This is a genomic window from Bacillus sp. ME78 (genome assembly GCF_903970865.1).
Taxonomy (GTDB): Bacteria; Bacillota; Bacilli; order Bacillales; family Bacillaceae_G; genus Bacillus_A; species Bacillus_A cereus.
Genome location: NZ_CAJCKK010000033.1, coordinates 1 through 45,152 on the forward strand (window position 1 = coordinate 1; position 45,152 = coordinate 45,152).

Here is a 45,152-nt window from a genome sequence, read left to right on the forward strand (position 1 = left end):
ATCTTTCCATTCACACTTACCCGGAACAAAATTTTGCAGCTATTGACTGTTATACTTGCGGTACAACCGTTGAACCACAAATAACGATTGATTATATCGTAAATATATTAAAACCGGAACGGATGCATATAAAAAGATTAATTCGTGGTATAGGAGAAATTGTTACTGCCGATTAATTATAACTCTTACTCATCTGAAAAAAAGGAGGATTGTAAATACCATCAGTGGGATGAACATTCCACTGATGGTACAGGCACATACATAAAATGAAATTTTAATTACTGGGAGTTTTACTGCCCGTTAATTCGAGATAAAAAAACCTTGCATAAGCAAGGTTCATTCATCCACCGACATCTTCCTATATAACTCTACAAACTCACTCGCTAATTCTTTCACCGTAATTGCATTCATTAAATGGTCTTGTGCGTGTACCATTAAAAGAGTAACTTCGGTCTTCTCGCCACCAGCTTCTTTCTGGATAAGCTCCGTTTGTACACGGTGCGCCTCTTTTAATTCCTCTAGTGCTTCTTGTAATTTAGCTTCAGCTTCTGTAAACTCCCCACGCTTCGCACAATCAATTGCTTCCATTGAACAACTTCTCGCGTTTCCTCCATGCAAGATTAAATGAAAAGCTTTCGTCTCTATCGTATCCATTTTAGTTATTTACTCCCCCTTTTCTTCCGCCAGTTTTTGTTTATCCCATATTTTTAAGAACGGTAAATAAATGAAGAATGCTAGCGCAAAGTTAACAAGTTGCAAAATAACACCTGAAATTTTCCCGCCCGATCCTAAATATCCACTAAAAAGAATAGGTGTCGTCCAAGGTACAGCGGCCCCACTCGGACGTGCGACCCATCCCCATTCCATTGCAAAGTAAGAAACAATTGTTAACACAACTGGAACTAATATAAATGGAATTAGTAAAAGTGGGTTCATTACAATCGGCATACCAAAAGTTACCATCTCATTAATATTAAATATACCAGGTGCAATTGACAATCTCCCTAAACTTTTTAATTGTTGACTTCGTGCAAATAGTAACATTCCGACAACTAGAGCAAGCGTTGCACCAGAACCGCCCATATAAATCCATAAGTCAAAAAACTGTGCCGTAATTGTATTTGGTACATCTTGCCCAGCTTGAAAAGCAACTCGATTTTGATCCATTAACGACAACCAAACGGGGCTCATTACACCACCAACAATAGTAGCACCATGAATTCCACACGACCAAAGAACATGAACGAGAATAACTGCTATTATTGCGCCCCAAAGACTAGCACCAAGTACACTAAGTGGTTCCTGTAAAATTTGTCCTACGATATTATGGATACTGCCAAAAGAAGTATTTTCTATAATTAAGCGTAAAATCCAAATAACTGTTACAACAATAAATCCTGGAACAAGTGCGGCAAATGAACGCGTGACAGCTGGTGGAACTGTCTCTGGCATCTTTATAATTATCTTTTTTTGTACAATAAACCGATAAAGTTCAGTAGATATAAGTGCAATAATCATTGCTACAAATAACCCTTGGCTTCCCATTAATGCTGCTGGGATAGCGCCTTCTACAAGTACACTCTCTTTTGTACTTGGTATAATATATGCAACTTGAAATGGAGTCGCAAGTAAAAACGTCACAAGCGACAATGCCCCGGATGCTAAAGCATCCACTTTATAATACTCTCCAAGCCTGTAAGCGATTCCAAAAACAGCTATTAAAGCCATTATATTAAAAGTTGCACTAACTGGATACCCTAAAGCTCTCTGCCAATTCTCACCAAACAAACCTGCCATAAACTCGTTATATCCAGGTATCGGCAGTGCACTAATAATGAGGAAAAACGATCCAATAATTAAGAAAGGCATCGTTAAAATAATTCCATCTCGAATTGCTTGCAAATGCCTCTGCTCTGCAACCTTCCCTGCTACCGGCATCACGTACTTCTCTAAAAACCGTATCATCTATCCCACTCTCCTCATGGTTTCATTGACAAAGCTGCTTGCAAGATAGCTTCTCCATTACAAAGTCCGTAATGAACGGATTGAATGACATCAACAGGTATCCCTTTATCCTTACATAATTCTTTCATTTTCGGTAATAAATAACGTACTTGCGGTCCAAGTAAAAGGACATCAGCTTTATCAATATGACTATTCACTTCAGAACCTGATACTGCCCAGATTTTTACTTCTATCCCTCTTGCCTCTGCTGCTTTCTCCATCTTTGTAACAATCAAACTGGAAGACATTCCCGCTGCACAGCAAAGCAAAATATTCATTCCGCTTCCCTCCCCCTTTTTCTGAACCTAAGTTATGGTGCATCCCTTGCCACCACTAGGTTACAAATATATATGTCTAGATTTCCTGCTGTATGCCGAGCTTAAAAACAAAAATTTCTTGGTTTTCACGCTATTCCATTTATCCGTATTCTCCTAGTAAAGAGGACTCTAACTCGCTATAATGATTCAGTATGATTTTTTTAATTGATAGGAGGATATATTTATGAAGGCATATCGCTTTCCACTTATTTTATTATCTTCTATCCTAATTGGTGGTTTCATTGGTTATTTCATGGGTGCCGATGCAGTTGCTTTAAAGCCGCTTGGTGACATTTTCTTAAACTTAATGTTTACGATTGTTGTACCTCTAGTGTTCTTTAGCATCGCATCGTCTATTGCTAATATGGATGGATTAAAACGTTTCGGTAAAATTATGTCTAGTATGGCTGGGACTTTCTTATTTACAAGTATTTTAGCTGCTATTTTTATGATTATTGTCGTGAAAGTTTTCCCGCCAGCACAAGGTGTTGTACTAGAACTAACACAACCTGACAAAGCCGGCAAAGCTGTTAGTGTTGCAGATCAAATCGTCGGTATTTTAACAGTATCTGACTTCTCGAAGTTACTATCTCGTGAAAATATGTTAGCTCTTATTTTCTTCTCTATCTTAATGGGGATTGCAACTTCAGCAGTTGGCGAAAAAGGAAAACCATTCGCTACATTCCTACAAGCTGGTGCAGAGATTTCAATGAAGGTTGTATCTTTCATTATGTACTACGCTCCAATCGGACTTGCTGCTTACTTCGCAGCATTAGTTGGTGAATTCGGACCACAACTTCTTGGAACTTACTTCCGAGCAGCAATGGTATACTATCCAGCTTCTCTAATTTATTTCTTTGTATTCTTCACATTCTATGCATACCTTGCAGGTCGCAAGCAAGGTGTACAAGTATTTTGGAAGAACATGGTCTCTCCTACAGTTACATCACTTGCAACTTGTAGTAGTGCCGCAAGTATTCCAGCGAACTTAGAAGCAACGAAGAAAATGGGTATTTCTTCAGACGTTCGTGAAACAGTTGTCCTTCTTGGTTCTACACTTCATAAAGACGGCTCTGTTTTAGGTGGCGTATTAAAAATTGCTTTCTTATTCGGTATTTTCAACATGGAATTCGAAGGACCGAAAACATTAGCAATCGCACTTGTTGTTTCTTTATTAGTAGGAACAGTAATGGGTGCTATTCCAGGCGGTGGTATGATTGGTGAAATGTTAATCGTATCTCTATACGGTTTCCCGCCAGAAGCACTGCCAATTATCGCAGCAATTAGTACAATCATTGATCCACCTGCAACGATGTTAAACGTAACAGCAGATAACGCTTGTGCGGTAATGACAGCTCGCCTTGTAGAAGGTAAGAATTGGATCAAAAACAAATTTGCTTAATAGCTAGAAAGAGGATGCTCTAAACGAGCATCCTCTTTTTGTCGTTATTTGTTGATAAGTTGATATTTCCTCTCGCCACAAATTTGTTAAAATCTTCACAAATATTCCACATCCATTATCCATTCTCCGTACTATAATCATGTATGGAAAAGGAGATGGAAATAATGACACAAAGCGCACCTGAATTTAAAGTTTTGCAAAGCATTGCATTTCTCGCTGTCGTTTTGCAAAGTTCCTTATTATATACAATGAATCAAGGAAATGTCTTACTTGAGCAATCCCTCATTATGGGCATGCTATTTAATCTTGCAAAATTCTCAGCACCAGCATTCATATTTATCGTTGGATTTCACTTAATTCGTCACTATACGAAGCAATTAGTATATAAAGAATATATTTCTGAAAAAGCGACACACTTACTCATTCCTTATTTCTTTTGGTCTATTCTTTACTTATTAACAACAAATGATCTTATTACATTACAAGGCGGAATAAAAAGTTTATTACTCGGAACAGCCGCGCCCCATCTTTGGTACGTTATTATGATGTTCCAAATTCACTTATTGTTCCCTTTACTATGCACACTTTTTTATTGGTTTCAAAAACGAACAGAAAATAAAAAAGACATATATAAATATATGACCTTTTTCGCTTGCCTATATTTTCTATTAATGTGGTTCTCTTCTCACTATATTTTTAATGGAGAAAAATTAACAAGTTCAACAATTTTACATTATACAGATCGATCATTTCTATTCTACTCATTCTATTTCGTTATGGGTGGCATTGCCGCTGTAGCACTAAAAACTTGGCGTCTATTCGTCATGAAACATATCCCGCTTATAACAATATTATTTTTCATCTTATTTTTATTCATCAATTATGAGTTGTTTAGTTTTTACGGAGCAAACTCTATTCATTTAACTGTTTCTACCTATTTAAAACCATCTATGTTTTTATATATAGTATGCGAAATTATCATACTGTATGTGTTATCTATTATGATAGTACAGCGTCGTGGTTTCTTATATAAAACGTTACGTTTCATTGGAAATTACACGTATGGTGCTTATTTAGCTCACTTATTCTTCTTGCAACTATGCACAAAGTTTCTTTCTTTATTCACACTGCAAGAAAATACTATATTATATAGCCTATTACTATTTGTGTTAACGGCTATTATCTCTATTTCAACAATGTTCATTTGTAGCACAATACCATTTCATACTTGGATTACAGGTCCTTCTCCTACAACAAAGATGAAATGGACGAAGGTTGTATTCCGAAAAAATCATAAAAAACTATTCAAGCCATATATTTGATATAATGATACGCATATAAAAAGAAAGCGAGAGACACCTATGATTAATCAAGTTGGACAAATTATGCTATATGTAAATAACCAAGACGAAACATTACAATTTTGGACAGAAAAAGTAGGGTTCCAAATCATTGCGGAAGAGAATAACGGAAACGGATTCCGCTGGATTGAAATTGCACCGGCGAAAGAAGCAGGAACAAGCATCGTCCTTCACGATAAAGCGTTAATCGCGAAGATGCAACCTGAACTAAACCTTAATACACCTTCACTTATGTTCTTCTCAAATGACTTAGACCGTCTATATAAAGATCTTTCTGAGAAAAATGTCACAGTTGGACAGGTCGTAGATTTACCTACTGGTAGAGCATTCAACTTTGCTGATAATGAAAATAATTACTTTGCAGTAATGGAACGTAAATAAAAAATAAGCTATCCGAAAAAATTGGATAGCTTATTTCATTTTAAGAAACTTGTTCTGCATTCGTTTCTCTATGCTGTATATGGCTCGTGATCCAAGCAATTCCACCGGCAACAACGAGGTAACATAACAATATTAAAATTTGCATTTGTAATTGTGACCAATCTCCTAAAGAGATAACATCTTGTAATCCTCTAAGAGAATGAGACATTGGGAGAAACTGCCCAATTTTACTAAGAACAGCTATGTTTAATTCTCCCGGGAAAGTACCCCCGCTCGTCGCTAATTGCAAGACAAGAAGCGTTACTGCTAAGAACTTTCCAACAAGACCAAATACTGTTACTAACATAAGAATAAATGTCATGAACGTAAAGGAAATAACAATACTTGATAAAACAAAGAGTGGCACACTGGCAACTGCTAATTTCATAACACCTAGCACAACTACATCTACGAGTAGCGCTTGAATAAGTCCAATTAAATATACCAATCCTAGTTTATTAATAAAATGTACCGTTCCGCTTACCTTCATATTTTGTCTGCGGCCAAGAGGTAAAATATTCGATGCCATAATTCCGCCAACATAAAATGCAAGTGATAAGAAATATGGCGCAATGCCTGAACCGTAGTTAGGAACGTCAGAAACTGTTGACTTCACTAACTGAACTGGCTCTGAGAACATCGTATTACGTGCATCATCATTACGAACATCCGCTATCTTCTCTGCGCCCTCTCCCAATTTCGTAGAAAGTTCTTTCGCACCATCATCAAGTTTAACAAGTCCATTTGTTAATTTACCAGCACCGTTATTCAGCTCCGTTCCACCACTCGCAAGCTGGTTTACACCTTCTTGCAATGATGTAAATCCATTTCCCCACTTCGTAAATCCATCAGCCAAATTCGATGCACCATCTGCTATCTTTTGCGTTCCAGCAGTAGCTTCATTTAACTTAACTCCGAATGTATTTATGCCTTCTTCAATCTTATGTTGACCGTCAGTAAGCTTCTTCACACCTTGTGTCAATTGTTGTTGGCTATTATTTAAAGTACTTGTTGCTTTAGCTAGTCCATTAGACGTAGCAACGATTTTTTGAAAGGCGGGATCCTGCTGCACTTCTGGATGATTTTTCACGTACTCTTCTAATTGTTGTTTTATACTATTAGCTTCACCATCCGCTTTTACTTGCCCTTCAGCAAGCTTCTCACTTCCGCTCACCCATTCATTTGTACCGGCACTTAATTCACTAACTCCTGATTGTAACGTTTTTTCACCTTGTGCTAGTAACTCCATACCACTATGAAGTGATGTCGCTCCTTGACTCAGCTCATTTGCTCCCCCGGTTAAAGCAGATTGACTGGATGCAAGCTTGTCACTTCCTTCTTTCAATTTCGATGTCCCATTACTTAAACGATCAATACCATCCGCAAGCTGATTCGCTCCATTTTTTGCATCGGTCGTTCCTTCATGTAACTTCTCAGCACCATTACTTGCATCACTCAATCCTTGTGCCAAATCTTGAAACTTTGAAAAGACACCTTCTGTATAAGATTTCGTAATACTATTTGAGATTTTTGTTTTCATATTTTCAACAGCTGTCGTTCCAATTTGAGCTGCTACAAAGTTTTTACCTGGATTTACTTTGTACTGCAACTTTGCCGGCTCTGGTTTCTCATCCATAAGTGTACTTACCTTTTTAGAGAAATTCTCTGGAATCGTAACAACCATATAATATTTATCTTCTTTTAACCCTTCATCTGCATTTTTTTCTGATACGAAATGAAAAGCTAGTTCCTTATTCTCTTTTAAATTTTTAACAAAATCGTCTCCTGCATGAATTGTTTTTTCATCCATCACAGCACCCTTATCTAAATTCACAACTGCAACAGGTAATTTATCTAATCTTCCGTACGGATCCCAATATCCAGCCAAGAAGAATCCTGAATAAATTAACGGAACAATTAATAAAAAAATTAAAGCGATACGTCCATGTTTATGGTGCCACATCGCTTTCCAATCTTTAAATATAAGTTGAATTCCCTTCATGAAACATACTCCTTCTCCGAATTTAACACCATTAGAATGGTTTAACAGATTTACTATACACGTCACTTTCCATACTGTATAATACATCTTTAATTATCAATTCATTCCTTTTGGTCTATAGAAAGGAGATTCGAAATGGAACTGCTCCAGTTAAAATACTTTCAGACAGTTGCACGACTAGAACATATGACAAAGGCAGCTGAAGAATTGCATATCGCGCAACCTTCACTCAGCAAAACAATCGCTAGACTCGAAAAGGATTTAGGAGTCCCTTTATTTGATCGCCAAGGCCGACAGATTACTTTAAATTCTTTCGGAAAAGTATTTTTAAAAAGAGTAGAGCGTATTTTTCATGAATTAAGTGAAGGGGAACGAGAAATTAAAGATTTAGCCGAATTACAACAAAGCTCTATTACACTGGCCGTTTCTATTCCGAGAATATTACCAGAACTACTTGGCTCTTTTTTAATAGAACATCCTAACGTTCGATTTCAACAATTTCTTGCATCTACTCCTTCTATGAAACGACAACTAGATAATATAGAAATTGACTTTTGTATCTCCTCTGTGCCAATTGAAGGTGAGGAGATTGTTTGGGAACCACTTATTACAGAAGAAATTTTCTTAGTCGTCCCTTCAGGCCACCGTTTATCCGGCCGAGAAAATATCCACCTGCATGAAGTAAAAGACGAACCGTTTATTAGTATGAACACTGGCTACGGATTTCGGCACTTAACGGATGAATTTTGTAAAGAAGCTGGTTTCACTCCGCATATTGCTTTTGAAGTAGATGAACCGACCGTGATTAGCGACCTCATTAAGCAAGGTCTCGGCATCGCTTTTGTTCCAAGTTTAACTTTATTAAAAAACTCTACTTTAGCATCAAGCAAGTTGCGTATTATTGAACCCACTTGTCAGCGAACCATCGGATTAAGTTGGTCAAAAAAACGTTACTTATCAAAAACAGCTCAGCAATTCCGTGAATTTGTGATTGACTACTTCTCTAATATTAGAACGTAAAATTATATGAACAAATAAAAGGTGCCACCCTCATATGGTGGCACCTTTTATTGTTCACTCTTTTTTAATTCCATTTCAGCTAAAAGTGGTAGCACGTTATCAAAAATATGCGTATTATTATTTTCACCTGTTACATATCCACCGTAATATCTACTAAATACGTTGTCATTTCGGAATGTGGCCATATGATCATACAATTCCTTCGCAAACTTTGTATCACCTGTTTGTAGTACGTACAAAATTGTTAATCCGTACGCGGCCGGCGATTCATAATTCACAGTTTGTTTTCCCGTTTCTAAATTGTAACGACCGTATAACTTTCCATCCTCCCGGAACTTCTTCTTTATAAATTCCAAATAAGCAGCTGATGAAAGACCACCTAAACTTCGATGATATGCAACGTATGATTGGTCAATAAGATTCACTTCTTTATCGTACGTAAATGTACCATCTTCTTTATACTCTTTTGGGAATGCCCAGCCATGCCTTGGATAATCAGCTAAAAATTGAACGACTTCCTGATATTGCTGAGCAGAAACTTTGCCGTACTTCTTCATATAGGAGAATGCACGCGGATTTATGTATGATGTTGTTACAAAATTATTTTGTTTCCCGGCATCTGCATCATAATAATCAACATAATAATTATCTTTTTTATTATAACGAAGTACAGCATCACTTAATTGATCGGCAAGGTTTTTATAACGCTCTTCCTTATACATTTCATAAGCACGATATAATTGTTCTATAATACGAAGATCATCTATAAGTGCATTTGTAGCTGACTGCCTCTCTCCCTTTTCAGAGAGTTTCCATAAAACGATATGATTCTTATATATGAAATTATCTTGAATAACCTTTACTTGCTCATCAAATAACGCCTGATCATCTTTATCAAGTGTATACTGTAACCATAATCCCGCCGATTCTGATAATGCTTCACGTCCCTTAGCTTCACCCGTACCTGCCTTAGTATCTACTAAACGATACGTGGCAAGTGTTCCATTGTCATTCACCATATGTCTTAAAATAAAATTTTCTGTACGGTTTCCTTGTAAAGCTGACCAAAATACAATTCCACCTAAAGCGATTAAGAAGATAACTCCAATCCCTATATATAAACGTTTCCGCAATCTTTTCACCTCCCTAGTAAGGCTAACCTTAATTTTATCAGAACATACATAAATTTAAAAAAGACAATCTATTAGATTGTCTCCCCCATTTCTATCCCTCACAAACCTCTTTAGAAGGTTTATATAGCGATTGTACAAGTCGATCATATTCACGACGCGTAATTTCTTTATTATATAGCTTCAATAATAAATCTCTATGCTCTTTTGAAAATGCCATCTTTTTAATGACTTCAGGATACATAAAACACCCTCTCCATTTCACATAAACTTCTTGATTCCGAAAAACAGAACTTATGTTCGCATAAAAGATTATAAAAGATTCCTGAGCAAAAAACAAACAAAACATGACCAACCATTTATTTCTTTCTATTCAAAATATTACAACATTATATTATCATATTCACTTTTTAAATACATATATATTTTTGGTAGTTTTTTTGAATAAATCTTCCAATTCAATCAGAAAATAATGGCAAAAAAGAAGAGGAGTTTACATATGGATACGGTAACATTAGCAAGAGCATTTTTTGGTTCTTCATTAGCATTCCACATTATCTTTGCAACACTTGGCGTCGGACTTTCATTGATGATTTTTATAAGCGAAATACTCTATCACTGGAAGAAAGACTCCGACTATGCCATTATGGCGAAAAGATGGACAAAGGCGTTTGCTATTCTTCTCGGTGTAGCAATTCCAACTGGAACAATTGTTGGTGTGCAAATCTCACTTCTTTGGCCTGGTTTCGCCAAAATTGTTGGGCAAGTTATTTCTGTTCCCTTCCAAATTGAGATTTTCGCCTTCTTTTTGGAGGCTTTATTCATGTCGATTTACGTATATGCAGCTGATAAACTTCCTCCATTTATGAGATTAATCTCGCTATTTTTCGTCATGCTTGGTGCCACGGCATCCGCCGTACTCATTACATCAGCAAATACATGGATGAATACACCAGCAGGCTTTTCAATGAATCCAGATGGATCTGTTTTTAACGTTGATCCGTGGAAAGCTTTCTTTAATCCGAGTTTTGGCACAAGTGCATTCCATGTTGTTATTACGGCTTATGCAACTGGTGCGGCTGTCATTGCTTCTATCGCTGGATTTAAATTATTGAAGAAAAATTTAAGTACACGTGAAATTGCTTATCATAAAAAAGGGCTACTATTAGGGCTTGTCGTTACATTTATTACAGGCGCTACGATGTGGCTTTCAGGACATGAATCAGCGATTGCCTTACATAAACACTCACCTGAAAAACTTGCATCTGCTGAAGCTTTATTTGAAACGACATCACACGCACCGCTATCCATTGGCGGAGTTGTGGATCCTAATACACTTGAACTAAACTACGCACTTGAAATTCCAAACATGCTTAGCTTATTAGTGGGACTAGACCCTAGCACTGTCGTAAAAGGTTTAAAGGAATTCCCACAAGAAACATGGCCACCATTTTATACACATACACTATTCAACTTAATGGTCGGCACTGCTGCGTTTACCTTTGCAGTTGCAGCAATTGCGCTCTTATATTGGTACTTCGTTTACCGAAAAAAGGGAACAGAACTACCGAAGTGGCTACTTTGGGGGGCTGCTGCATGCGGACCAATTATGATGCTCGGTATTGAATTCGGCTGGATTTTCAGTTGTAGCGGTCGTCAACCATGGACAATTTATGGTATGCAACGTACCGTCGATGCATCTACACGCGCTGATTTCGTCGGTCCTTTATTTGTTTTGTTCATCATTTTATATATTGGACTCGCTATTTTAACAGTCTTTGTTCTACGTACATTCTTTAGAAGACATCCATTAAAGAATGATTTACAACACCAAGGAGGCGATTCTCATGCATGAGGAAAGTATTGCAATCATCATCTTATGGGCCCTTATTTTCGTATACAGTATACTAGGGTCCATCGATTTTGGTGCTGGTTTTTGGGGCATGGTATACGCAAAACATCCAACGCTCGCTGCCAAACTTGCGAATCGGTACTTATCACCCACTTGGGAAGTAACAAATACGTTTCTCGTCTTCGTCGTTGTCGCATTTCTCGGCTTCTTTCCGAAAGCGGCCTTTACCCTTGCGACAGTAATGTTCGTACCAGTTATGTTAATTTTAGTGCTCGTTGCAGTACGTAGTACATTTATGGTGTTTGCTTACTCCTTGCCGAAATATCAGTACCTTCTTCGGGTTATTTCAGGTATTACTGGTCTCTTAATTCCAGCACTATTAATTACCGTTTTACCCGTTACAGAGGGAGCCTATATTACAATGTCTGAAGGAAAAGAAGTACTCTTGTATGGAAAACTTCTTTCTAGCCCGGTTATCTATTGCTATATGCTCTTCGGAATAACGTCTGAACTATTTCTCTCCTCTCTCTTTCTTGCTGATTTTGCGAGAGAACAAAGTTCAGAAGATACGTATAGAATTTATAGAAGAAATGCCATCATCCTTGGTCCTGCAACGCTCGTTACGGCGATCATCGCCCTCGTTGTAATGGATCCTGAAACACATTGGCTTATGCAAGGATTAATAAAGCAATTCCCGTGGTTTACAGTTTCTATTGTTTTATTCGTTATCGGATACTCGTCCCTTTGGTGGACAAACAAAAAGTACAATACACTAGGATATCCTCGCATTGCCGTTTTAGCTGTCGTCGCTCAATATGCATTTGCAAGCTACGCTTACGGCGTCGCGCATTTACCTTATATTATTTATCCTGACGTAACTGTATTTACAAGCTTTACAACGACAGAAACGTTCTATGCACTGCTCATTCTATACGCAATTGGGATTGCAATTTTATTACCAGGATTTATTTTCTTCTGGAATTTATTCTTGAAGGATCGTACTTTTTTGAAGGAAAAATAATATAGTCTTGGGGTCTGTTCCAAAAGGCATTTTGGGATGGGCTCCTTTTGTCATGTTTTGTCGATAAGTCGATATATTTTAAAAATCGCTGATATATTTTGAGTTGCGCCGATATATTTCAATGATCGCTGATATATTTTGAGTTACGCCGATATATTTCAATAATCGCTGATATATTTTCAGTTACACCTATATAAATCTCATTTACTACCTTACTGCCCAATCAATTTATAGACTCCTATCACAATAGTTATTTCACTACTAATGACACTTGTCCTTTAGCATGAAAAACACATATTCGCTTCATCTCGTTATACGTCTAGTTCTTCTTATTTTTTGCTGAATATACTACCAATATAACCTTGAGACAAGCTACATCTATTCAAGGGAAAATAGAAAGGTAGGCAAAATATGAGCATTGAAATATGGATTACTATTATTGTATTCTTCTTAACGATGATTGTTATCTTTTGGCGGCCTCGAGGTTTAAATGAAGCGTGGCCAGCAGCAATCGGAGCTGGTATCATCATAATTACTGGACTTGTATCAAAACCAGACGTCATGGATATTATAAGTAAAATTGGCGGTGCTTCCATAACAATATTAGCGACCATCGTCATGGCAGTTATATTAGAAAGCTTCGGCTTTTTCCATTGGTCCGCAGCGAAACTAGCAAATCTAGCAAAGGGTTCTGGACGCCGCTTATACTGGTATATTCAATTATTATGTTTTCTCATGACTCTTTTATTCAATAACGACGGTAGTATTTTAATTACAACTCCAATTTTAATTCTTCTTCTAAAAAATCTTCAACTAAAACCTCATCAGCAAATTCCTTATTTATTAAGTGGTGCTTTAATCGCTACGGCATCTAGTGCGCCAATTGGTGTAAGTAATATCGTAAATTTAATCGCATTAAATATCGTTAATATGACTCTTTATATGCATACTGCTATGATGTTTGTACCTGCAACATTAGGCTTATTATTTATGTCATGGCTCATGTATACAGTTTTGAAGAAAAAACTTCCGAAAAAATTACCTGTTTCTTCATATGATATTGAAGAAATTTTCTTCACGAAAAACTTCCATCCACTAAAAGGAAATAATTCTGTTGATACGAAACAAAAACGGACAAGATTCATGTTAAAAGTATTAGGTTTCGTCTTCCTTATGCGCTGTCTTCTATTCGTTGCATCCTTCTTATCCATCCCAATTGAAATCGTTGCAGTACTTGGTTCACTCGTTCTTCTCATTTGGAGATGGTACTACTTACGAACAAATCCTGTCGACATTTTGAAAAAGACACCGTGGCACATTTTAATTTTCGCCTTCTCTATGTACGTCATTATTTACGGACTCCACAACGCAGGATTAACAGCTGCACTTGTACAATGGCTCGAGCCAATTGTGAATCAGCATCTACTCTATGCTAGCTTTGCAATGGGCGGACTTGTATCCATCCTCTCTAACGTCTTCAATAACCATCCTGCCCTTATGATTGGTACAATTACATTAACAGAAATGGGACTAGATCCAGTCACATTAAAAACAATCTATCTTGCAAACATCATTGGTAGTGACATCGGTTCACTATTACTACCAATTGGTACACTAGCTTCACTCATTTGGATGTATATTCTGAAACAAAACAAAATTAAAGTAAAATGGAAAGACTATTTAAGTGTATCCCTTATCGTTATCCCGCTCACAACAGTCGTCACACTATTCCTCTTATTCTACTGGGTACATCTCTTCTTCGCCTTATAAAGTGAAACTTTAATCAGTGGGGGTTTTGTTCATCCCCCACTGATTATTAGCCTTAACCAATCGGGCTTTTACGGGCAGCCCGACCCCGACCTAACTTCTTTGCTTCCGCTGAATTTTGAGGTGGGGGTCTTACTGCCCACAAATAGCGGGATAAACAACAGAAGCCCCATTTGCTACCGTCTTAGCAAATGGGGCTTCTTCTATAATAAAGTTAGGTACTACAGTGTGATCAATCAAGTAAAGAGGTGTAACGTGTTATTGATATAAATGACTACCAGCTTCTTTAAATTCTTCTGCTTTCTCTTTCATTCCTTTTTCAATTGCTTCTGTCGTTTCTAAATCATTTTCTTTTGCATATTCACGGATATCATGTGAAATTCTCATACTACAAAACTTCGGTCCACACATTGAACAGAAGTGAGCTGTCTTTGCCCCTTCTGCAGGCAACGTTTCATCGTGATATTCCATCGCACGTTCAGGATCTAAAGATAAATTAAATTGATCGCGCCAACGAAATTCGAAACGTGCTTTTGAAAGTGCATCATCACGCTGATGAGCCGTTTTATGTCCTTTTGCAAGATCAGCCGCATGCGCTGCAATTTTGTACGTAATAACACCCGTGCGTACATCATCTTTATTCGGTAAACCTAAATGTTCTTTCGGCGTTACATAACAAAGCATCGCCGTTCCAAACCAACCGATCATCGCAGCTCCAATTGCCGATGTAATATGGTCATAACCTGGTGCAATATCTGTCGTTAGTGGCCCAAGTGTATAAAACGGCGCGCCCTGACAAATATCAAGCTCTTTCTCCATATTCTCTTTAATTAAGTGCATCGGTACGTGTCCAGGTCCTTCGATCATAACTTGCACATCATGTTTCCAAGCAATTTTCGTTAATTCACCAAGTGTTTCAAGCTCAGAGAATTGTGCTTCGTCATTTGCATCTGCAATCGATCCTGGACGTAATCCATCTCCAAGAGAGAACGAAACATCGTACTGCTTCATAATTTCACAAATCTCTTCAAAATGAGTATATAGGAAGTTTTCTTTATGATGGAATAAACACCACTGCGCCATAATCGAACCACCACGCGAAACGATACCTGTCGTACGCTTTGCAGTAATTGGAATGTAACGAAGTAATACACCAGCATGAATCGTAAAGTAATCCACGCCTTGCTCCGCTTGCTCAATTAACGTATCACGGTACACTTCCCACGTTAAATCTTCTGCAATTCCATTTACCTTTTCAAGCGCTTGATAAATCGGCACAGTTCCAACTGGTACAGGCGCATTACGAATAATCCACTCACGCGTCGTATGAATGTTTTTACCTGTAGATAAATCCATAATCGTATCTGCACCCCAGCGAGTAGCCCACGTCATCTTTTCTACTTCTTCTGCAATAGAAGAAGATACAGCAGAGTTTCCGATATTCGCGTTTACCTTCACATGGAAGTTACGCCCGATAATCATCGGTTCAGCTTCTGGATGATTAATATTCGCTGGTAAAATAGCGCGGCCTTCTGCGATTTCCTTACGAACAAACTCCGGCTCTACTCCTTCACGAATTGCAACGTATTCCATCTCAGACGTAATAATGCCATTACGCGCATAATGCATTTGCGTAACATTTGCACCTTGCTTCGCTCTAAGCGGCTGGCGATCCATTTGCGGGAAAACAGGTGTATGTTTCGAAGCCACTTTCACACCATCATCCTCTGGTTTCACCTCGCGCCCTTCATATGCCTCTACATCCCCGCGCTCCATGATCCAAGAATGACGCGGCGTTGGAATTCCCTTTTCCAGCTCCACTTTATACGCCGGATCCGTATAAGGACCGCTCGTATCATACACACGGACTGGAGGATTTGGGATGCCGTTCGTTTCGCTTTGTTCAATCTCACGCATCGGCACTTTCATGCCTGCGCGTGGTCCATCCACATATACTTTCTTACTCCCTGGTAAACTCGATTTCAATTCAATTTGCTCAGCTGAAACAGACTGTTTCATAACCTTTGTTGCCTCCCCTGTTCGTGACAAGGACGAGATATGGCCAGCGCATGCCAAAATAAAAAGAGCCAGGTCCATAAAAAAATAAGGACCTGGCTCATAAAAGACATCATTATGTAAAGCCGTTAACTTCCCTACGCTGGTACGAGCCAGATCAGGTCCAAAGGGTTAAGAAGATCACGCGCTTCTCTCTCAGCCTACGCATACGTTAGGCACCCCTAGTTTATCACTGATTTAATTTTCAATACTTTCCCATCATACACGATAATCTGAAAAATGCAAAGGTTATTTCTTTTTCTCTTTATGGAATCATCCACGTTAAATAATATGCTTGAACATACGTCATAATACCAACAATAATTACGAAGAACACCCTATTGTAAAAATAGTTTATGACTTAACATGGGAGTTTAAAAACATCTTCACCACAAAGAGTGTTGAGAATTTCGACCATTGTATTGAGAAAATGAAGAATACTAATATACAAGAGTTTAAGAGCTTTACGAATGGATTAGCCGTGGATATTGAAGCTGTCAGAAATGCGGTAACTTATGAGAATAATAATGGTCTTGCCGAAGGGAGCATAAACAAGTTAAAGCTTATTAAAAGAATCATGTATGGTCGATACAAATTCTCCACATTGCGGACAAAGATTCTACTTTTGGAGAGAATGAGACTTTTCAACTAACTCCGGAAAGAACCATTTTTTACTTGCCAAATACATTCATCAGTCCCGTTTGACAAAGAGCCTTTGTCTCTGCTGCATTTCGCTACAACTGCTACCTGCCATACAACCTGCAATAGAGATAGGTAACAATTTACTATACAAGGAACAAAATTGACCTGCTCCTCCATTTAGTGATTTAACTATCTTTATTATTCAGAGCTAAAACTCAAAGAAAAAGCTCTTACATTTATTTTAATATTATTTCCTTAATATGTTAATTATTTTTGTTGTCTTGTTAGTTAAAGGGGTACTTAGTACAAAAAATAACCGTAGATAGTAGCACGAACACTGTTCTTGTTATAATTATTTTTTTCAGAACGTCTATAATCCTCTTTTAAAAAATATATGTAAATATAATAAAAAACGAATGATTAATAGAAATATTCTACACCACTCGTTTTTTATCGGACTTCTTTTTACTGTACTTTTATTTTCTTTATGAGTTATTAGAAAAATAATTGTCTATATAAGTCTTTATTTTTTCAAAATTCTTTTCCATAAATAAGATTGCTGGTACTTCAATTATTGGAAGATTATTTTCATTATCAAAAGCTGGACACGGTTTGGGAACTACCAAATAGTCAACTGAGTTTTTATCCCTAATATAATTAATTGAAACATCATAATACTTAGAAAAATATTCCTTCAAATCATTCTGATTCCTTAAAAATGGTAGAGAAAATATTGAACCATAATTTATACCAGCGTCGACAATTAATACAAAACATATTTTTTTCATGATACACCCTCCTCTTATAATAAGTTTTAAGTTAATAACTGTTCCTTGAAAATTAAATAGTTTTTATCTTCAAGAGCTACATCAAAAAAATGATGTATGGGTAAAATTTAGTCTTGGATACTGGGGGATTTACCCAGATAATGGAAGTTCAGAAATGGACCCATCGGGAATATGCTTACTCCTCCTGTAGTTCGACCACGTTAAAAGACTGTGACCCAGACCAAAATGCACTGCATACGCACAAGCTGTATCGGTTTCCTTCACTTACCTCTCATAGTGGTGGGAGGGCAGCTTAGATGAAGGCAATCATTGAATACTCATACGCGAGGTTGTGGCTATGTTTTGGACTCTAGGAAGATCCCACAGTATCCAAGCTCATTCCAAATACTATTCAAAGAAAGGAGGTCCTTTCTTTGAGATTATTCGTAGCTATTGATGTAAGCTCTGAAAAACTTGATGTATGTTTTCTTGACAGTCATGACACTGTTTTGAAAGAAATTTGTCTTTCAAACGATGTGAATGGTGCCAACGCCATTAAGGAGAATGTTCTCCATTTTCACCAGTTGTACAACTATAAAAAAATTGTCATTGGCATGGAATCTACTTCCGTCTATAGTTTCCATCCTTCCATGTTCCTAACGGAAGATAAGGATTTGAGGGCTTTAGACGTGGAAGTGGTCGTACAAAATCCAAAAGCCATCCATCGGTATAAAAAACTCTTTGAAGAAGATAAGACCGATAAAATAGATGCTTTCCGTATTGCCGATTTTTTACGAATCGGACGGTATAATAAGTTTCTTATCAAGGAGGAAAAATACGTTGCCCTTCAACGTTTAACACGATCTAGATATCAACTCGTTCACCAGCAAACAGAATGTAAGCAACACTTTCTGAAGAACCTTTACTACAAATGTAATACGTTATCGAAAGAGTTAAATACCTCTGTTTTTGGTGCGACGATGATGGAAATACTCTCAGATTCCCTTTCGTTGGATGAAATCGCAGAAATGGATCTAGAAGCACTCGCTACTCTTCTTCAGAAAAAGGAGAAAGGACGCTTTAGCGACCCGGAAGATTTAGCGAAAACCATCAAGAAAGCCATACGTGACTCCTACCGACTAGGTAAGGTCGTTCAAGACTCTGTGGACGTTGTATTAGCCACTTATGCACGATTGATTCAAACATTGAAAAAACAAATCAAAGAGATAGAAAAAAGCATTACTGCTTTATTCTAAGCCATTCCAGAAGCGAGATATTTAACAAGTGTTCCAGGCATTGGAGTCGTATACGCCGCGGGAATCATTGCGGAAGTTGGACAAATTGAACGCTTTGAGAACGAAGCACAATTGGCCAAATACACCGGTCTTTACTGGAAAAATCGCAATCTGGAAACTTTGAATCGGAACGAACACCCATGACACGAACGGGAAACCAGTATCTTCGTTATTACATGGTTGAAGCTGCCAACTCTGTACAACTTCGTGAAGCTACTTACCGTGCTTATTATTTAAAGAAATATGATGAAGTTCCGAAATACAAACATAAAAGAGCCCTTGTCTAAAGCCGTAACTAGATTCGCTAAATTGTTTTTCAAATATTGAACCAAGCACTTGACTGATTGCTTGTTGAACAACCCTATCCACTACTGTCGGTATTCCCAATTTGCGCATCTTCCATAAAAAGAGCCAGGTCCATAAAAAAATAAGGACCTGGCTCATAAAGACATCATTATGTAAAGCCGTTAACTTCCCTACGCTGGTACGAGCCAGATTAGGTCCAAAGGGTTAAGAAGTTCACGCGCTTCTCTCTCAGCCTACGCATACGTTAGGCACCCCTAGTTTATCACTGATTTAATTTTCAATACCTTTCCATTATACACCATAATTTGGAAAATTCAAAGTTTATTTCTTTTGTTGTTTATGGAATCATCCACGTTAAATAATAAGCCTGAACATAAGTCATAATACCAACAATAATTACGAAGAACAAACTATGCTTCACTGTAAAACGGAACAAATCCGATTCTTTTCCAGCAAGACCAACTGCTGCACAAGCAATCGCAATCGACTGCGGAGAAATCATTTTACCTGTTACACCGCCTGTTGTATTTGCTGCAACAAGAAGCACTTCAGATACGCCGACTTGCTGTGCTGTAATGGCTTGTAAATTCGAGAACAGTGCATTCGCAGACGTATCAGACCCTGTTAAGAATACGCCAATCCAGCCTAAGAAAGGCGAGAAGAACGGGAATAGTCCGCCAGTTCCTGCTAGTGCTAACGCTAACGTAGAAGATAGACCAGAATAGTTTGCGATAAATGCAAACCCTAGTACGAATCCGATTGATAGAATTGGCATTTTTAATTCACTTAACGTTTCTTTAAATGTCACTACTGCATCTTTTACATTCATTTTCAAAATAAACATGGAAATGATACAAGCAATTAAAATCGCCGTTCCGGTTGCTGATAATACATCAAACTTCAGAATTGCCTCGTAAGGCGTTGGTTTATTTACAATCGGCTCTGCTTTCATTACTAGATTATGCAGACCTGGAATTTCAAACTTAAATACAAGACTTGCTAAAGCCCCTCCTGGAGCGAATAATGCCTTAAAGAAACTTTGGCTCCAAATGACTACCATAACCGTTAATACGATAAATGGAGACCATGCTTTTACTACTTTTCCAAACGTTAATTTCGGCATCGATGCTGCTGTCGTTGTTGCTGCTACTTCACTATTTGCTTGCTCGGATTGATAGATTTCTTTCGGCTGCCAAACTTTTAAGAACAGCGCTAAACTAATTAAACTTACAAGTGCCGATGTAATATCCGGAAGTTCCGGCCCTAAAAATGTCGCTGTAATGAACTGCGTAATTGCAAATGAACTACCCGCTACAAGTAACGCAGGCCACGTTTGTCTTATCCCTTTAAATCCATCCATTAAAAATACGATAAAGAATGGAACAAATAATGATAGGAACGGTAATTGATGTCCAGCCATTTGTCCAATTTTATGTGGATCAATACCTGTTACTTGTCCAGCAACTGTAATCGGAATTCCCATCGCTCCGAACGCCACTGGTGCAGTATTTGCAATCAAACAAAGACCTGCTGCGTATAAAGGATTTAACCCAAGACCCGCAAGAAGCGCTGCTGTAATCGCTACTGGTGCTCCAAATCCTGCCGCTCCTTCTAAAAATGCTCCAAATGAAAATCCAATTAAAATAACGAGTAGACGATGATCGTTCGTAATCGATAATACCGATGCACGAATCACATCGAATTGACCTGTTTTTACAGAAATTTTATATAAAAATACCGACATAATGATAATCCAAGCAATCGGCCATAATCCGTATAAGAAACCATATCCGGTCGCTGCCATTGCCATCGTGAACGGCATTTTATAAGCGAATAACGCTACTAAAACTGTAAGTACAACTGTAATAAATCCTGCCACATACCCTTTCATGCGGAAAACTGCTAAAGCTAAGAAAAAAAAGATAATCGGAATAAGTGCGACCGCTGCCGAAATCCAAATGTTTCCGAATGGATCATAAATTTGTGTCCATGTGTTCATTGTTCTCTCCCCCTAAAGAATCCCCTTTTAAATAGAATAACCTCATCAATAGACTATCAGGTCATCATACCTTTAAGCCTAAAATAAAAAAAACGTTTAAGAAAACGTTTTCAACAACTTCCATTTATACTGTACCATAACAATTTCCATTAAAAAAGATTTTTTTGAAAATTTTATCATTTAACAAAAAAATCTTACAAAATCGTCATGTTCCTGTAATGTTCATCGATAGAAAGCTTGCAAAATTTATTGCATAATAATAGTATAACAACGGACATTATTTATGAGGTGATATATATGAATGGAAACAAAATATTAGCTGCTTTATCGTACTTTAGTGTACTATTTGCCCCTATCTTATTCCCAATTATCGTTTGGATTGTGGGGGACGCTGAAACAAAGCCACATGCAAAACGTGCTCTATGGACACACATCATTCCAAGTATTGCTACATTTATCGGCGTAGCCATTTTAGGAATTATGGGCATGGGATCTGAACAAGCAGATATAACACTTGGAATTGGATCAATGATTGTCTTAGCTATTTGCGGAATCATCAGCTTATACTACTTCATCTGGAACATTGTAAAAGGAATTAAAGTACTGAAAGCTTAATTTTAAACAAACGTTTGTTTAAAAAAGGACCCTTGCAAATTGCAAGGGTCCTTTTCCGTTCACTTTATCTTCTGCGTTTCTTCTTTTTTCTCATCATTTTCTTTCGGCGCGTATTCACTTTATCCGCTATAATGTGGAGCGTACTTGCCACAACAATTCCCATTAAGAACGTTACAATTTCAACCTCATGTTTCTTCGCAATTTCTATTAAATTACCATCCAGTGCGATTACATTTAATAGAAATAAAAATGGAGAAAAGACGATTAACATGTACGCAATACGAATCACATCACCAAGTATAATCGTATGCGTAAAGAAAGATCGATGCGGCATTACTTTTTTATAAGGATACCAAAATATACGTAAGAAACCCCATTTGTTATAAGCATTACTGTACGTATCTAAATCCGGTGTTAAAAATGAAGTACCTACTAAAAAACCAATTGCAAAAGTTAATAAAAAATCAAAATTTGTTAATCCATACGAAAAAAGCAAAAACAAAACAACCGGAAGGGATATTAAGTTTATTTTCGTATGCGTTCTTCCTGATGGCATAATGCACTTCCTCGCTTACGTTCGTCCTGTCACCTTATGACAGGTTTCACCTATTGACCTAATTTCTGATCGATAAATGTTGTGTCTATATCCGAACCAAACCATTCTGCCAACTTCACTCGTGCCTTATCTTTCACATCTTCATTGACGTATAACGACACCTGTATTAGTGCGGCCGTTAACGCCCCTAAATCATCCGTATAGCCAATTCCAGCAATGAAATCTGGAATCGCATCAATCGGTGCAATAAAATAAGCAAGTGCTCCAATTACAATAATTTTCACTCGCTTTGGAACATCGGGTCTTTGCAAAACGTAAAACAGTAATAAACTTGTATAAATGACCGACTGCCCTGCTTGCTTTGCAACATGTTTTACTTTCTTCCAAAACGCTTCAACTGAAAATTTTTGTTTCATGTAAAAGCCTCCCTATTTTTAAAAAGAAATAAGCTACAATATGTTATCAGTAAAAGTTCATGGAAATTACACAAAACCTATCAATGAACTTTCATTGTAACAAACAAACCAAAAAAGAACAAGCGTTCGTTAATTTTTACACGATTTCCTTCATATAATAGATTTCTAGATAACCCTTGCCCATCTTCGTTTCTTATTTCTCAACAAAGAAAATTTTCACTTCCACTTAACATTCTGCTCTATCTTTGTTATATTTTCTAGTTGACGGACATATAAACGAATGTTAAAGTTTTCTCTGGTAGTGACAAATCTTATACAAAAAATGTAAAATGTTATAGTGTTTCTCAGAAATGAATTTTGTTGTATAATACAGAAATGACGTTATGCTTATGAGCAACAAAAGAAACCAAAAGGGTATGCATAGTTATAGTCGTATATGGGTGAATATAGAACCTTTAATTATGGCCAAGAAAACTATGTATTTTTTATTTTAGCATTTTTCGCTCCAAAATCGACCAAGCCTGATAGAGAAAGGGTGGAAATGAATGAAAGAAACCTTGAAATCACAATTTCAAAATGTGCGTTTCACTGTATTCGTAGCTTTAGCCTTATGGCTGAAAACTTACATTATTACACGCACAAGCTTTGATTTAAAACTTGAATCTTTCATGCAAGAATTCATTTTATTCCTTAGCCCATTAGCAGCATCATTACTGCTTGTTGGTCTTGCATTATTTGCAAAAGGGAAAAAACGTAACTATATAGCACTAGGAATTAATTTTATCTTAACAATCGTTCTTGTTGGTAACGTAATGTTCTACGGATTCTACAATGACTTCGTTACTTTACCAGTACTCGGACAAACATCTAACTTCGGAAGTTTAGGTTCTAGTGTGAAAGAATTATTTAACTACAAAATTATTCTTGCATTTGCAGACATTATCATATTCTTCGTTCTGTTGAAGAAAATGAAAAACTTTGCACCTACAGAGCGTGTAGCACGCCCGATGCGTTCTCTATACTTCGTATCAACAGTTGCTATTTTCTTCGCAAACTTAGGACTTGCAGAAGCTGAACGCCCAGAACTATTAACACGTTCATTCGACCGCGTTATGCTTGTTAAAAACTTAGGATTATATGTACACCAAGTATACGATCTTGGCTTACAAGCAAAATCAAGTTCACAAAAAGCATTCGCTGACGGTAGTAAATTACAAGAAACAGAAAACTACGTAAAAACAACACAAAGTAAACCAGATCCAAATATGTTCGGTACTGCAAAAGGGAAAAACGTAATTGTTGTCTCTCTTGAATCATTACAAACATTCTTAATTGGTGCCACAGTTAACGGACAAGAAGTTACACCATTCTTAAACCAATTTACGAAAGAAAGTTATTACTTTGATAACTTCTTCCATCAAACTGGTCAAGGTAAAACATCTGATGCTGAATTCCTAGTAGATACTTCGTTATATCCACTAGACCGCGGTGCTGTATTCTTCACACACGGTAACAATGAATATACAGCAACTCCAGAAATTTTACGTCAGCAAGGGTATCACACGTCGGTATTCCACGCAAACAACGCAACATTCTGGAACCGTAACATTATGTATCCAGCACTTGGTTATGATCGTTACTACAACGAGCTTGATTACAAGATTACGCCGGAAACAAAATTAAACTGGGGATTAAAAGATATCGAATACTTCGATCAATCTATTGATATGTTGAAAGAAGTGAAGCAACCATTCTATACTCGCTTCCTTACTTTAACGAATCATTACCCATTCACTTACGATGACAGTACAAAATTAATCGACGAATATAATTCTGGTGATGGAGTATTTGACCGTTACATGGTAACTGCTCGTTACTTAGACGAAGCAATGAAACACTTTATTGAGCGTCTAAAAGCAGAAGGTATTTACGACAACTCAGTAATCGTATTCTACGGTGACCACTACGGTATTTCTGAAAACCATAACCGTGCAATGGCACAGTTCTTAGGAAAAGAAGAAATCACTGCATTTGACCATATGAACTTACAAAAAACACCGATGTTTATTCACGTTCCAGGTCAAAAAGAAGGTAAAACAATTTCGAAACCGACTGGTGAAATTGACATTAAACCAACTATTCTAAACTTACTTGGTGTAGATTCTACAAATGACGTTCGATTCGGTCATGATGTATTCTCACCTGATAATAAAGGATTCGTTGTTCTTCGTGACGGTAGCTTCGTTACAGATAAATACATGTACACAAACAGTACATTCTATGACCGTGCTACTGGCGAAGTTGTACAATTACCGAAAGAAGAATCTCAACCACTAATTGATCGTGCCCAAAATGAATTGAACATGTCTGATAAAATCATTGAAGGTGACTTACTTCGCTTCTCTGAAAGTAATAAGATCAAAACTGGTGAAGTAAAAACAGCTATTAAAGAAGAAAAGAAGAGCGCTGAGTAATCTCAGCCTCTTTTTTTATTTTCTTCCATACAACTACTTATATTCATTAGCTTTAAAATTACATAACCTTTACCAAATATTCACATAGTGTTAATGAAAAATCTCTATAATAAAATATGTAAACAAGGTTCTACATATTTCTTATCTCTCATCTTTCGTAAGATCCCTTAAAGAAATGTGTAAATCTTTTGTTTCTACTTTCTTATAATTGTCTTTCAACATGTTTTGTTTCCATACACAAAGCATTCAACGAGACAATGTCCCTATGAAAGATAGCTACCCTCCTTGTGCAGCATTCCATAAGAATGTTGCTTTTTTTTATTTAAAAGCAGGATTCTCATTCTTATTTTCGAATTTGTATATACAAAATGCTGTAAAGTGAAACTTTAATCAGCCCTCACCAATCGGGCATTTACGGGCATATGTAGAGAATTACTTACATAAAAATTACTATAGTGATTCTTATCTTGCATGAATGAAAGTTTCACGTTACTTACGTACTTACGAAAGGATGGGACGGAAATTGGCATACGAAAAATTTGTACTTTGGAATGATGAAGTTATTGATACAACAAAACAACAAACGTACATAGAACTTGAAGAAAGAGGTTTGCAGTTCGGAGATGGTGTCTACGAGGTTATTCGCCTATATAAAGGGAACTTTCACTTATTAGATCCGCACATAACGAGATTATATCGATCCATGGAAGAAATAGAATTATCGCTCCCTTTCTCAAAAGCTGAACTCATCACTTTACTTTACAAATTAATTGAAAGAAACCATTTCCACGAAGATGGCACAATTTATTTGCAAGTATCTCGCGGTGTACAAGCTCGCACACATATATTTTCATATGACAACCCTCCGACAATTTATGCCTATATTACAAAAAAAGAAAGACCAGCGTTATGGATCGAATATGGTATACGCGCTATATCAGAACCGGATACTCGATGGTTACGCTGTGACATTAAATCATTAAATTTATTACCAAACGTACTAGCTGCTACGAAAGCTGAACGGAAAGGCTGTAAAGAGGCACTTCTCGTAAGGAATGGTATTGTAACGGAAGGAAGTCATTCCAACTTCTTTTTAATTAAAAACGGAACCCTTTACACACATCCAGCCAATCACCTTATTTTAAATGGCATTATTCGTCAATATGTCCTTTCTTTAGCGAATACTCTTCACATACCTGTACAGGAAGAACTTTTCAGCGTTCGTGACGTTTATCAAGCAGATGAATGCTTTTTCACAGGCACAACGATTGAAATTTTACCAATGACCCACCTTGATGGAACCGCGATTCAAGATGGGCAAGTTGGACCTATCACCAAAAAACTGCAAAAATCTTTTAATAAAATCTTGTTACAATCCAATATGTCATCTTCTTAAACACGAATAATTTATGTCCTTTCATATTCAATATATGCATTTAAATGGAAATCAAGGTGTAAATTTATGCCTTGATTTTTTCTTGTAATCTTTTTGTCATATTCAGATTCCCACATAAGCCTTGACAGTAATCGACATGCTCTTTAGAATTTTTAACAGTTGGTAAATATTTCTTCACTACATTACAGACAGAAAGGAATCGACAAATTATGAAAAAGTATCTTGCCGGTCTTGCGGCAGTGTCTGTAGCAGGAGGAGCAGCACCTACACTTGATAGTGTTCAAGCTGCACCTGAACAAAATACACAAAAAGCTGCTACAACTGTCCAAGCTTCTGCGTCAAACAACTCATCTTATACGGTAAACACGAGCGTCTTACATGTTCGTGCGGGATCAAGCACTTCTCACGACATCATCTCACGTGTTTATAACGGTCAATCATTAAACGTGATTGGCGAAGAAAATGGTTGGTTCAAAATTAACATTAACGGAAAAACAGGCTTTGTTAGTGGCGAATTTGTATCAAAAAGTGGAGCAGCAAACAACAATGTAAGCACAGGTGGAAACAATAAAGTTACTGCTGATGTATTACGTGTACGTACAGCTCCTAACACTTCTAGTTCTGTTTCTGGACGTGTATATGCAGGACAAACATTAAACGTAATTGGACAAGAAAATGGTTGGGTGAAAATTAACCATAATGGACAAGTAGGTTATGTAAGTGGCGAATTCGTATCTGGCGTTTCTTCTAATGGGGGTTCTTCAAACAACAATACGAATAATAACAACCAAGAAGTAAAACCAGCAAGCGGAAACTATACAGTAAATGTATCTTCCCTTCGCGTTCGTACAGGTCCTAGCACTTCTCACACAACTGTAGGTTCTGTCAAAAAAGGACAAGTAGTACAAGTTGTCGGCGAAGTTCAAGATTGGTTCAAAATCAATTACGCAGGACAAACTGCTTATATAAGCAAAGACTACGTAACAAAAGGCGGTTCTAACGAAAACGTTACAGAAGGCAACAAACAAGAGCAAAACAATAATAATGGAACTATTCAAACTGGTGGTTCTTACGTAGTTAACGCTACATCTTTACGTGTTCGTACAGGCCCTGCCGCTTACCATAGTGTAATTGGTGGCGTTTTAAACGGTACAACATTAAACGTAGTTGGATCTGAAAACGGTTGGTTTAAAGTAAATTACCAAGGAAAAACAGGCTTTGTTAGTAGCGAATTTGTAAAATTCGTTAAAGGTGGCACTACTACTCCTGAGCAACCAAAACAACCTGAAAAACCTAACCAAGGTGCAATTGGCGACTATTACATTAATGCTTCTGCACTAAATGTACGTAGCGGCGAAGGTACAAATTATAGAATCATAGGCGCACTTCCACAAGGTCAGAAGGTTCAAGTAATCTCTGAAAACTCTGGATGGAGCAAAATTAACTACAACGGTCAAAATGGTTATATCGGAACACGTTACCTATCTAAAACACCAGTTGGAGGCGCAGTAGATAATAAGCCTAACAATAACCAAAATAACAATCAAAACAATAACAACAATAATAATACAGGCAATAATAGTGGCGACAGTTCTTCCGTACTTGCATATGCAAAATCAATGCAAGGTGTACCATACGTTTGGGGCGGAACTTCTGCTAACGGCGTAGACTGCAGTGGCTACATCTACCACGTATTTAAGAAATTTGGTCATAACATTAGCCGTCAAAGTGTTGCGGGATATTGGAGTAGCCTACCACAAACTTCAAATCCACAACCAGGTGACTTAATTTATTTCCAAAACACTTATAAATCAGGTCCTTCTCACATGGGTATTTACCTTGGGGGCGGATCATTTATCCAAGCTGGAGATAAAGGTGTAGCAATCGCTTCATTAAGTAACTCTTATTGGAAGAGCCACTTCTTAGGATACACGAAAGCACCTTAATTAATAGTTTCCAAGCCTTCTAGTTTACTAGAAGGCTTTTTGCTATGAGTTCAACATATTACTCCCTTTCTCCTACCTTCTCTCTATAAAAATAATGTATCCATTCTTCCATTTCATACACTTTATTCTGCAAAAATAATCCATAACGTTATCATAATGTATATATTCTCATAAAAAACATAACCTATTTCATGTCCATTCATTTCATATGTGTTTTTTTGAAGAATTTTCTTTTTATTTAAACTTTTCGTTAGACGTTTGACCTCCGATGTCCATTATGATAAGTTACTTAAGATGTATATTCGCAAAAGTATAGACAACTGGTTTATACACTTTTTTTACTATGAGGAAGGAGCATACACTGCATGAATCTTTTATGGGGAATTGGCGGCGTGATTGGAGTATTAGCAATTGCTTTCTTACTATCTTCCAACCGCAAAGCTATTAATTGGCGCACAATTTTAATTGCGCTAGCATTACAAATGTCATTTTCATTTATCGTATTACGATGGGATGCTGGTAAAGCAGGTTTAAAACACGCTGCTGACGGTGTTCAAGGATTAATTAATTTTTCTTACGAGGGAATTAAGTTCGTTGCTGGGGATTTAGTCAACGCAAAAGGACCTTGGGGATTTGTATTCTTTATTCAAGCACTACTTCCAATCGTATTTATTAGTTCATTAGTAGCAATCTTATATCATTTCGGTATTATGCAGAAATTTGTTAGCGTCGTTGGTGGTGCATTAAGTAAACTTCTTGGCACTTCTAAAGCAGAAAGCTTAAACTCAGTAACGACTGTATTTTTAGGACAAACTGAAGCTCCAATCTTAATTAAACCTTACTTAGCACGCTTAACAAATAGTGAATTCTTCACTATTATGGTAAGCGGTATGACAGCTGTTGCTGGATCCGTTCTTGTCGGCTATGCAGCAATGGGTATTCCGTTAGAGCACTTATTAGCAGCTGCAATTATGGCAGCTCCATCAAGCTTATTAATTGCAAAACTAATCATGCCAGAGACAGAAAAAGTAGATAATAACGTTGAACTTTCTACAGAACGTGAAGATGCAAACGTTATCGATGCAGCTGCACGCGGTGCATCTGAAGGTATGCAACTTGTTATTAACGTAGCAGCAATGTTAATGGCTTTCATCGCATTAATCGCCTTATTAAATGGATTATTAGGATGGGTTGGTTCTTGGTTCGATATTAAACTTAGCCTTGATTTAATCTTCGGTTACTTATTATCACCATTTGCAATCTTAATCGGTGTTTCTCCAGGTGAAGCTGTACAAGCAGCAAGCTTTATCGGTCAAAAACTTGCAATCAACGAATTCGTTGCATACGCAAACTTAGGGCCACACATGGCAGAGTTCTCTGACAAAACAAATCTAATTTTAACATTTGCAATCTGTGGATTCGCAAACTTCTCTTCTATCGCAATTCAATTAGGTGTAACAGGAACTTTAGCTCCTACTCGCCGTAAACAAATTGCACAATTAGGGATTAAAGCAGTTATCGCTGGTACATTAGCGAACTTCTTAAACGCAGCAGTTGCAGGTATGATGTTCCTATAAACTTATATAGAGTCTTCTCTTTCTCCAAGAGAAGACTTTTTTCATGCAATCCAAACGTATTATATATATCTATCAACCACCTTATCCCAAATATAATAACATTATGATACAATAATGTTTAGATCTTTTTATTTTTCTGATGAATGTTGCCCTTCAAAAGAATTTAACGACATAGTCAATTTCTTAATAATTGCGCATACTACAAGTATCTATGGATGAAATAGCTTTAAGGAGGAAAGTTTTGTGAAAGATAAGTTCTATAAAATCCTCTCTATGTGGATTCTACAAATTGTATTTTATTTTACTACTGTACATGTGACGAATTATGAGCATGCGCTCATTTTTACAATAATATACGTAATCGTAAATGTACTATTCTTATTTTTAGCTGACAAAACAGCATTTATTTTCTTCATACTAGGAACCATTATTTCCGTATTTTATTTATTTTATGAAGCATGGCTTCATTTATGGAGTACATCAGATCAATGGCAATATATCATTACCCACTTCCTGATGGCAGCTAACTTCTTCATTGTATACATAACAACTCACCTATTGAAAAAAGTTATTGATGAAAATAAAACTTTGACTGAGCGTGTGAGAACGTTGGAACAATATATTGGAGAATCAAAATTACTAACAAGACAAGAATTCGAGAGACGCCAAGCGTTATTAACGACTGCAATGAATCGTCGTAATGAAACAGGCTTTATTGTTTACTTTGATTTCACTTCCTTTAGTAAATATACGAAGGAAAGTGTTATGGACCGTGTAGCTTCCTTATTAGTTGAAACGGTAAGGAATGATTTTGACCTTGCTGCTGAATATGATAATAATACACTAGTTATTTTATTACAAAACACAAATGAAGCTGGTGCTGACATTGTAATGAACCGCCTAAAGCCAAAAATGGAGCAATGGCTTGCAGCTGAAGCAATCCGAGATATAAAAATTTCACGCGAGCAAATTGGAAACAAAGGACAGACATTGTTATGATGACTCTCGTTATACTTCTTTTATTTCTTCTGTTTTGTGTACTCGTTTTTTGGATCAGTATCACATTTTCAATTAAATATGTTCTTATTTTTACGGCCTTTCTATTCTCTGGCTTACTCATTTACTACTCTTTCTTAACAATCGCGGGCTTAATTCACCGAAATAGTAAACGAAAAGATCGTACACTAGAACATTATCCGAGCGTTGATATTTTCATACCTGCTCATAATGAAGGGGTCGTTATTAAAGATACTTTAGAGGCGATGGCGAAGATTGAATATCCAGGAAAGCTAACCATTTATTTATTAAATGATAACTCTCAAGATGAAACACCTGAAATCGGCGATGATTTCGACAAAGCTTATGCCCACATTCGTCACATTCGTGTTCCATCCGGTGAACCGAAGGGTAAATCACGCGTATTAAACTACGGCCTTAGTATTTCAGATGGTGAATACTTCTGTGTGTACGATGCAGATAACCAACCTGAACCACACGCACTGCGAATGCTTGTAGAGCACGCTGAAACAACTGAAGATGCTGTTGGAGCAGTTGGACATGTTCGTACAGTAAACGAAAAAAGAAACTGGCTGACGCGAATGATTTCGCTAGAATTTCAAATCTTCCAGCTCCTTATGCAATCTGGACGCTGGTTACTATTCCAAACAGGCTCACTGACAGGAACAAACATGCTTCTTCGTCGCTCTGCACTAGAAGAGCTTGGTGGCTATGACCCTTATGCAATTGCAGAAGATGCCGAATTAACATTACGAATTACACAAAAAGGTTATCTCTTACCAATCGTCCCAGAATCAGTTACTTGGGAACAAGAACCAGAGCATTTAAAAATCCTTATTAAACAACGTACACGTTGGCTCCAAGGGAATTTATACATTTTAGAGAAAATGTTCTCGTCATTAAGCTTCTTTAAAGGAAAACTGCTCGTTCATTCCTTACAACAAGTTCTAGTGTATGTTGTATTTTGGCTATTCCTAATCATTTCGAACGTTTGGTTTGTAATTGGGCTACTCGGGATATTCCAAATTCAATATAGCATTCCGCTACTATTTATGTGGTATGTCGCATATATTACATATGTTTCTCAATTATTTAGTGCCCAGAGTGTCGAACGAACCTTTACACCGACTAATATTTTTATTAGCGTTATTATGTACTTTACGTACGCACAGCTCTTTACGTACTTATTTATTCGTAGCTTAATCTTATACTTACGTGCAAAGAGCAAGAAACAAGTCATTGGCTGGGATAAGACAGTTCGATTCAAAAAAGATAAATAATAACAATAAGCACAGAGCGCCGTATGCTCTGTGCTTATTTATTGCCGTATAAATTATATATCAGACAATACCCCTTAGCTGAAAGTAATTTCACGTCCATCCCCCAACGAACGATCGACCTTCATTTATATACGAAAAAGTGATTGCTATTTTTGTAGAACCAATTGCTTCTCTTGCTGTTCTTTGCGCGTTTCAGTCTTAGGTTCCGTGCTTTCTTGGACACTACGATGTGCCACACGTTTCAAACAAATATGCTTCCACTTTCTTTCGTAACGTTTCATTATTCTAGATGTCCCCCTTGAATGCGCTTTAAAACTATTTGAAATCGCTTACAGGAAATAATATAGCACATATATATAAACGTGACAACACATTTCCGACATATTTTTGACAAAAATACGAATAGAATTCGTAAGGTATCGAATATTGTCGAAACCTATCGTTTTTTCTTCGTATAAAAGGCATACTACTTATATGGTAAAGTATTTTATTTCCCCTACCCGCATTTCAAATTCCTTCTATATAAAGTGAAACTTTCATTAGCCATCACCAATCGGGCTTTTACAAGCAGCTCGATTTATTTGCTTTTGCTGAATTTTGAGGTGGGGTTCTTACTGCTCAGCAAATAGAGGGATAAAAAAAGAGCTGATATGAAATCAGCTCTTTTCCTTCTATTATTAATGACGCTTCATACGTCCTTCTTTTTGTAACTCTTTAAATAATGCTGCCATCATAAAGAAAATAACAAAGACGAACGGGAATGCTGCAATGATAGCTGCCGTTTGTAAGGCTTCTAATCCGCCAATATATAATAGCGTAGAAGCTATCGCGGCTAGAACGATACCCCAAATCATTTTAATACGATTTGGTGGGTTTAAACTACCATGTGTCGTTAACATCCCTAAAACGAATGTTGCAGAGTCTGCAGATGTAATAAAGAATGTTGCAATAAGTAAAATACCTAAAACCGATAAAGCTGATCCAAAGCTGCCCATCTGATCGAACATAGCGAATAATCCTACTTCTGTTCCCATTTCTTTCACTTTGTCGAAGATATGTGCATCACCAAACAGCTCCATATGAATACCAGTACCGCCGAACACAGAGAACCAAAGTGCACCAATTACGGTCGGCACAAGTAACACACCGATAACAAACTCACGAATCGTACGACCTCGTGAAACACGAGCAATAAACGTACCTACGAATGGTGACCATGCAATCCACCATGCCCAATAGAAAATTGTCCACGATTGAATCCATTGGTTTCCACCTTCGTCTAATGGACTTAAACGGAAGCTCATGCTTGGTAATTCCTGAATATAAGAACCGATTGTTGAAGTGAAGTAATTCATAATAAAGTTTGTTGGACCCGTAAATAATACAATGATCATAAGTGCAAACGCAAAAATAATATTCGTATTACTTAAATATTTAATTCCTTTATCAAGACCTGTTTGCGCAGATAACATAAATAATACTGTTACGATTGCAATAATAACTAACTGAGTCGTTAATGAGTTCGGGATAGATGTTAAATAACTAACACCACCTGCAATTTGTTTTGCACCGAGACCTAATGATGTTGCAACACCAAACACAGTTGCGAAAACAGCTAACACATCAAATGAATGAGCAATACGCCCGTGTTCCCCGCCCTTAAATAACGGACCTACTGTCGCACTAATCGTACTTGCTTTTCCTTTTCTAAAGGTAAAGTAAGCAATACATAACGCTACAAACGCATATAGTCCCCAAGGATGTAATCCCCAATGGAAAAATGAAAAACGCAGTGCAAGGCGTGCACTTTCCTCAGTTGCACCTTCTCCAAATGGAGGTGCGTATAAATGGTTTAATGGTTCGGCAACGCCCCAGAAAACTAAGCCAATACCCATACCAGCACTAAATAACATAGCAAACCATGTCATATAACTATAATCAGGTTCGTCATCATCTTTACCTAAACGAATAGAACCGTATTTCGAAACAATTAAAAAGATAGATACACCTAAAATAATAGAAACGGAAATAATATAAAACCATCCAAACTTACTAACTAATGCAGTTTGAATTGCGGTTGTTACATTTCCTAAGCTACCTTTTCCAATAATAGATTCGGGAATAATCCCCCAAATTGTAAATGCAATACATAATGTTAATGAAACGATGAATGTTTTTGTCAGTTTCCTCATCAAATCCCCCTTCGTAGGTTTCGTTTTTGTAAATAACATAAATTCCGATATGTAAAATCGGATAGAAAACTATAATTTTGCGGTGATTTTCTTACTTTCACCTTCACCAATTCGAATTCTTATGGACAGCCTTACCTTTCGTATAACCTTTTCACTCTGCAAGAGCTACAAGTTAGAAATACTGCTGTCAAATTGTGTGAGAAAAACGCGGATAGGAATGTATTTTCCTAAAAAAGGATGTGTTACATATGTAAAAAAGGGCAAAGTTCTTCCTTGCAACCCTTTCGTTTTGTAACAATTATGCGGTTTTTTTGCTAGTATATAGCACGTGTTTATAGCTTCACAAACAAAATGTTTATGTTTATATAACTATATTACCCATAAAACGGTAAAATACTCAAGGAATGTAATCGTTTAGTAAACATCATGTAACATTCCTGTAATATTCTTATTTACGTCGAAAAAAACATGTTGTATTAAATATTTTGAATATAACTAGAAACCTATGAGACATATAGAATGAAAAACGCTTTCCTATATTTTTTGTTATATTACAGGATGTTAACGACTTATTACGAATGGTTTGTAATTGTGTGTTTTCCCCAAATCCGAAAAAATCTGTTGCTATAATGAGGACACGAAAACAAACGCAATGGAGGCTATCATGAAAAAATTAATTGGTATAGCAACAGCAGCAGTTTTTGGTCTTGGGATTTTCACATCATCTGCTAATGCAGAAACTGTTGTAACAACAGACGTACTAAACGTACGCGAAAACCCTACTACTGAATCAAAAGTTGTCGGTAAATTACTAAACGGTAATAAGATAGATGTTCAAAATACAGAGAACGGATGGTCAAAAGTTACTTTAGACGGTAAAGACGCATTCGTAAGTGCAGAGTTCACAAAAAGCATCTACTACGTAACAGCTAACGTATTAAACGTACGTGCTGAAGCGAACACAAACTCAGAAATTCTTGGAAAGTTGAAGAAAGACGATGTAATCGAAACAACGAACCAAGTACAAAATGAGTGGTTACAATTTGAATATAACGGGAAAACAGCTTATGTTCATGTTCCTTTCTTAACAGGTACAGCACCTGTAATTGAGAAACAAGAAACGACTGTTCCTGCTAAAGCTGAAGCACCAGCTAAGGCTCAAGCACCTGCAGCACAAGCAAAACCAGCTGCTAAGCCTGCTGTGAAAGCTGCTGAAACTAGCACACCATCTGGTGGTCGTGAGTTAACAGTTGTAGCTACAGCATATACAGCTCACCCGAGCGAAAACGGTGGCACATATGGCGGCCGTGTATTAACTGCAATGGGTCATGATTTAACTGCGAATCCAAACATGAAAATGATCGCTGTTGACCCGAAAGTAATCCCATTAGGATCTAAAGTATGGGTAGAAGGTTACGGAGAAGCTATCGCTGGAGATACTGGTGGTGCAATTAAAGGTAACCGTATCGACATCTTACTTGGATCAGATAGCGCTGCTCAAAAATGGGGACGCAAAACTGTTAAAGTGAAAATTTTAAAATAACCAATGACTGCTAAATTACAAGCCGGTTCTCTTTATTGAGAGCTGGCTTTTATTTATTTATAATACATATAAGGAGGCTATGCCCATGAATGTACAAGCAAAAGTAGACTGGATTGGTACGCCAAAGCCGTACATATATAAAGATGAAGTAACATATAACGCTACTTCTATTGATTTCTCACTCGCTGGCGATGATAATCGCTATAAGTTAATTGTGCTCAAGTCTGAAAACAATACACATTACAAAATTGTGCAATATGGAATAAAACCAGGCTCTCAAAAACCATTTCCTATCGACATTCCATTTGAACAAAATATGTTGCCAATTATAGAGCAAATATTACATGATTCGTATGTACAAGCGATATTAAAGGAAACGCACTCATAATCGTAAAAAAAGATATCACCTCGCCGGATTTTTCGGCTAAGTGATATCCTTTTTATTTTCCCTTCGTGAACACAATTTAAGAAAAATATATCAACGATTTTCCGAATATATCTATCATAAATCGCAATATATCAACGATTTTTCAATTATATCTATCATAACTTACGATATATCAACGGTTTGACACGAAATATTGATTTAGCTACAAAATAAAGAGGCTGTTCAAATATTGAACAGCCTCTCTCATATTAACGAGTTGGACCAGATACATCTTCTGATTTCAACGTATTATTTGCACCAAGAGAATGATACAACATCTTTCCATTTCCATTCACAGTTACAATATGTTCGTTATTAAAACTTTTGAACTTCACAGATCCATCACCGTAACGAATATGGTACTCTTCATATGTCGTTACTTTATATTTCGTATCACTTTGACGCTCTACATTACGAACTTCCATCGTTAATAAATCTTCTGTAATTCCTTTTTTGTGTAAATACTGTATATAATCACGGTCTTCCTTATACGATTTCCCGCTCTTATCATAATTATTTTCAATTAAACTAAAATCATTTAATGAAATTGCACGTACATTATCATAAATATGATTTTTTACAAAGTCGCCCACTGCTGAATTTGATGTTTCTTTCGGGAATTTTAAGTAATACGTGCTTTGGTCTCCAATTTTAACACTTTCAGATTTCATCACACCAAAATCAGTAGTTTTCTCTAAATGTACTTCTACTGTTTCATCTGTGGATACAGGGCCAAGCTTATAACTTCCATAATTTAATTTTCCACGTTTTTTCCCGTTCACAAATACAGTTGCATCACTTTCATCAGAAGAAATGCTTACATACTTGCCTTCAAGCGATAAATCAATTTTCACTTTCTCGCTCTGCTCATCCGCTAAATCTACTTCTTTCTCTGTTTCTAATTCAGTAAGTTCTGTCTTCGCCGTTGCCTTTACAACATATGTACCTGGGAAGTATGGCCCCAACTCTTTCGAATTTTTATCACTAGAAAGCTCTGTTTCTTTTTTGTCATTCACATATATTTCTGCATTCTTTGCAGTTGTACTTACGCTCATATAATAAGATTTCATGCTGAACTTATACTTTGGATATAAGAACCACTCTTTTCCCTCTTCTACTATTTCCCCATCTTTAAATGCAGGTTTATCTTTTGTTAACTTTTGATCTACTGTCTCTTTTTGTAAATAAGATAACAATTGTTTGTTGTAAGAAGGATTCTCTTTTAAATAACGCATGTACGCTTTAATATCCTCTGTCTTAATCTTTAAGCTTGAATCATTTGCTTTCACAAACTCATCAATTGCGTTAATATCTTTCTTTTGGAATGCTTCAATCATTACATTTACTTGCTTTTCTTTTGAAAACTTATATGCTCCAAATTTATATGCCCCAAATAATAAAATAACAATAATAGCTAAACCAATGATTAAAAATACATTTTTCTTACTTTTCACTGGTTTTGTCTCGCTTTGTAATTCTGTATATGAAGCAGCAGTGTTATCAACGATTACTTCTACTTTACTCCCACACTCAGGACAAAAGTTCAAATGGTCTGCAACGTTCTTTTTACATGTTCCACAAAACTTCAACGTGCTCTCCTCCTATTTTTTAGCTAATTTCATTCCAGCAAATGCTGCTACATATGTCACAATCAAGCTAAATAAAGTTAAATATATAAATGAATTTTGCATAGATAATACCGTTCCACTTGTTCCAAATAAACCTGTTACAGTTCCTGAAACATTAATTTGGAACTTAGAAATCATATTCATTACAATCATCATAATTGTGTAAGAACCACTGCATACCGCTAATGTAATATATATATTGGCAGTCGGTAATTTAGCTAACTTTCTTCCCGCTCTAAACATAAAGAACAATGGAATAATAAGCAGTAATAAACCATAATGGAATACGTTATTCACTTTATCAAATTCTGCAAGGCTTTCCTCATTTGCTCCTTTTGAAATCAATATCTCTCTGAGCTCTACGCCATTTACAGAGACGCCTGATATAAATGAAAACGATAGTGTGCTCTCATATGCTTTTGATTTCTTACCAATTCCAGTAAATTCCTTACTAAGTGCTGGACTTGATACTTCTAACGGCGCAAAATGAGCCATACTCCATAATTGAGGTGTTAACTCTAATGCTAATAATGTACTTTCAGATTTTAAAGTTGTTATTTCTTTTAATGGTTCAATACCATCTTCCTTACTTACTAACGCCATAATACAAACCGCTACCGCTGTTACTAAAAGTCCTTTTATCATAGCTGAAACACCGTAATAAACAGACGCTCCATATGGCATTAACTCTTGAAATGCTGCTGCCATATTGTTTTTGCTTGTATGAGCAATAAATCCTAATAAGGTAAATAATGTCCCACATACAAAACCACTCAATAAACTCTTAATCGCTGAATAGCCAACCGTAATCTTACCTGCTTCTGAGAATGGAATTGCAAAAGATTGTGATGCTATAAAACTTATAATGAATAAAAAGACGCCATAAATAATACCAACTGTTGATGCCATAAAAATTTGATCTTTAATCGTTTTCGCAACATGCTGCTTCCCTAACCAAATTCCTGTACCAGCGAAAATAATAAATGGAATGATTAATAGTAATGTAAATGGAGTATGCCAAGATAAAGAAAATATCAATCCACTATCGTCGTTAGCTGTAAAACCAAGTAAATGATAACTTAACATCGTAGAAGTTGCACTCGAATAAAAATTCGGCAACATTTCTAATTCTTTCGCAAATTTGCTAAACATCTCACTTAACATAGAAGCAAATAATAAACTACCAATCCAACCAGCAATTAACATGAGAATACTTGCAACAGCCCCACCAATAAAACCTTTTTGTAAAACGGCTTTATCTGCTTTAAACTCAACTTTAGGAGCACCATCCATTGTAGGCGATTTTACAGATTGTTCTTTTTTCTTCGCAACAAATAAAGAATACCCACACTTTTGACAATATAAATTTTTTTGAGCATTTTCATTGCCACAACCTTTGCAGTATTTTGCAGTATCTTTTTCTAATGTTATTGCATCTATAGCTCCTGCAATCTCCATACTACCTTCATTTGGGCAATAATTTACTTCTTCACCATGTTGTTTTCCACATGTGCGACAATACATTTAATTCACTCCCCACTTTGCTTAATTCCACAAACTGGACAGTAAGTAGAGTTTTTATCGATATGCTCATTACATGAAATACAATTTACCGTTTCACCTTCATTTTCTACCGCTAACATCGGGTTAGGCTTTCCACACGAACCACAAAACTTATCATTTATTGATAAAGGTCCACCACATTCACATGTAGCTTTTTCACCTTGTTGTTTTTGCAATTCAACAATGCGTTTTCTTGCCTGATAAATAGCCACATCAAATTCTTGAACTGGAGCAATCATTTCTTTTAAGCTCGCTTCATTTACTCCATTTCCTCTTAATTGAACGTACACTTGCTGTCCAACCTCTAATAGAACCTCTGCTTTTTTCTGCATTTGCACTTGCATTCCCTTTTTCAATTGAGCAATTTCTTGTGCAACTTGCAACTTCATTTTCCCTTGTTCTATTCCTTCTTGTAACTTATTCATTCCACTACCTAACTTCGTCTGTAAATCTGACAAATCATTTCTCCTCCTATACGTATATATTCATATATAAAATTAACATTTTATATATTACCATGATTTTCAAGTTATGTAATCCAAATTTCATTTTTTCTGTTTTGAGCATTTTTTGTTTATAATGGTAAAGGAAAGAAATATGTGTACGGAGGAATATTATGCTGCAACACTCAATTACGAAAGATGAAATTATGATGATTGCGAATGAGTTCGTTCAAGGACTAGATCCACAGCAAACAGCTGATCAGGAACATGTCGCTACAGCTCGGCACCTATATCGTAGTGGTGTTGTCTACAATGTTGACTTTGATGGTTATACACTATCAGGAACTGTAGATGCGGAAGGCAACGTATATAGCGTTCATATTCCGATTCGTAACGTCGCTGAAAGTTATTGTGATTGCTTCGCACCAACACAATGTGAGCATATGCTTGCTGTATTACTATCTGCAGCGTCTAGTTTCGGGCAAGTAGGAGATGTATTAACTTTATTTAAAAATAATACGAAACCTTCCCTTCCTCCTATTCGAACTGCAAGACAAGTATTGCAATCATCAGCTTTTGAAGAAACCGATTATAAAAGTTGGCAATCGTATTTTGAAAAAGAATATGAATCATTTAAAAAAGAACAAGCTCGGCTTACTTATAAACAAATGTATTTTCTTATGAGTATCTTTACAGATTTCTATACGAAACTTGAGCGGAAAGCTCCGCGTGTCATTGCGATACATGAATTATTCAGGTTACACGCAGCACTTTACTGCTTTCAAAAGTTATTAGAAGAAATTCAGGCATTCGACGCAAACAAAACGTATTCTTATCACCAACCTGTTAATGTCATTCGCCTATTTGTAGACAAAGTGGAATCCATCGTTCGGGACTTACAATCAGAAGCGATTCCTTCAGAGTCTGAAATAATTTTACAAGAAACAGCTCGTCTCGTTCATGAAGTATTCTTCTCTACCGACACTTATACGCAAGAGCGATTTTTCATTTATCGTCACATATGGAGTGAACTTTTAAACAATAAAGAGAAAATACAAGAAGAAGAAAAACGAATCGATACGAAAATCAATCCACTATCCAAAGCGTTAGCGTCTTCCCATCTTCTCTTTTTGAATGACGAAGATCTACTAGCGATGGACTTACTAAAAAAACAGCCTGCTTCTGTTGTGAGTCTATACTTCTATTGGTTAGAAGAACTATTAAGTGCCATGCAGTGGGATCGTGCGAAAAATTGGCTTTCCTTTACGTATAAACAAGTAAAGAAAACGATCCAAGATCACGAAAATACGATTTTCATAAAAGATGTCGTTCGGCTATTTGTAATCATGTATGAAACATATGCAACACATACAAATGAACAAGCTGGTTTCGAAATGATCTTACAAGAACTATTACCGTATAGTTTCACAAACTATGAACAGTACGTACTCGCGAAAAAACAGTATCGCACATGGGCAGAGCTTCATCTCCTATATGGATTTGAAGCAATTGAACTGTTAAAAGAGCCACTGAAAGATATTGAAAAAGAAGCGCCAGAAGCGGCACTTCCTCTTTACCATCTTGCTGCTGTAGAGGCAATTGAAGAACGAAATCGCAAATCATATAAACGCGCAGTTCGTTACTTAAAGAAATTACGTACATTATATAAACGATTAAAACGCACCGATGAATGGGATGCTTTCATTATTCACATTGCCAATCTCCATTCACGTCTGCGTGCACTACAAGAGGAATTACGGAAAGGAAAATTAATCGATGATCAATCAAACTGAAGTAACAATTAGGCTCCAGCATGTTAGTCAAGGTTGGTTCCTTTGGGGAGAAGATGACAGCGGTACTCCATTATCCGTAACAAGTTGGAAACGAAATGCATTCACATGGCACTCCACTTCTTTCTACGGTACGTTTCTAAAAGAAGCAACCTTCGAAGGAAAACAAGGTGTGCTGCTAACAAATGCACAAGCCTTTGAATACATTGCAAACAAACCGATGAATTCATTTGCACATATGCAAATAAACGGACCTATTACAGCCCTTACGAAAGATGCAAATGAATTATGGGATGCCTTTACGAGTGGCAGCTTCGTACCAGATATGAATCATTGGTCCAAACAACCATCTTGGAAAGTTCAAAATACACCAATTGAAGATGACACATTAGCATCTCTTTTCTCAGCAGCAGTTAATGAAAGCATATTACAAGATAATCGCTCAAATGACGGCTGGGAAGATGCCAAAAGACTATATGAACATTACGACTTTACGAAAAGACAATTGGAAACAGCACTACATGAAGAAGATTGGCTTCGAAAAATTGGTTATATTGAAGATGATCTTCCGTTTACAATCGGACTAAGACTGCAAGAACCACAAGAAGAATTTGAAATGTGGAAGCTTGAAACAATTGTGACACCAAAGCGCGGGGCGCATCGCATATATGTATATGAAAACATCGATTCCTTACCGAAAAGATGGCACGATTACGAAGAACGGATTACAGAGACACAAGAAGGTTTTAGTAAGCTCATACCGTGGTTAAAAGAAGGAGATACGTTCCGAAATGAGCTCTTTGAAACCGAAGCGTGGAACTTCTTAACAGAAGCAAGCAATGAATTACTTGCAGCTGGCATTACAATTTTACTACCATCATGGTGGCAAAATTTAAAAGCAACAAAACCGAAATTACGTGTTCAGTTGAAGCAAAATACAGCACAAACACAATCGTTCTTCGGTATGAATACGCTCGTTAATTTTGACTGGCGCATTTCGACGAACGGCATTGATTTATCGGAAAGCGAATTTTTCGAACTCGTTGAACAAAACAAACGTCTATTTAATATAAACGGTCAATGGATGCGACTAGATCCAGCCTTTATCGAAGAAGTAAGGAAACTAATGAACCGTGCCGATAAATACGGACTAGAGATGAAAGATGTCCTGCAGCAACATTTATCAAATACGGCTGAAACCGAAATTGTAGAAGATAATAGCCCGTTTACTGATATTGAAATCGAACTAGATGGATATTATGAAGAACTCTTCCAGAAGCTGCTTCATATTGGAGATATTCCAAAAGTAGATGTCCCTACTTCACTAAACGCAACACTTCGTCCGTATCAACAACACGGTATTGAATGGTTATTATATTTACGAAAGCTTGGATTTGGAGCATTGCTAGCTGACGATATGGGACTCGGGAAAAGTATTCAAACAATCTCTTACTTACTATATATAAAAGAAAACAATCTCAAAACAGGCCCTGCATTAATCGTAGCACCGACATCTGTTCTTGGAAATTGGCAAAAAGAATTTGAGCGTTTCGCACCGAATTTACGTGTTCAATTACATTACGGAAGTAATAGAGATAAGGGCAATTCTTTTGAAGATTTCCTTCAATCGGCAGATGTTGTATTAACATCTTATGCATTGGCTCAGCTCGATGAGGAAGAACTGACTTCATTATGCTGGGATGCTGTTATTTTGGATGAAGCACAAAATATTAAGAACCCACATACAAAACAGTCGAAAGCAGTACGAAACTTGCAAGCAAATCACAAAATCGCTTTAACTGGTACACCGATGGAAAATCGCCTCGCTGAACTTTGGTCCATTTTCGACTTTATTAATCATGGATATCTCGGAAGCTTAGGGCAATTCCAGCGCCGCTTCGTTACACCGATTGAAAAAGATCGTGATGAAGGAAAAATCCAGCAAGTTCAACGGTTTATCTCACCATTTTTACTGCGCCGAACGAAGAAAGATCAAACAGTCGCATTAAATTTACCAGATAAACAAGAACAAAAAGCTTACTGTCCTCTTACTGGTGAACAAGCTTCCTTATATGAACAACTTGTTCAAGATACACTGCAAAATGTAGAAGGATTAAGCGGAATTGAAAGACGCGGCTTTATATTACTTATGTTGAACAAGCTAAAACAAATTTGTAATCATCCTGCTCTTTATTTAAAAGAAGAAGAGCCACAAAATGTCGTTGAACGCTCCATGAAAACAAAAACGTTAATGGAGCTCATCGAAAATATAAAGGATCAAGATGAAAGTTGCCTCATCTTCACTCAATACATCGGCATGGGGAACATGCTAAAACGTGTGCTAGAAGAAAAATTCGGCCAGCGTGTCCTCTTCTTAAACGGTAGTGTACCGAAAAAAGATCGTGACAAGATGATTGAGGAATTCCAAAATGGGACGTATGACATTTTCATCTTATCTTTAAAAGCTGGCGGAACAGGACTAAACTTAACCGCTGCCAACCATGTCATTCACTACGATCGTTGGTGGAATCCAGCTGTGGAAAATCAAGCAACAGACCGCGCATATCGCATTGGTCAAAAACGATTTGTTCATGTTCACAAACTCATTACAACAGGAACATTAGAAGAAAAAATTGATGAAATGCTAGAAAGAAAACAATCTCTAAACAATGCGGTCATCACAAGCGATAGTTGGATGACTGAACTATCAACAGACGAACTAAAAGAATTACTTGGTGTATAAAGTGAAACTTTAATCAGGCCAGTTACGGGAAATTTTACTACCCGCAAAAAAAGAGCTAATCTGAACTGCACCCCAATTGTTAGACACAGTCTAACAATTGGAGGTGCAGTTTTTCTATGGCTAAATTTACAGCTGATGAAAAAATACAAATCGTTCTACGTTATTTGAACGGAAATGAAAGTTATC

The 45,152-nt window shown here is 36.8% G+C and carries 35 protein-coding genes, 2 pseudogenes and 2 riboswitches; of the genes and pseudogenes, 21 read left to right on the plus strand and 16 right to left on the minus strand.

Annotation, left to right across the window (positions count from 1 at the left end; translation table 11 throughout):
* Window positions 1-176, plus strand: a 176-nt coding sequence (locus H6481_RS24220) for an S-adenosylmethionine decarboxylase (RefSeq protein ID WP_182813399.1), incomplete at its 5' end; no start/stop codon positions are given.
* A gap of 160 nt (window positions 177-336) precedes the next feature.
* Here the strand turns inward: H6481_RS24220 and H6481_RS24225 are convergent.
* Genes H6481_RS24225 through H6481_RS24235 form a run of 3 tightly spaced genes read right to left on the minus strand, consistent with a single transcriptional unit; the run spans window position 337 to window position 2,282 of the window.
* A complete protein-coding gene (locus tag H6481_RS24225; protein WP_000379645.1) occupies window positions 337-654 on the minus strand; it encodes a PTS lactose/cellobiose transporter subunit IIA in 318 nt (105 codons plus the stop codon).
* 9 nt (window positions 655-663) lie between these two features.
* On the minus strand, window positions 664-1,965 hold the full coding sequence (gene celB, locus H6481_RS24230; RefSeq protein ID WP_000617789.1) for a PTS cellobiose transporter subunit IIC: 1,302 nt from the start codon (window positions 1,963-1,965) through the stop codon (window positions 664-666).
* A gap of 14 nt (window positions 1,966-1,979) precedes the next feature.
* The gene (locus H6481_RS24235) at window positions 1,980-2,282 is read right to left on the minus strand and encodes a PTS sugar transporter subunit IIB (protein WP_001023543.1); all 303 of its coding nucleotides are present in this window, start codon (window positions 2,280-2,282) and stop codon (window positions 1,980-1,982) included.
* A 223-nt stretch (window positions 2,283-2,505) separates the two neighbouring features.
* On the opposite strand from H6481_RS24235, the gene H6481_RS24240 reads away from it, so the two are divergent.
* From H6481_RS24240 to H6481_RS24250, 3 genes are all read left to right on the plus strand, one after another.
* A complete protein-coding gene (locus H6481_RS24240) occupies window positions 2,506-3,723 on the plus strand; it encodes a dicarboxylate/amino acid:cation symporter (RefSeq protein ID WP_000649376.1) in 1,218 nt (405 codons plus the stop codon).
* 164 nt (window positions 3,724-3,887) lie between these two features.
* Window positions 3,888-5,045, plus strand: a complete 1,158-nt coding sequence (locus tag H6481_RS24245; protein ID WP_095689992.1) for an acyltransferase — start codon at window positions 3,888-3,890, stop codon at window positions 5,043-5,045.
* A 39-nt stretch (window positions 5,046-5,084) separates the two neighbouring features.
* A complete protein-coding gene (locus H6481_RS24250) occupies window positions 5,085-5,465 on the plus strand; it encodes a VOC family protein (protein ID WP_182813401.1) in 381 nt (126 codons plus the stop codon).
* Between the two features lie 40 nt (window positions 5,466-5,505).
* On the opposite strand, the gene H6481_RS24255 is transcribed toward H6481_RS24250, so the two are convergent.
* The gene (locus H6481_RS24255) at window positions 5,506-7,506 is read right to left on the minus strand and encodes a YhgE/Pip domain-containing protein (protein ID WP_182813403.1); all 2,001 of its coding nucleotides are present in this window, start codon (window positions 7,504-7,506) and stop codon (window positions 5,506-5,508) included.
* A 135-nt stretch (window positions 7,507-7,641) separates the two neighbouring features.
* On the opposite strand from H6481_RS24255, the gene H6481_RS24260 reads away from it, so the two are divergent.
* Entirely contained in the window at window positions 7,642-8,526 is an 885-nt protein-coding gene (locus tag H6481_RS24260) for a LysR family transcriptional regulator (protein ID WP_000421923.1), read from the plus strand.
* 47 nt (window positions 8,527-8,573) lie between these two features.
* Here H6481_RS24260 and H6481_RS24265 read toward each other — a convergent pair whose 3' ends face one another.
* Complete coding sequence (locus tag H6481_RS24265; protein WP_140159431.1) at window positions 8,574-9,659, minus strand: transcriptional regulator; 1,086 nt, start codon at window positions 9,657-9,659, stop codon at window positions 8,574-8,576.
* Between the two features lie 91 nt (window positions 9,660-9,750).
* Window positions 9,751-9,900: a hypothetical protein gene (locus H6481_RS24270; protein ID WP_000283179.1), complete on the minus strand. Its 150-nt coding sequence runs from the start codon at window positions 9,898-9,900 to the stop codon at window positions 9,751-9,753.
* 255 nt (window positions 9,901-10,155) lie between these two features.
* On the opposite strand from H6481_RS24270, the gene cydA reads away from it, so the two are divergent.
* The 3 genes from cydA to H6481_RS24285 all read left to right on the plus strand — a co-directional run bounded on the left by cydA (window position 10,156) and on the right by H6481_RS24285 (window position 14,299).
* Window positions 10,156-11,511 carry a cytochrome ubiquinol oxidase subunit I gene (cydA, locus tag H6481_RS24275; protein WP_097961029.1) on the plus strand — a complete coding sequence of 452 codons (1,356 nt, stop codon included), beginning with the start codon at window positions 10,156-10,158 and terminating at the stop codon, window positions 11,509-11,511.
* Window positions 11,504-12,529, plus strand: a complete 1,026-nt coding sequence (locus tag H6481_RS24280; protein ID WP_000544183.1) for a cytochrome d ubiquinol oxidase subunit II — start codon at window positions 11,504-11,506, stop codon at window positions 12,527-12,529. The genes cydA and H6481_RS24280 overlap by 8 nt, the downstream gene beginning before the upstream one ends.
* 411 nt (window positions 12,530-12,940) lie before the next feature.
* Window positions 12,941-14,299: an arsenic transporter gene (locus H6481_RS24285; RefSeq protein ID WP_000021123.1), complete on the plus strand. Its 1,359-nt coding sequence runs from the start codon at window positions 12,941-12,943 to the stop codon at window positions 14,297-14,299.
* Window positions 14,300-14,554: 255 nt separating this feature from the next.
* Here H6481_RS24285 and thiC read toward each other — a convergent pair whose 3' ends face one another.
* Window positions 14,555-16,315 carry a phosphomethylpyrimidine synthase ThiC gene (gene thiC / locus H6481_RS24290; RefSeq protein WP_000814450.1) on the minus strand — a complete coding sequence of 587 codons (1,761 nt, stop codon included), beginning with the start codon at window positions 16,313-16,315 and terminating at the stop codon, window positions 14,555-14,557.
* Between the two features lie 114 nt (window positions 16,316-16,429).
* Window positions 16,430-16,545: riboswitch (TPP riboswitch) on the minus strand.
* A gap of 101 nt (window positions 16,546-16,646) precedes the next feature.
* Here thiC and H6481_RS24295 point away from each other — a divergent pair.
* Complete coding sequence (locus tag H6481_RS24295; protein WP_176524305.1) at window positions 16,647-17,003, plus strand: transposase; 357 nt, start codon at window positions 16,647-16,649, stop codon at window positions 17,001-17,003.
* Between the two features lie 475 nt (window positions 17,004-17,478).
* Here the strand turns inward: H6481_RS24295 and H6481_RS24300 are convergent, their stop codons facing one another.
* Window positions 17,479-17,781, minus strand: coding sequence for a hypothetical protein (locus H6481_RS24300; RefSeq protein ID WP_089171997.1), 303 nt, complete (start codon window positions 17,779-17,781; stop codon window positions 17,479-17,481).
* A gap of 413 nt (window positions 17,782-18,194) precedes the next feature.
* Here H6481_RS24300 and H6481_RS24305 point away from each other — a divergent pair.
* Window positions 18,195-19,339, plus strand: a pseudogene (locus tag H6481_RS24305) (IS110 family transposase); the annotation flags it as partial.
* On the opposite strand, the pseudogene H6481_RS28995 reads toward H6481_RS24305, so the two are convergent.
* Together H6481_RS28995 and lldP are read right to left on the minus strand one after the other, a co-directional pair.
* Window positions 19,338-19,454, minus strand: a pseudogene (locus H6481_RS28995) (Retron-type RNA-directed DNA polymerase); the annotation flags it as partial. The pseudogenes H6481_RS24305 and H6481_RS28995 sit on opposite strands and share 2 nt — an antisense overlap.
* A 57-nt stretch (window positions 19,455-19,511) precedes the next feature.
* Window positions 19,512-19,627, minus strand: a riboswitch (TPP riboswitch).
* 71 nt (window positions 19,628-19,698) lie between these two features.
* Entirely contained in the window at window positions 19,699-21,360 is a 1,662-nt protein-coding gene (gene lldP / locus H6481_RS24310) for an L-lactate permease (protein ID WP_071731479.1), read from the minus strand.
* 297 nt (window positions 21,361-21,657) lie between these two features.
* On the opposite strand from lldP, the gene H6481_RS24315 reads away from it, so the two are divergent.
* Window positions 21,658-21,975 (plus strand): DUF4870 domain-containing protein, encoded by a 318-nt coding sequence (locus H6481_RS24315; RefSeq protein ID WP_053563349.1) that lies wholly within the window; start codon window positions 21,658-21,660, stop codon window positions 21,973-21,975.
* Between the two features lie 64 nt (window positions 21,976-22,039).
* Here H6481_RS24315 and H6481_RS24320 read toward each other — a convergent pair whose 3' ends face one another.
* Both H6481_RS24320 and H6481_RS24325 read right to left on the minus strand, forming a co-directional pair.
* Window positions 22,040-22,531, minus strand: coding sequence for a metal-binding protein (locus H6481_RS24320; RefSeq protein WP_001139059.1), 492 nt, complete (start codon window positions 22,529-22,531; stop codon window positions 22,040-22,042).
* A gap of 50 nt (window positions 22,532-22,581) precedes the next feature.
* Window positions 22,582-22,947, minus strand: a complete 366-nt coding sequence (locus H6481_RS24325) for a YkvA family protein (protein WP_000810378.1) — start codon at window positions 22,945-22,947, stop codon at window positions 22,582-22,584.
* A gap of 545 nt (window positions 22,948-23,492) precedes the next feature.
* Here H6481_RS24325 and H6481_RS24330 point away from each other — a divergent pair.
* The 6 genes from H6481_RS24330 (at window position 23,493) to H6481_RS24355 (ending at window position 32,637) form a co-directional block, all read left to right on the plus strand.
* Entirely contained in the window at window positions 23,493-25,421 is a 1,929-nt protein-coding gene (locus H6481_RS24330; protein ID WP_000665343.1) for an LTA synthase family protein, read from the plus strand.
* Between the two features lie 511 nt (window positions 25,422-25,932).
* The gene (locus tag H6481_RS24335) at window positions 25,933-26,817 is read left to right on the plus strand and encodes a D-amino-acid transaminase (RefSeq protein ID WP_075717958.1); all 885 of its coding nucleotides are present in this window, start codon (window positions 25,933-25,935) and stop codon (window positions 26,815-26,817) included.
* Between the two features lie 209 nt (window positions 26,818-27,026).
* A complete protein-coding gene (locus H6481_RS24340) occupies window positions 27,027-28,763 on the plus strand; it encodes an SH3 domain-containing protein (RefSeq protein ID WP_182813405.1) in 1,737 nt (578 codons plus the stop codon).
* A 365-nt stretch (window positions 28,764-29,128) separates the two neighbouring features.
* Window positions 29,129-30,340, plus strand: coding sequence for a NupC/NupG family nucleoside CNT transporter (locus H6481_RS24345; RefSeq protein WP_001051020.1), 1,212 nt, complete (start codon window positions 29,129-29,131; stop codon window positions 30,338-30,340).
* Window positions 30,341-30,583: 243 nt separating this feature from the next.
* The gene (locus H6481_RS24350) at window positions 30,584-31,339 is read left to right on the plus strand and encodes a dGTP triphosphohydrolase (RefSeq protein WP_182813407.1); all 756 of its coding nucleotides are present in this window, start codon (window positions 30,584-30,586) and stop codon (window positions 31,337-31,339) included.
* Window positions 31,336-32,637: a glycosyltransferase gene (locus H6481_RS24355; RefSeq protein WP_182813409.1), complete on the plus strand. Its 1,302-nt coding sequence runs from the start codon at window positions 31,336-31,338 to the stop codon at window positions 32,635-32,637. Before H6481_RS24350 ends, H6481_RS24355 begins: the two co-directional genes overlap by 4 nt.
* Before the next feature lie 677 nt (window positions 32,638-33,314).
* Here H6481_RS24355 and opuD read toward each other — a convergent pair.
* Complete coding sequence (gene opuD / locus H6481_RS24360; protein WP_071731476.1) at window positions 33,315-34,829, minus strand: glycine betaine transporter OpuD; 1,515 nt, start codon at window positions 34,827-34,829, stop codon at window positions 33,315-33,317.
* Between the two features lie 664 nt (window positions 34,830-35,493).
* Between opuD and H6481_RS24365 the strand changes: the two genes are divergently transcribed.
* Together H6481_RS24365 and H6481_RS24370 are read left to right on the plus strand one after the other, a co-directional pair.
* Window positions 35,494-36,372 (plus strand): cell wall-binding protein EntA, encoded by an 879-nt coding sequence (locus tag H6481_RS24365; RefSeq protein WP_000733343.1) that lies wholly within the window; start codon window positions 35,494-35,496, stop codon window positions 36,370-36,372.
* 85 nt (window positions 36,373-36,457) lie between these two features.
* Complete coding sequence (locus tag H6481_RS24370; protein ID WP_001102541.1) at window positions 36,458-36,760, plus strand: DUF3910 family protein; 303 nt, start codon at window positions 36,458-36,460, stop codon at window positions 36,758-36,760.
* 248 nt (window positions 36,761-37,008) lie between these two features.
* Here H6481_RS24370 and H6481_RS24375 read toward each other — a convergent pair whose 3' ends face one another.
* The 3 genes from H6481_RS24375 to H6481_RS24385 are packed head-to-tail and all read right to left on the minus strand — an operon-like array spanning window position 37,009 to window position 40,448.
* Window positions 37,009-38,388: a TcaA protein gene (locus H6481_RS24375; RefSeq protein ID WP_023523521.1), complete on the minus strand. Its 1,380-nt coding sequence runs from the start codon at window positions 38,386-38,388 to the stop codon at window positions 37,009-37,011.
* 12 nt (window positions 38,389-38,400) lie between these two features.
* On the minus strand, window positions 38,401-39,951 hold the full coding sequence (locus tag H6481_RS24380) for a zinc ribbon domain-containing protein (RefSeq protein ID WP_097920046.1): 1,551 nt from the start codon (window positions 39,949-39,951) through the stop codon (window positions 38,401-38,403).
* Between the two features lie 5 nt (window positions 39,952-39,956).
* A complete protein-coding gene (locus H6481_RS24385) occupies window positions 39,957-40,448 on the minus strand; it encodes a zinc ribbon domain-containing protein (RefSeq protein ID WP_001281749.1) in 492 nt (163 codons plus the stop codon).
* A gap of 158 nt (window positions 40,449-40,606) precedes the next feature.
* Here H6481_RS24385 and H6481_RS24390 point away from each other — a divergent pair, with 158 nt between their 5' ends.
* Window positions 40,607-42,226, plus strand: coding sequence for a hypothetical protein (locus H6481_RS24390; RefSeq protein ID WP_000939149.1), 1,620 nt, complete (start codon window positions 40,607-40,609; stop codon window positions 42,224-42,226).
* Entirely contained in the window at window positions 42,210-44,966 is a 2,757-nt protein-coding gene (locus H6481_RS24395) for a DEAD/DEAH box helicase (RefSeq protein ID WP_098818463.1), read from the plus strand. The genes H6481_RS24390 and H6481_RS24395 overlap by 17 nt, the downstream gene beginning before the upstream one ends.
* Window positions 44,967-45,152: the final 186 nt, after the last annotated feature.

What these genes read in the sequence shown, in the direction of transcription:
- H6481_RS24225 (WP_000379645.1), bottom strand. Translation starts at nt 654, where the DNA reads ATGGATACGATAGAGACGAAAGCTTTTCATTTAATCTTGCATGGAGGA.
- celB (WP_000617789.1), bottom strand. Translation starts at nt 1,965, where the DNA reads ATGATACGGTTTTTAGAGAAGTACGTGATGCCGGTAGCAGGGAAGGTT.
- H6481_RS24235 (WP_001023543.1), bottom strand. Translation starts at nt 2,282, where the DNA reads ATGAATATTTTGCTTTGCTGTGCAGCGGGAATGTCTTCCAGTTTGATT.
- H6481_RS24240 (WP_000649376.1), top strand. Translation starts at nt 2,506, where the DNA reads ATGAAGGCATATCGCTTTCCACTTATTTTATTATCTTCTATCCTAATT.
- H6481_RS24245 (WP_095689992.1), top strand. Translation starts at nt 3,888, where the DNA reads ATGACACAAAGCGCACCTGAATTTAAAGTTTTGCAAAGCATTGCATTT.
- H6481_RS24250 (WP_182813401.1), top strand. Translation starts at nt 5,085, where the DNA reads ATGATTAATCAAGTTGGACAAATTATGCTATATGTAAATAACCAAGAC.
- H6481_RS24255 (WP_182813403.1), bottom strand. Translation starts at nt 7,506, where the DNA reads ATGAAGGGAATTCAACTTATATTTAAAGATTGGAAAGCGATGTGGCAC.
- H6481_RS24260 (WP_000421923.1), top strand. Translation starts at nt 7,642, where the DNA reads ATGGAACTGCTCCAGTTAAAATACTTTCAGACAGTTGCACGACTAGAA.
- H6481_RS24270 (WP_000283179.1), bottom strand. Translation starts at nt 9,900, where the DNA reads ATGTATCCTGAAGTCATTAAAAAGATGGCATTTTCAAAAGAGCATAGA.
- cydA (WP_097961029.1), top strand. Translation starts at nt 10,156, where the DNA reads ATGGATACGGTAACATTAGCAAGAGCATTTTTTGGTTCTTCATTAGCA.
- H6481_RS24280 (WP_000544183.1), top strand. Translation starts at nt 11,504, where the DNA reads ATGCATGAGGAAAGTATTGCAATCATCATCTTATGGGCCCTTATTTTC.
- H6481_RS24285 (WP_000021123.1), top strand. Translation starts at nt 12,941, where the DNA reads ATGAGCATTGAAATATGGATTACTATTATTGTATTCTTCTTAACGATG.
- thiC (WP_000814450.1), bottom strand. Translation starts at nt 16,315, where the DNA reads ATGAAACAGTCTGTTTCAGCTGAGCAAATTGAATTGAAATCGAGTTTA.
- H6481_RS24300 (WP_089171997.1), bottom strand. Translation starts at nt 17,781, where the DNA reads ATGAAAAAAATATGTTTTGTATTAATTGTCGACGCTGGTATAAATTAT.
- lldP (WP_071731479.1), bottom strand. Translation starts at nt 21,360, where the DNA reads ATGAACACATGGACACAAATTTATGATCCATTCGGAAACATTTGGATT.
- H6481_RS24315 (WP_053563349.1), top strand. Translation starts at nt 21,658, where the DNA reads ATGAATGGAAACAAAATATTAGCTGCTTTATCGTACTTTAGTGTACTA.
- H6481_RS24320 (WP_001139059.1), bottom strand. Translation starts at nt 22,531, where the DNA reads ATGCCATCAGGAAGAACGCATACGAAAATAAACTTAATATCCCTTCCG.
- H6481_RS24325 (WP_000810378.1), bottom strand. Translation starts at nt 22,947, where the DNA reads ATGAAACAAAAATTTTCAGTTGAAGCGTTTTGGAAGAAAGTAAAACAT.
- H6481_RS24330 (WP_000665343.1), top strand. Translation starts at nt 23,493, where the DNA reads ATGAAAGAAACCTTGAAATCACAATTTCAAAATGTGCGTTTCACTGTA.
- H6481_RS24335 (WP_075717958.1), top strand. Translation starts at nt 25,933, where the DNA reads ATGGGACGGAAATTGGCATACGAAAAATTTGTACTTTGGAATGATGAA.
- H6481_RS24340 (WP_182813405.1), top strand. Translation starts at nt 27,027, where the DNA reads ATGAAAAAGTATCTTGCCGGTCTTGCGGCAGTGTCTGTAGCAGGAGGA.
- H6481_RS24345 (WP_001051020.1), top strand. Translation starts at nt 29,129, where the DNA reads ATGAATCTTTTATGGGGAATTGGCGGCGTGATTGGAGTATTAGCAATT.
- H6481_RS24355 (WP_182813409.1), top strand. Translation starts at nt 31,336, where the DNA reads ATGATGACTCTCGTTATACTTCTTTTATTTCTTCTGTTTTGTGTACTC.
- opuD (WP_071731476.1), bottom strand. Translation starts at nt 34,829, where the DNA reads ATGAGGAAACTGACAAAAACATTCATCGTTTCATTAACATTATGTATT.
- H6481_RS24365 (WP_000733343.1), top strand. Translation starts at nt 35,494, where the DNA reads ATGAAAAAATTAATTGGTATAGCAACAGCAGCAGTTTTTGGTCTTGGG.
- H6481_RS24370 (WP_001102541.1), top strand. Translation starts at nt 36,458, where the DNA reads ATGAATGTACAAGCAAAAGTAGACTGGATTGGTACGCCAAAGCCGTAC.
- H6481_RS24380 (WP_097920046.1), bottom strand. Translation starts at nt 39,951, where the DNA reads ATGTATTGTCGCACATGTGGAAAACAACATGGTGAAGAAGTAAATTAT.
- H6481_RS24390 (WP_000939149.1), top strand. Translation starts at nt 40,607, where the DNA reads ATGCTGCAACACTCAATTACGAAAGATGAAATTATGATGATTGCGAAT.
- H6481_RS24395 (WP_098818463.1), top strand. Translation starts at nt 42,210, where the DNA reads ATGATCAATCAAACTGAAGTAACAATTAGGCTCCAGCATGTTAGTCAA.